Here is a 55928-nt window from a genome sequence, read left to right as displayed (position 1 = left end):
CCCACGGCGCCGGTTTTGCCGATGCCGCGCATTTTTCGCGCACCATGCGCAGCCTGTTCGGCGTGCGCGCCGACCGCAGCTTGCGCCAGTTGCAAGTCACGCTTCTCGACTGAGACCCTGGCGCAAGCCAGCCGGTAGCTCGGGCGAGCGCACGCCCTCTTCCGCGCGGAACGGTTCAATCAATTGCGGCAGGTAGGCCACGGGATAATCGGGACGGCTGCCGATACCCAGGTCCTCGCCCCGCATGCGATAGTCCGGCGCGTCGAAGCAGGTGCCCAGCAAGCGGTCCCAGCACGTAAAGAACAGGCCGAAATTCACGTCGCCGGCCGTGCCGTATTTCATGTGGTGGAAACGGTGCAGTGGCGCCCAGGCAAACACGTGGCGCAGCGGCCCCATGCGCATGTCGACATTCGCGTGCTGCAGCAACAACTGGATCGCCACGGCAAACGCCAGCACGGCCATGACGGTTTCCGGTATGCCCAGCAGCAGCAAGGGCAGCATGCCGCCCGCCGCTTCCAGCAGCAGGTGCAGCGGGTGTTTCATCCAGCCATTAAAACCGTACAGACGCTGCACGCTGTGGTGTACGGCATGCAGTTTCCACAGAAAGTAGTAACGGTGGCTCAGGTAATGCACCAGGGTAATGCCACAGTCGGCGATGAGGATGGCCAGCAGCAATTGTACCCAGAACGGCAGCTGGCCGGGCCAGAACGGGCCCAGCGCCAAATGGCCAGCCAGCAGGGGAAAAGCAGCCAGGCCCGGCAGGTACAGCGCCTCGTTGACGAGCGCGTGCAGCACGTCGCGCCAGCCGTCGCCGTGCGCATGGTTCCACGCGCCGTCGTATGGCAGATAGCGTTCGGCAAGAAAGGATGTGAGCAGGGCCAGCAGCAGCAAGGGCGGCAAGACCCAGAGGGAATGTTGGCGAACCGCAATTAACCAGGCGGCGGCGCCGATGAAGCCGGCCCAGAAGACGGGGCCGTACAGCGCGGCAAAGAGGGATTTCATGGCAAGGCGCTCCTGTGGCAAAAACCACAGCATGGCTTGTCCCCCTGCCGCGCCGCTTGAAGAAACGGCGCAAGCTGTTGCTTACTTGGCTGCCTTCCTCGCCGCGTATTGCTGGTAGCCGTTCGCGCGCAGGGCACAGGCAGGGCAGGTGCCGCAGCCATAACCCCAGTCGTGCAATTGCCCCCGCTCGCCCAGGTAGCACGTGTGCGTGCCGCTGCGGATCAGGTCAACCAGCGGCTGGCCGCCCAAGTCTTCCGCCAGGTCCCAGCTTTGCGCCTTGTCCAGCCACATCAGCGGCGTTTCCAGCTTCAGCCGCGTATTCATGCCCAGGTTCAGCGCCACTTGCAGGGCCTTCATCGTATCGTCGCGGCAATCCGGGTAGCCGGAAAAATCCGTTTCGCACATGCCGCCGACCAGCACCGTCAAGCCGCGGCGGTAGGCCACGGTGGCGGCCACCGTCATGAACAGCAAATTGCGCCCGGGAACAAAGGTGTTCGGCAAGCCGTTTTCCTGCATGACGATCTCGACGTTCTGCGTCATGGCTGTATCGGAAATGGCGGAAATCAAGGACAGGTCTATCATGTGATCCTGCCCCAGGCGGCTGTCCCACTCGGGCGACTGCTGGCGTATCTGCTCGAGCACGCCGGGACGCACCGTCAGTTCGATCGCATGGCGCTGTCCATAGTCAAAGCCGATGGTTTCCACGCGGCTATAGTGCTTGAGGGCCCAGGCCAGGCAGGTGGTGGAATCTTGTCCACCGCTAAAGAGCACCAGTGCGGAATCCGTTGCTAGCATAATTTCTTTCTTTTCAGTTTTATTCTGTTCCAATAGTGCGCGGGAAAACGTGATTCCCAGCGCAAAAAATACTTATTCGTCCGCCATCAGTTTACCTATTCCGGTAACATGCAGTCAGCATTTACTCATCTGGAGCACCATGTTTTCTGCACGACCCATACGGCATACGGCTGCCGGCAAGGCGATACGACCACGAATTTTGGCACAAGTAGTGACAAAAGTAATGGGTCAACTGACACTGGCCGCCGCCGGCGGTGCCATCTTGCTGTTCCCGATCGCCCATGCTGGCGCCCAGGAGGGCACGCAAGATGCTGCTCCGGAGAGCGCCAGCGCCACGGAAGCGGCACCGGCGCCGCTGCAGTACGAGGTCAAGGTCAACGCACCGGGCGACCTCGACGAGTTGCTCGAAAAAAACCTGGACCTGGAACGCTTCCGCGGCAACCCGCGCATGGACCGCGAACAATTGCAGCGCCTCGTGCGCGATACACCTGAGCAAGCCAAGAACCTCGTCGCCACGGCCGGCTATTACACGCCCGTCGTCACGGTGCGCGTCGATACGACGGGCGCCAAACCCGTCGTCATCGTCGACGTCGACCCGGGCGAACCGGTGACCATCGACAAGGTCGAGCTGGAATTGCGCGGCTTCGACCCCACGCCGCCGCTGGCTGCTTCCGAACCCTACGATACGGAAGCGCTGAAGCGCAGCTGGTCGCTGAAGACGGGCAGCGTGTTTCGCCAATCCGACTGGGAATCGGCCAAGCGCGCGCTGCTGCGCGAAGTGGTGCAGACACGCTACCCGCGTGCCCAGCTGGTCGACACGCAAGCCGTGGTCGATCCGGAAACGCACAAGGTCTCGCTGCTGGTGGTACTCGACAGCGGCCCCGAGCTGCGTTTCGGCGAGCTGCGCATCGAAGGGCTGAAACGCTACGATGCCAACATCATCCGCAACCTCGACAAGATACGCCCGGGCGACTATTACAGCGAATCGGCGCTGCAATCGTTGCAGGCGCGCCTGCAGGACACGGGCTACTTTGCCAGCGTGGAAGTGAGCGCCGACATGAGCAGCATCCTGGGCGAGCAGATCGAGGCGGGCCAGGAAAGCCAGCAAGCCGAGGTGGCCGGTGCCACTGCCGAAGCCAAGCCCGTCAACCGCGGCCCCGCGCCGCTGCTGCCGCTGGTGGTGCGCGTGACGGAAAACAAGCAGCAGAACGTCAGCGCCGGTCTCGGTTTCAGTACGAATACGGGCAATCGCGCCCAGCTCAACTATGACAACCTGAACGTGTGGGGCACTCGCTTCAAGAGCGCCCTCACCATGGAAACGAAGAAACAGGCGGCGCACGCCAATTTTTACTTTCCAACGACCGAGCGCGGCTATAACGACAGCGCCGGCGCCTCGTTCGAACGCAGCGACATTTCCAACGAAATCACGGCCGTCACCACCATCTCGGCCAAGCGCAACTGGGGCGGCACCAACCTCGAGCGCAGCCTGACGTTCGAGTTCCTCAGCGAAGACAAGACGGTCGTGGGCCTGGAACAGACGCGCAGCAAGAGCTTGCCCCTGACCTATGCCATCACCAAGCGCAGCCTCGACAGCCTGCTATTTCCCACCAAGGGCTATGTCATCAATGCCCAGGTGGGCGGCGCCCTGCTGCCCGTGCTGACGGACGAGCGCTTCGTGCGCGTGGCCGGCAAGGCCGTGTATTACCGTCCGCTGGGTGAAAAAGGCGAGCTGATCGTGCGCGGCGAAATGGGCGCACTCGGTTCGAAGGAAAAACGCGGCGTGCCGGCCGTCTACCTGTTCCGCGCGGGCGGCGACCAGTCGGTGCGCGGCTATGGCTACCAGGAACTGGGCGTGAAGGAAGGCGACGCCACCATCGGCGGGCGCTACATGCTGACCGGCAGCGCCGAATACCAGTACTGGTTCAAGCCGAAATGGGCGATTGCCGCATTCTATGACGCCGGTAACGCGGCCGACACCGTCAAAGCAGCGATGACGCCGAAATCGGGCTACGGCCTGGGCGGGCGCTACAAGAGCCCCGTCGGCCCCATCAATGTCGACGTGGCATACGGCCACGCCGTCCAAAAATACCGTTTGCACTTTTCTCTGGGATTCACTTTCTGATGTCCGATATGACTACCGAGGCGCCGAACGCGGCGCCCCAGCCCCCAGTAAAAAAACCGCGCCGGGTGTTGCGCTATGTACTGATCGCCGTCGCCAGCCTGGCCGTGCTGCTGGGTGGTGCCTTCTGGTTCCTGGGCCGCGAATCGACCTTGCAGATGCTGGTGCAAAAAGTGGCCAGCGCCAGCGGTGGCGAAATCGCCGTCACGGGCGTGTCCGGCTCGCTGTACAACCGCATGCACCTGGGCCACGTCAGCTACCGCAGCAAGACGCAGCACATCACGGCCGACAACATCGACATCAACTGGTCACCGTTCCAGTTCTTTTCGGAAGGCATTGCCATCAGCGAACTGCACGTGGCCAGCCTGTCCGTGGCAAGCACGGCGCCGTCCGAGGAACCGTCGACGATGCCGGCCAGCCTGGCCTCGCCGTTCAAGATCGGCATTGCCGACGCGCGCCTGGACAAGGTGACCTTGGTCAGCGCGGGCGGCAACACGGTGTTTGAAAAAATCCATTTCACCTTGTCGGGCGACAAGACGCAATGGCAGCTGGAAGACGCCTCGGCCCTGACGCCGTTCGGCCAGGCCACGGCCAGCGCGACGATTGCCGCCACGCAGCCATTCAAATTGTCAGGCAAGGCGGGCTTGACGCAGCTCAATGCCGCCGCCGGCGAAAAACCCGCCGCCTTGCATCTGCAGCTGGGTGGCGACTTGAACGTGCTGAACGTGACGGCCAAGGGCAGCGCGGGCGCGGCCACGGCCGACGCCCAGCTGGCGCTGGCGCCGTTCGACCCCGTCATCATCCTGCGCTCGGCCAGCATCCGTGGCCGCAACATCAATCCGGGCAAGTTCGACGCGACTTTACCGCAGGCGGACCTGAGCCTGGAACTCGATGCCGCCATCGACACGCGGCCAACCAAACAAACCGTGTCGGGCAAGCTGGCCATCCTCAACCACGCCACGCCCGGCCCCATCGACCAGCAAAAGCTGCCGCTGCGCCAGTTCGAAGCGCGCCTGGGCGGCACCCTGACGGCCACGACGCTAGAGTCGGCCATCATCGATTTCGGCAACGCCGGCAAGTTCACGGGTAGCGGCAAGCTCAACCGCGACGCCGTTGATGCGCCCATCGGCAACGCGCAGCTGACCTTGCACACAGACAAGATCGACTTGCAGCACATGTACAGCAGCATCAACAGCACCAAGATCGTGGGCGACATCGTGCTCGACAGCGACGGCAAGACGCAAACCTTGCGCGCCAAGCTCGGCGAAGCCAAGCTGCGCCTGGACGTGGAAGCCACCCTCGCCGATTCCTTGGTGCAACTGCGCAAGGCCACCTTACAGGCAGGCAAAAGCAGCGTCAACGCGACGGGCCAGATCAGCCTGAAGGATGAACAGCCCTTCAAGGCCGTGGCCAACGCCAGCCGTCTCAATCCCGCCGACTTCGGCGCCTTCCCTGTGGCCGACCTGAACCTCGACGTGCGCGCCAACGGTCACGTGGCCCCCAAGTGGCTGGCGAATACGGACTTCACCGTGCGCCCCAGCAAGCTGCTTGACCAGCCTTTGTCGGGCAAGGGCAAGCTGACGGCCGATGCGGCCCATTTCAGCGGCATCGACGTGCAACTGGCGCTGGGCAAGAATAATGTCACGGCCAAGGGCAACTTTGGCGGCGCCGGCGAAAAGCTCAACTGGAACGTCGATGCGCGGCAACTCTCCGCCCTGCAGAGCGACTTGCTGGGCGCCGTGCAAGCCAGCGGCGTGGTGCAGGGCACGCTGCAGCAGCCGCGCACGACGTTTGTTGCCGATGCAAAAGGACTGGGTTTGACTAGCGGCAAGCGCCCTGCGCCTGACAGCGCCATCCACGCCAGCGGCGACGTGGGCTTGACGGGTCCGAAGAAGGAAGCGGAACTGAAAATGACGGGTTCCTTGCAAAAGATCAATCCGGCCGCCTTCGGCGCGACATTACCCAACGGCAACGTGAATGCGGACTTCAACGGCAGCGGCCGCCTGACCAGCGACTGGCAAGTGGCCCTGAACCTGGCCCTGCGCGAATCGACCCTGCAAAACGCCCCGCTGGCCGGCTACGCCAAGCTGTCGGCCAACGCGAAACGCATCGACAGCGTGGATGCGGAACTGCGCCTGGGGCCGAACAGCCTGCTGGCCAAGGGCGCGCTAGGCGGCGCCACCGACAAGCTGACGTGGAAACTCGACGCGCCGCAATTGTCGACCCTGGGTCCCCGCTTTGCCGGCGTGCTGCATGCCTCCGGCTCCGTCAGCGGCAAGATGGACGCGCCGGCCGCGCAACTGAGCCTCGATGGCAAGGATCTGACCTTCTTTGGCGACCAGCAATTGAAAGCCGTCAAAGGCAGCGCCAGCGTGGGCGCCGGCCAGGGCGCGCTCGACCCCATGGTCAGCGCGCTGGACATCACGGGCTACAGCACGCCCACCTTCAAGCTGGGCAGCGCCCGCCTGGGCACGACGGGCACGCGCGGCAGCCATACGGTCAGTTTGACGGCGCGCAATGACGATTTCGATGCCAGCGTACAAATCCGCGGCAGCCAGAGCGGTGCCGCCTGGACGGGCACCATCGACAGCCTGCAAAACAAGGGCCGCTATGCGCTGGTGCTGCAAGCGCCCGTGCCCGTGAAAGTGGCCGGTCCCGCCGGCAGCGGCGTGGCGGGCCTGGGCCAGCCTGAACAGATCAGCGTGGGCAACGCCGTCATCAAATTGCCGGCAGGCAGCATCAGCATGCAAAGCCTGGTCAAGAACGGTCCCCGCTGGAGCAGTTCCGGCCAGGCGGCCGGCGTGGCCCTGACCTATCTGGCGCAAGTGATTCCCTCGCTGCAAGCCAATGCGCGCAGCGACCTGACTCTGGGCGCGCAATGGTCGCTCGACATGCAGGTGCCGACGGCCAAGCAAAAAGACCCGTCGTTGGCCGGCATGCTGCACATCTACCGCGAAAAAGGCGACGTGACGGTGGGCGTGGAACAACCGCTGGCGCTGGGACTGCGCACCTTCGATGCCCGCGTGGATGTCGCCAACCAGCAGCTGCGCCTGGCCGTGAAACTCGATGGCGCGCGCGCGGGCCAGAGCGATATCAATGCCACCGTGCAAATGCTGAATGGGCGCATCAGCAATGACAGCGCCCTCTCGCTGACGGGCACCACCAGCATCGATACACTGGCCTGGCTGGCGCCGCTGACGGGCCAGCCGGGCCTGGAGCTGGGTGGTGCCTTGAAAGTGGCCCTGTCCGGCAGCGGCACCATCGGCGCGCCACAATTGAATGGCGACATCAACGGCAGCAAGCTGCTGGTGAACTGGGCCGACCAGGGCTTGAAATTGCGCAATGGCGTGCTGCAAGCCAAGCTGGCTGGCGATCAGCTGCAACTGCAGCGCCTGAGCTTTGACGGCGGCGACGGCAAGGTGCAGGCTGATGGCTGGGTGCGCTTTGCGAATGGCGAAGCGAGCCTGGAACTGAAACTGATGGCCGACCGCCTGCAAGCGCTGTCGCGCCCCGACCGCACCTTGATCCTGTCGGGCAACAGCACCCTGGTGCGCAACGACAAGCGTTTCAGCTTCGAGGGCAAGTTCAAGGCCAACCGCGCGCTGATCGAACTGGCGCCGCAAGATACCCCGACGCAAAGCAGCGACGTGGTGGTGCTGGGCAAGGAAGTCAAGGGCGGCAAGGAAGCGCCTTCGCTGCCTCTGAATATCGACCTGGAATTTGACCTGGGCAATGCCTTCCACCTGCGCGGCATGGGTATCGATGCCGACCTGGCCGGCAATGTGCGCGCCAGAGTCATCAACCGCGCCGCGCCGCGCGTGACGGGCAGCATCAAAGTCACCAGCGGCCAGTACGCGGCCTACGGGCAGAAGCTGTCGATCGAACGGGGCTTGATCGCCTTTACGGGCGCCTACGACAACCCGTCGCTGAACATCCTGGCCGTGCGCAAGCGTCCGGAAGGCGAAGCCTTGTCGGAAACGAATGTGGAAGCGGGCGTGGAAGTGCGCGGCACGGCCCAGGCGCCGACGGCCAAGCTGGTGTCCACGCCGAGCGTGTCGGACAGCGACAAGCTGGCCTGGCTGATCCTCGGCCATGGCGCGGAAACGGCGGCCGGCGATGAAATGGCCCTCTTGACGACAGCCGCAGGCGCCCTCTTCGGCGGCTCCGGCGGCGGCTTGCAGGGCAAGCTGGCCAGTTCGCTGGGACTCGATGAAGTGGGCCTGTCGCAGGCGCAAGGGCTGGAAAGCACCGTCGTCACCGTCGGCAAGCGCCTGTCCTCGCGCGCCTACCTGACGTTCGAGCAAGGCACGAGCACGGCGACGAGCCTGGTGAAACTGCGTTATAAACTGAACCGCCGCATCACCCTGCAATTCCAGACCGGCACGAACAATGCGCTGGACGTGTTGTACACGTGGGCGTTTGATTAAACTGGCGGTGGCCCACCATCCTGGCGCCAACGATGTTGTCGGATTACGCGCAAGCGCTAATCCGACCTACGGTCCATGCGCATGCGCGTAGGTCGGATTAGCCCGCAAGGGCGTAATCCGACAATATTGTTGGCCAAGGCGTCAAGACAGCGCGTAGGTCGGATTAGCGGCGCAGCCGCGTAATCCGACACCACAGAAACAACAAAGGGCGCCTCGGCGCCCTTTTCTTTGCTCTACCGCAAACGGCTTACTCGGCCACGTCGAGCCCCCGCTCGATCATGCCTTCGACATACGCGCGCAGATATTGCTCCAGCGCGGGGCCGGACAGCACGTTGGCCGTCAGCGCGCCGTGCGGCGAACCTTTCAGCACGCCGTCGTGGTACACGCGCGCAATCCAGGCCACGTCCGCGCCCTGGGTGTAATCGAGTTCATAGTCGAACGATTCTCCGCTGACTTTGCGTGTGTAGACTTCCTTGACAATTGCCATCTGAAACAGCCTTTCTTGAGGAGATTAACTAAGTAATCCTCAGGAAATTATTATGAAATTATGACGAACAGAACCGGATGCTATGCAAGGCGCCCGCTGCGACGCAGTGCGAGCACTGCTAGCAGCGGGCAACGCCGCAGAGCGCCGGTTATGGAAGTCAGAAATCATAATAATTTATTGGGGGTTACTGAGGATGCGGATCGGGTACGGGATCGTCCTGCGGCACCGGATGCACGGGCCCCGGATGGTGCCCGGGCGCTTCTTGCGGCTCCGGCGCCGGCATGGGTTCATCGACGGGCGCCGGGTCGGGCGCGCGGTGGGCGTGGATGACGGACATGGCTGGGGCCTCCCTGCAGACAAAAGAAGACCATACCACGAGACATGCGCCACCTGCCCTGCGCACCCCTTATTTCGCTGCCGGCTTGACGTCGGTGGCCGGTGGCGGGGCATTCTTCACATATTTCTCCAGCCAGTTGTTGCTTTCATACAGCATCTGCATGATCGATTCGCGCGCGCGGTAGCCATGGCTCTCGTTCGGCAGCATCACCAGGCGCGCCGTGCCGCCCAGTCCCTTGACGGCCTGGAACATGCGTTCGCTCTGGATGGGGAAAGTGCCCGAGTTGTTGTCCTGCTCGCCATGGATCATCAGCAGCGCATCCTTGATCTTGTCCGCATAGTTGAACGGCGACATGGCCTGGTAGACGGCGGGCGCCTGCCAGAACGAGCGCTCTTCCGCCTGGAAACCGAACGGCGTCAGGGTGCGGTTGTAGGCGCCGCTGCGGGCGATGCCGGCGCGGAACAGCCGCGTGTGCGCGAGCAAATTGCCCGTCATGAAGGCGCCATACGAGTGGCCGCCGATGGCGATGCGGTTGCGGTCAGACACGCCACGGCGCACCACTTCATCGACGGCCGCTTCGGCATCGGCCACCAGTTGCGGCAGATAGGTGTCGTTCGGCTCCTGCTCGCCGGTTCCCACGATGGGGAAGGATGGATTGTCGAGCACGGCGTAGCCCATGGACAGGAAGGCGGCCGGGCCCCAGTAGCTGACGGCATTGAATTTGTACGGCGAACCCGTGGTCTGGCTGGCGGCGCTGGCCGTCTTGAATTCCTGCGGATACGCCCACATCAGGGTCGGCAATGGGCCGTCGCGTTTGACGTCGTAGTTCGGCGGCAGCATCAGGGTGGCCGTCAGGTCGACGCCATCGGCACGCTTGTAGCGGATCAGCTCTTTCTGCACGTCCTGCAATTGCGGCAGCGGATGCGGGAAGTGCGTGAGGGCCGTCAATTGCGCGGCGCCCTGCTGTTTCAGATTGCGCACATAATAATTTGGCTGCTCGGTGGGCGATTCGCGCGTCGACAGAAAACGGCTGCCATCTTCGTCCAGCACGGCCACCACGTTTTCATAGTAGGGCGCGGCGCTCTGGAACAGGCGCTGCTTCTGTTTCGTCGCCAGGTTCAGGCGGTCGATGAAGGGGCGGTCGCCGTCCTTCGAGGCGCCCCGGCCGTCGAGCAGGATGGAACCATCGGCGGCGATGAGCAAGCGCGGCAAGCCGGCCGCATCGGCGCGCATGACGGGCTGGCCCGGATCGTTGTAACGGTCTTCGAAGGAACCGGCGTACACGAGGTCGGCCGGCGCGGAAGGTTGATCTGGCGAAATTTTCCACTGCTTGACGGCGCGCGTCTTGTACCACGCTTCGCTGAGCAGGGCCAGGTCGCCGCGGCCCCAGGCCACGCCCGCATAGCGCGAGCCCAGCCTGGCCAGCACGGCCGGCTTGCTGGTGAACGGCGCCGCCTGCGTGTAGACGATGTCGCGGATCTCGGCGGCCTTGGCCGGATCACCGCCGTCCTGCGCTTCGGCCCACACCAGGGTGGCGGGCGCATCGACCCGCCAGCTGACGGAACGCACGCCGGCGGACACGGCATCATTGCCTGGCGGCAGCCCTTCCTCCAGCGGCAGGGCCGCCACCGTGTGCTCCACCTTGCCATTCAGGTCGCGCACGTCAATCTTGTGGCCAAAGTCATGCGCCGGCACGATATAGGAATACGGACGCACGATGCTGGTCGTCAGCAGGTGCTTGCCATCGGGCGAGGCCGACACGCGTGAAAACTGACCGGGCTGGCCCACCATGCGCTGCTTGCCCGCCACATCCAGCAAGGCCAGCTGGACGGTGATGTAGTGCTCGAACAGCTGCGCATCCTGTTCGTTCTTCAACAGGTCGGGATAGGTGCGCAATTGCTTGACGCCACCACCCGGCACGCTGTCCTGGATGGACGGGCCCGTCGGGATGCCGCTCGCCACAGGCGCCCCACCCAGCTTGGCCGGCTTCAGCTGCACCAGCAGGGTCTTGCTGTCCGGCATCCAGGAAAAACCACGGCCATACACGCTCGACAGGGGCGCGCTGGCCAGCTTGCGCGCCGCTTTCGTCTGCACGTCGAGCAGCCACAATTGCACACCCGATTCCTTCACGCCCTTGGCGGGATCGGCATAAGCGACATGCGTAAACGCCAGGTAGCGCTGGTCGGGCGACCAGGCCAGGTCGGCAATGCGGGGCGACGCAGGCAAGCCGCTGACCTTGATCTCCTTCTGCGTATCGATGTCGAGTAAACCCAGGCCCGTGTGGAAGCTGAAGCGGCTGGCCGAATACGTGCGCGGATTGATGCGCAAGCCCGCCAGCTTCAGTTCCGGCTGCGCCACTTCGCTGATGCCGGGCAAGGATGGCGTGGGCAGCACGGCGGCCAGGTTGCGTTTCGGGCTCAGGCTCAGGGTCGGCGCGCGCGGTGCATCGACGATGGCTTGCAGGGGGGCCGGTGGCATTTGATAGCCGCCATCTTGCGCCATGGCCAGGGAAGACGAGGCCAACAGGCCGACAGTGATGGGTAGCAAAGGCAAACGAGTAGACATGGAACTCCAGTGTATGAAGGTGGCGACAACAAGCGAGCGCACCGCACCGCTCATGGCGGCGCATTGTGACAAAGCATAGTGCGTTCATGCCATGTAAATGTCAACCAGCAACTTTTACCGTTTGACAAGCATCGCCGCCCGTCCCCATCTCGCTTACAATCGCTGTTTTATCCGCACCCGAATGCCTACATGGAAACCACCACCCTCGCCCTGCTGTTACTGGTCCCGCTGCTGGTCTGGCGCATTTATTCGCGCCTGAAGAAACTGGTGGCGCGCCAGAAATCGCAGCTGTGGCGCCACTGGAGCGTGGCGGTCGCGTTTCCCGCGCTGCTGCTGTTCCTGGCGACGACGACCAAATTCGAGGTCCTGCCCCTGTCCAGCCTGGGCGCGGCCGCACTGGCCGGTGGCTGGCTGGGCGTGCTGGGCTTGAAGCTGACGCGCTTCGAACAAGTAGGAAAAGATTTCTTTTTTACCCAGCACCGCTACCTGGGCCTGGCCATCACGATGCTGTTCATCGCCCGCTTGCTGTACCGTGGCATGGAAATCTACCTGAACACGCGCCAGGACGTGCCCGTGCCGCCGCCACCGTTCGGCCAAAGCCCGCTGACCATGGCCGCCTATGGCCTCGTCATCGGCTACTACGCCATGTATGCGTGGGGCTTGCTGCGCTGGCGCCAGCGCAACAAACCCTTGGAAGCGGCCGAGTAAGCCAGGTCCGTAGTACTGGCACAGGCCGGTACACGTCGTCACCGCCAGTGCCTGGCGTATCGTCGCCAGCGCCGGCGCCAGGGCGGGATCAAGGCCCTTATCCGCCTCAGCCAAGCTGGCCAGCAGGCGCTCGCGCAAGGGCGGCGCCATCAGATTGGCATTCGCCGTGGCGTGCTGCGCCGCCGCTTCCAGCATGACTTTCTTTTGCGCCACGTTCCAGAACGGCACTTGCACGAACTGCACCACGCCCGTGTAAACGACGGCCACATTCTTGCTGAACGCGCGTGCGCGCAGCCGCTCGGGTCCGCTCACCGCGTCCGCCGGCTGGGCACTGAATTCCTGCTCCATCAGCGCTATCAAATGGCCATGGCAATGCATGCTGAAAGCAAACAAGGTGCTCATTTCATCACCATAATTGCCCAGGTTCTGCGTCGCTTGTTCCTCGCGCGCCTGCTGCAGCTGGGCGCCGGACAGCGGCAGCGGCCATGCGAGGCCAAACGTATAGTATGTTTGTCCCAAACGCATGGCCTTTTCGCACACGGCCACACTCTGGTTCACGTCCTGCAGCGCCGTGACGGGCGCCTGGAACAGGCGCGGGCCATCGGCGATATGGGCAAACAGCTGCGCCACGGCAGGATCGCGCAGGCGCGGCAAGCCGCTGTGCGGCGTCGCCTTGGCCATCAGCGCTTCCAGCTGGCCGCTGGCTTGCTGGAAATCGGCATAGCTGTCGGCCCAGGCGGCGGGCGCCATGAGGGTGGAGGAAAGGCAGATCAGGCGGCCGATGCGGCGCAGCGGCGAAGAAATCAAAAAGGACATGGGATCAGGAGAGCACTATTGGATAATTAGCAATTATAGGCAATCTGTATCCATACTGCATCCAATCATGCCATGATGGTGACGCGCGGCCAGCGCGCCGCATAGTCCTTGCTGGCCAGGCGCTGCGCATAGCCGTCCAGGCTGATGCGCGCCGGGTTGCGCCGCACCACCATATTGAACAGGTCATCGAGGCCATGCGGCGCGACGATGCAGATCTCGCCGTCAGGCCGCAGCCAGATGCCAACCGAGGTGGCAAACTCGGGCCAGGTAGCGATGGCGTCGTCGAGCGAGCGCAAGGGCAGCACGGCGTAGCCAAACTCAGCCTCGAACCACAGGTGCACCCGGGCCTGGTTGCATACCTCCCACGGCACGCCGGGCAGCAAGGTTGCCAGGCGCTGGCGCAGCTGCATCTCGCTTTCCGCAAGCAAATCGTGCGCATCGAAATACGCCACGTCGATGTCGCTCAATGCCGACGGTTGTGAGTAAGCATGCAAGGCGTCCCACACCAGGTTGCGCACGGCGCCGGCGCCGATGCAGCAGTGGGGCAAGCCCAGCTGCGCCACGGCGTGCAGCGCTTGCATGCACCACGGCGTGGCGCGGGCGATGGCGCGCAAGCGCGCCGCCAGTGCCTGCTGCTCACTCACGTGCTCACGGCCGTATCTGCGGCGCCACGCCGTCGTGGCTGACCGTGCCCTCGACATTGCCGAAGTACACATCCAGATCCTGCTTCGGATGGAAGTTGCGCAGCTTGACTTGCAATGTGGTGGGGTTGATTTTGGTGAACGTGCCGGGGAAGCACAGGCTGACCAGCTCGTCAGGCTTGCCCTTGATCAAGTTCAAGGTAAAGTCTTCGATGCCATTCTTCCAGGTGTTACCCGTCGTCAAAATGTACGAGACCCAGACAGCATTGACGAAGCCGCTTTCGCCCTGCTTGGCCGCCAGGCGGTTCCACGTCTTGTAGAAGGCCTTGTCGCCGCAGTATTTCTTTTCAAAGGCATTGCCATCGCCCAGGTAGGAAGCACCGGGGCCGGCAGCGACGAATGGCGCATATTGATGGCGCACGCGCACGACTTTACCGGCGGGAAATTTCTGCTGCCACAGATAGATGACTTTCACTGTCCAGGCCGGCACCCATTCTTCGTCGTACAGCTGGGCCAGCAAGCCTTCGCCGATCATGATCTTGCTCTGCGCGGCCGTCAGCGGCGCCACTTTTCTGTCGAACGGCGTGTGCGAGGGGAAATACGCGATCTGCGCGTCGGACAAGCCCAGCTGGCGCAAGCGGGCCGTCACATCGTTGCTGTCGAGCTTGGCGACAAACGTGGTTTTATAGTCCTTGCGCTTGCCATCCACATCGACAGTAAACTGCTGCGGCTGGCCATAATACGTGGGCGAGCCATGGTAGCCGGCCGCGTATTCGGGCAGGGGGAAGAAGATCGTCTCTTCCACATCCTTGGCCGATTCATTGAGGAATTCGTACTCGACCTTGATCAAGTCCGTGCTCACGCTGAGCACTTCCTTTTTCATGGCCACGGCATCGGTCTTGCCGAACAGGATGCCACCCGCGCTGACGGAACCGATGCCGTCGTTGGCCACGGCCGTCCCGGCCAATGCCAGCGACAGGGCTGCGGCCAGAACCAGCTTGCGCACGGCCATCACGCGGCCTTGCCCGACACGGGATCGATGCGCCGCTGCAGCACGAAAATCGGTTGTGCCCATTGGCTATCCTTTTTCTTTTTGCTGGTGATCAACGTCAGTTCCGAGGGATCGTAGACATCCGTGTTGTGCGTCAACGGCGTCGTCATCAGGTATTGCGCTTGCGTGTTCTTCAGGAATTCGCCGACCAATTGAATGTTGCGGATATCGAGGTGGGCAAACGGTTCGTCGATGAAGACGAAGCCGCCGGAACCGTCTTCCGATTTCAGCAAGCCGATCAAGAGCACCAGCGACTTCATGACCTGCTGGCCGCCCGACGCTTCGCCGTCGTTCATGCCGATCACGCCCTTGCCGTCGAATTTGAAGCGCACGTGCAAGCCCGCCTGCGACAGCTGCACGTCATCGTTTTCCAGGCGCACAGGGTCGGCATGCACTTCGATGCCGGCCAGCTCACCGAGCTCCTTGATGTTCTTGCTGTAGGTCTTGATGGTGTAGCGCAAGCGTTCCATGTAGGCGCCACGCGCATTGCCCGTCGCTTCGATGGCGCGGTTGTTCTGGTAGCGGCGCTCGTCCGTTTCCGACTGCCGGCCATGCAACTGGTCCGACAGGCGGTGGTGCTGGTCGATGACGGTGGCGTCGAGTTCCCAGTCGTCGCGCGCCAGGCTGTTTTGCAGGCTGGCCACGCGCAAGTCGACCTGGTGCGCATTCTGGTGCTCGGCCACGAGCGCCGCGCGGCGCGCAGGGCGGCGCCAGCTTTTCGGCAAATGCCGCCACGCATGGCGCAGGGCCAGCAAGGCGCGCGCATGCTCGGCGCGCTGTTCAATCTGTTTCTTGTAGCCGAGGCGCGCACCCGCTTCCGCTTCGGACAAAGCCAGGCGCGCGTTTTGCCACACGGTATCGGCACGCGTGCGCGCCACGGTGGCGTTTTTCGTCAGATTTTGCAGCTCGCCCAGGCGGCCGCCCACTTCCAGGCGCTCTTCCTTGAGCGGCTTCGAATTGCGCAGCGCTTCGGCAAATTCTTCCTGGCGCGCACTGAGTTCCTTGGCCGCGTCGACGCCGGCGATGCGCGCCTTCAAGGCGCCCACTTCGGCCGCCAGTTTCGAGATCGCCAGGGTGAGCGTATCTTCCTGTCCTTCCAGGCCCGGCAGCGAGCGCAGCAGCGCTTCCAGGCGGCCGCTGCGGCCAGCCTGGCCGAAGCGGTAGCGCGACGCTTCCACGAACAGGGAGCGGCCGCCGCGGCGTTCGCGGTGATACGCCTCGGGCGTGATCCACTCTTCGTTGTTGCCCAATTTGAAACCCGCTTCGACGGAATCGACGCGGGCGATGCGCGACAGCTGCTCGATCAGCCAGCTGGGCACGGGCGCGGAAAATTTCACCACGGCCAGCAAGCTCTCGTCTTTCGCGTCAGGCGCCGTGACCAGCTCGGGCACGATGAAGTGGCGATAGCGTTCCTTCTCGGCCAGGCGGTAGGCGGCAGCCGCATCCTTGGCCTTGTCGAGCAAGACGACCGAGGCATAGCCGCCCAGCACGCCTTCGACGGCGCCCTGCCAGCGGCTGTCCGTCACTTCGACGATGTCCGACAGCATCGCGTGGCTGATGCCCGCGTCGCGCAGCGCGCGGCGCATGCCGCGCACATTGTCCGGCTCCGGCATGGCCGTCTTGCCTTGCAGCGCGGCAATCGTCGCCTGCTCGCCCGCGATGCGCGCCGACAGGGCGTCGCGCTGCTGGCGCTGCTGCAGCAATTGCGCTTCCTTCTGTTCCAGCTGGGCCGTCACTTCGGCGATGTCGCTGCCCGAGTCGGCTGCCAGCTTGTGCAAACGGTCTTTCTGTTCCAGCAGGCTGTCCAGCGGTTTCAGCTTGCTATTGATCAGGGACAAGCGGCTCTGCAAGCCAATCGATTCCTGCTCCAGCAAGGTCTCGTTCATCTGCGCGTCGGACAGGGCCTTCGCTTGCGCGGCCAGCGCATTGCGTTTATCGGTCAGCTGCTGGTCCGCCTGCGCCATCGGTTTGCGCGCATCGCGCAATTGCCGGCTGGCGATGGCGGCTTTTTCGCGCGCCTCGTGGTACTGCAGGCTGGGCAGCACTTCTTCCAGCAGGTTGCGGCGCTCTTTATGCAGCCCTTCCCACTGGTGGTAATTGGCCACGCGCAGACGCAAGCCTTCCAGGTTGGTCTTCGACGCCTCGAGTTCCGTTTCGAAGCGTTTCAGTTCCACTTCCGTATCGCGCTGGTGGCGCTTGGCTTCATCGTAGGCGTCCAGCACTTCCTTGTCGCCGAACACCTGAAACACCAGGTCGAGCAGCTGGCGCGGCGCGTATTCGCACAATTTGTCCGTCTCGCCCTGCTCCAGCGCCAGCACTTTCGACATGGCGGGCGACAGGCCAGCATTGGCCAGGCGCTTGCGGTAGTTTTCCACACCCAGCCAATCGTTGGCGTCCGTGATGTCCTCGATCTGCACATTGCCTGGACGCATCAGATACTGGCGCTTCCAGTCGCCGCCATTCTTCTGGATCTGGCAAAACAGGGTCACTTCATCGTCGCTGAAGAAGCCGGAACTGCGGAAGGGGCGATTCGACAGCTGCTTGCCCACGTTCTTGTTGTCGACCACGGCGCGCAGCCAGGCCGTCTGCTGGCCCGAGTGGCGCGCATAGTGCTTGTACGTGCGGCCCATCGAGCAGTCGAGGCCAAACAGGGTGCGCAAGGCGTCCAGCAAGGTGGTCTTGCCCGAGCCGTTCTGCCCCGCGATGGTGATGATCTTCGCGTCGAGCGGAATATTCTTGATGCGCTGCCAGTAATCCCAGTGCACCAGTTCAAGTGATTTGATATGAAACATGGGCGCTTTCAGTGAGGGAGGTCGGACGAATCGGCGTCACCGGCGTCGGGCAAGTCGCCGATCTCGGCGGACAGGTCGTCTGCCAGGTCGGCGTCAGGATCGACAGCCACCAGGCGCGCGGGCGCGCGCTTGAACACGTCGGCCAGGGCGCCGTTGATGATGCGTTCCTTGAGCACGTCGGTATCCATCATCAGGTCCAGCAGCGGGCCTTCGAGGATGAAGTCGCCGCGCCGCTCGATGAAGCCCAGCTTGGCCAGGGTGCCCAGGTTCATGTCCATGCGCGTTTTCTTGCCCAGCTTGTCGCCGAAGTCCGACAGCAGCGCCTTGTAGGAAATGCCGATCGACGCGTCTTCCGCGCGCGGCAGCGGTTTTTCCGTGCCGAACATATCATTTTGATCGTCATCGGCGTGCTGATGCGTTTCCTGGCGTTCGCGCTTGGGCAGGATGATCTGCGCCCACAGCACCACCAGCAAGGCCACGCCATCGCGCGCCAGGCCGAAATTATTGTTTTGCCAGACGTCGCGCGCGCCGAAAATCTTCGGCTCGATGGTGCGCGTCAGGGCCAAAGTCACGTGGTCGGCATACACGTTGTCGAGCAGCTTCAGGCCGCAGGCCAGCAGGCGCGCATCGATCTCGGCACGGAACAGCTCGTCGGACAGCACGCGCTTGACGAGCTTGTCGTCGCGGCGCAGGGTTTGATGCGTGAGCAGGCGCGCAATCAGGATTTGGGAATCGTCATTCATCGGCAGTGCCGCTATCTAAATCAAGTGAAACATTCAGTGAAAGCGAGGCGATCGACATGGCCGCCACGTGGGGGTCGGTCAGTTGGACCATCTCGTCGGTCGGTGTAAAGGTGATCGGCAAACGGGCCAGTTCGGCCGTCGAGCCTTGCAAGCTCGCTTCGGACACATCGCCCAGGAGCGGCAGCATCGAGGCGCGGTACGAGGCCACGGCAAAGCTGGCCGGCAGCAGCGAATCCTGCACGGGCACGCTTTTCGGCCCCTCTTCGCCGATGCTGGGGAAATTGCCCAGGCTGGCAAAATTCGACAGGCGTTCGAGCAAGTCATCGAGTTCAAGCTGCATGGCGGGACCGTCGCTGATGGTGGTGGGCGCGTCCTCTCCGCTGGGCAGGCCCGTGTTGATGACACCTGCCGCCCGTTCGGACAGCAGTTCCGTTTCGGCCACGTCGATCATCTCGGCCGGCGTGCTGAACAGGGGCACGACAGGCTGGTCGATGGCGCCCTCGGCCAAGCTGGCCAGGTCTTCATGCAGCAAGAGCCAGCGCTTGATGTCCGTGGTCGACAGGCCCGACTGGCCCAGGTGCACGCGCTGGCGCTCGATCTGGTTCAGCGCGCGCGAAAACATGCCTTGCATGTTCAACAATTTACTTTGCGCGCGGCCGATGGCCTGCGCCGCCTTGTGCGTGGCGCTGTCCGCGTTTTCATCGGACGTGATGGCCACGAGAATCTCGGAACCCTTCTCGACCCAGTCGCACGCCATGTTCCACTTCGCCTGCGCCGTGCGCAGCCGGAATTCGGAACCGGAGGCAATCGCGTCGGAGAACTCTTCCGTCAAGTCCACCAGGCGCCCCAGCAAATGCTGGAGTTGTTCAACGGATACGCCGCCCACGGCTTGCGCACCGGCCACCTGCGACAGCAAAAAGCCCATTTCCGCTTCGTCTTCCGTCTGGCCCAGGCCCAGCAGGCTGTCGATAGCGGACAGCACATTGCGCGCCATGGGCGTCACGCGGTACACGCCCTGCTGCGCATCCCAGGCCAGCAACTGGTTCGAGCGCAGGCGCAGCAAGACCGTTTCCAGACTTTCCGGCAATAAATAGGCCAGCTTGGTGTTGATATCGGCGCGCGTATAGGCGGACGTGGCCGCATCGGACGCCAGCTCGCGCAACACCAGCAGACGCACCAGCACGCCATCGAAACCGCCATGGAACAGGGCCGTAAACACTTGCAGCAAAGGCTGCGCCCGCTTCAAGTGAAAAACTTGCTCAATTTCATCGGCCGAAATATTGGGCTGGAAATGCGCCTGCAAGGAATCGTGATGCTCTTGCTCTGTCTGATGTGCATCCGTAGCCACGGCTGCACTTGCCATTATATCAATCATTCTTTTCCGGATGAGTGTTCAGCGGGCGGCGCAGCGGGCTAACGCAGCGCTGCGGGGCGGGGGCGTCAGTATATCAGTTCTGACATGCAATTTAGCGCGTGGGAGGACAGCCAGCGGGCAGCCAGGTTGCCGAGTGTTGTATTGACGAAAACCCCAACGGCAAAGGGCCGGGGTCGGACCCTGAGGGTCCGACCCCAGTTTTTGCATCCGGGTTGGCAACTTGATGCAAAAACCATTAGCAAGCGCTTACTTCTTGACGATCTTTTGCAAGGTTTGCTCGACATAATCACCGTCTTCATCGGCAAACGTTACCTTCACGGGATACCATTCCAGCGACGGCGCCAGCCACAGGTCCACTTGCTGGCCCTTCTTGTCCGGCGGCGGCGCCTTGACCAGGTGGATGGCAGCCACTTCGCCCAGACCGGTGGCGACCTTGTCATCCTTGACGACCTTGAAGGTCCACGGCTCGGCGTCGTGGCGACCGGCCACGAAGAAGCTCCATTCCGAACCGGGCGTGAATTTCTCGGGCGTGGCGCGCGCCACGCTGACCAGTTGCCAGACGGTACTGTTGCGGTCCTGTTCGCCGCCTTTCAGCGGATAGCTGTCATCGCCCTCGCTGAAGACGATGGTCTTGCTGTCGCGCTTGAACGTGGTGGTGGCGGCTTCCTTACGGAAACGTTTTTCCACGAATTGAGCCGGCGCCAGACCGTAATCGTCGACCGCGCCTTCGCTGCGCTGCTCCAGAATCTTGCCGAACAGGGCCGCCTTGGTTTCAGCCAGCAGCGAATACTTGCCATCGCCCACGCGCCAGTTGCTGACCGATTCGCCGGACAGTCCGATGCCGCGCTGTTTGGCCTTGATCGAATAGACGAGGTCTGCCGATGGCGCCAGCTTGTACGGGCGCTTGATGACGGGATGCTCCACCGGCGCGTCGGCCATGGCGGGAGTCAGAGTGGCGGCCAGCAAGCTGGCCAGCACCACGCGTTTTAAAGTAGTCAAAGTCATCATTTATTTTCCTGTAGCGTCATTGACGCGAATTTGGGTCACGGTTTGCGTGGTCAAAGCCCCGCTCGCCTCGGTATTGCGTATTTGTACCGGATACCATTGCATGGACGGCGCCAGCCAGATATCGAGCTGCGACGAATAGGTGCCGGGCTTCGGTGGCCGGCGCAGATGCCAGGTCACCAGACGGCCCATTTTGGTATCGAGCTCTTCCTCGCCCACCAGCTGGAAGCGGAACACGGTTGCTTCCTTTTCCTCGCCGACGAGGATATCGATATTGCCGGCCAGCTGGTTGACGTCGGCGCGGCCGATGGCGGCCAGCTGGAACGGCACCGTGGCCTTGTCCTGCGCCCCCTCCTGCCATGGAACCGTGGCCGTCGTGGCCGAAAACGTGATGGCCTTGGCGTCGCGCTTGAAATGCGTGGCCGTTTGCGCGCGGCCCTTGCGTTTCTCCGTGGCCGTGACGGGCACGATACCGCTGCCGTCAATCACGCCTTCGCTGGTCAGCACCAGCAGGTTGATGCGCGTGATCAGCATGCTCAAGCCCACTTCCAGTTTCAGCTGATACGTATCGCCCCGGTTTTCCCACGCCATGGCGGCCACGCCCTGCCACTTGGTGCCATCGGCATCGCGCCGGTCCACATGCAAGTCGAACTGGGCCGAGGCAGGTACATTCGTTTTGTAGTGCCGTGCCTGCTCGACGGCCGGTGGTGGCGGCGCGGCAGCTGGCGCGGGTGCGGCCGCCACGGCGGGCGCGGGCGCCGTGATGACCGGGGCAGCCACTGCGGCCGACTCGGAAGTGGCGGGGCCTTCCGGCACGTCGCTGGCAGGCGCCGTCCACTGGGGCGCTTCGCTCGACGCCAGCTCCGTCGGCGGCGGCGGGGGCAGCGGCCTGGGCTTGGGCTTGGGCATGGGGAGCTCGGGCGGCGGCGGTGGCACCACTGGCAGGGGCCTGGGCGGCTCGGCGATCAAGGCCATGCTGACCACCTGCGCATGATTCTGCCCCAGCGGCACCATGCGGGCATGCGAGGTGAGCCACTCCAGCGCCACGTAATGCAGTACGCCGATGACCGCGACAAAGATGACGGTACGGCGGCGCGGTGGCGAAAAGAAGGAGTCGGGCATCATAGGCCGTAGTGTAACGCTTCCACCCCACTTCCCGCTTCTTGCCCGCGCTCCACTCCTGATGTTTTATGTAAGAAAATGTTGGCAGCGTTGCGTCAGTTGCAAGCTGATATCTGCTACGCTAGGGCCATCCACCTACCAGGAGATTTCGCATGGCAAATCCGCAAATGCCCCAAATACCGGGCGCAGCAGTTGTGACCGATACCCTCGACTTCGTCAAGAACCTGTGGGGCAGCATGAGCGTGCCCGGCATGGGCATGCCCGGCATCACGGCGCCCACCATGTCGGTGGAAGAGCTGGACAAGAAAATCAGCGACCTGAAAGCCGTCGAAGCATGGCTGAACCTCAATACCAGCATGCTGCGCGGCAGTATCCAGGCGCTGGAAGTACAGCGCGGCACCATCGCCACCCTGAAATCGATGGGTGCTTCGCTGGCGGCGGCCATCACCCAGCCCGGTGCCAGCGAGAAAACCGTCTTTGAATCGGTGCCCTACGCTTCCGCGTTTTTCCAGCAGGCAGCACCTGCGGCGCCAGCGCCTGCACCGAAACCGGCGCCCGCACCTGCACCCGCGCCGGAACCCGCTGCGGCGGCGCCCGACGATGCCGGCAACCAGGCAGCAGCCCAGTTGGCCAATCCAAGTGCTTGGTGGAATTTGTTACAAGATCAGTTCAAGCAGGCCGTGTCGACGGCGATGTCGCCCGATGCTGCCAGTGCGGCAGCGGCCAGTTTCGGCGGTGGCGCCAAGGCCAAGCCAGCGGCCAGCAAGTCCGCCAAGCCGGCAGAAGCAGGCACGGCAGCCAAGGCCAAGGCCCCGCTGCGCAAGGCGCCCGCGAAACGCGCAGCGCCCAAGGCTAAAGCGCCAGGCAAGGCCTGACGCGTCAAGCCGGCGATATGATCAGGCGATACGATGAATGCGGATCGCCTCGATCATGTTGTCGGCCTGGCGTTTTACGTCACCGATCGTGATCAGGCCTTCGTCGGCCAGCGCCTTGGCGTGCTCGTACGAAGACTGGAATGTTTCCAGCGTGTCTCCCTTGGCGGCGACCGGGCGTACCCAGGCAATACTGCCGACCTTCATTTTTTTGTACACTTCATTGACCACATCACGCATAGTTTCTTCCTTATTGTTGTAAAGCAACTCAAGCACGGGCGAACCCACGCTGGCCCCTAGTTTATCATCCGGCACGCTCGCGCACGGATTTTCCCCCTTTTTCCGGCGCCGGCGGCGCTTTTTCCGGCACTTCGACGGCCGGTTCCGGCCCGGGCGGCGGCGTCAGCTGCACCAGTTGCTCCATCAATTGCGCAAAGCGCTGCTGTCCCGGTGCGATTTTGTCTACATACAACAACACTTCCATGGCTTCGGCCGCCAATTCCGCCTGGTAACCGCGCTGCTCCAGGAAAGACACGATGATTTGCGCGGAATTGAACAGGATGCGCAGGTTGTTCGGCAGTTTTTCGCGCGCCGCGCGCATCCAGGCGACCGCCTCGTTGAGCTTGTCCGTCTTCCACAGCAGCACGCCCTTGTTCATCAAGTCCGACGCTTCCTTGCGCGCAGCGATGATCAGGCTGGTGCCTTCGTCGCCCATCTTCGCCTTGTCGAAGATCTTTTGCACCTCGTCCTGCACCACCTGGTTATCGTGGTTATTTTTGACCACGTAGCACAGCAGGCCGGCCGGCGCATCCTTGACGCCGACGGCGAACAGCAGGGTCGCCAGTTCCATGCAAATGCTTTTCTCGGGCCGCGCCGGGTCTTCCAGCAGCATGGCTTCGAGTTCGTCGCCGCACTTGCGCGCGCGCCGGTAATCGCCCGTTTCGTGGTGCACCATGCCTTCCGTGATCTTCGCGCGCAAACCGATCTGCTCGGGCGGGAATTCACGCTGCGCCAGCAGCAGCCATTGCAGCGCCTCCTTGGCATCCTTCTTCAAGCCGCACACGCGCGCCAGGCCCAGGTAAGCGTCCGGCGTCTTCATGACGGAAAATTCACCGATGGAAATACACTTGCGAAAAGCCTTTTCCGCCATGCTGACATTGCCGACTTTCAAGGCGGCCAGCCCCAGATTGCGCTGGCGCGGCACCGAATTGGGCGACAGGCGCGCCGCCTTTTCCAGCACGCCGCACGCTTCCTCGTGCTGGCCCATCAGCTGGTAAGCGACGGCCATCTGATCGTAGGCATCGATGTAATACTTGTTTTCGACGATCACGCCCTGGAAGATCTGCCGCGCCGCCTCGTGCTCGCCGTTATTCATGCGGATCTTGCCCAGGCCCGCCCTGGCCCAGCTGTAATCGCGCTCGGCCAGCACTTTTTCATACACGGCGCGGGCCTTTTCCGGCTCGCCACTTTTCAGCAGCAAGGATGCCTTCATGCGCAGCAATTCCAGCGCGTGCAACTTGTTGAGCTCGATCTGCGCGTCGCACAATTTGGCCGCGCGCAAATAATCCTTTTCCATGCAGGCCTGGTCGATTTCGCGAAACACCTGCTTCTTGTGCCACACGCGGTTCAGCCGCGTCAGCAGCACGCCTTCCGTGATGGGTTTGATCAGGTAGGCGTCGGGCTGGTGCTCGGCCGCGCCCATCACCGATTCCACGCTTTTCTCGGCCGACACCATCAGCCACACGCTCGACGGCGCCGTCAGGTTGCGCACGCGCGTCTCTTCCAGCACCTGCTGGCCATTCTTGCCTTCGCCCAGGTTGTAATCGCACAGCACCACGTCATAGCGCGTCTTGGCCAGCAGCTTCATGGCTTCGCCGCCGCTGGCCGCCTGGTCGATATGGCGCGCGCCCAGGTTGCGCAAGGATTCACGCAGCAGGATGCGGATGCCGATGAAGTCGTCGACCAGCAGATAATGCTTGTCGGCCCAGTCGGTGCTGCCCGCTTCGCCGGCGGTGGCGTGGCTGTCTGTCGTCATGGCATCCTCATTCAGGGCAGGCGCAGGATGAAACAGCCGCCGCCCAGCGCGCCGCCATTTTCCAGGGCGATGCTGCCGCTACTGCCCCGGTGCTTGTGCATCTTCGCCACTTCGCTGGAGAAATACAGACCCAGTCCCGTGCTGTTGGTGGAAAAGTTCACGCCAGCCGCCATGCCATCCATGGCTGCGCTGCCCGCGTCGAGCAGCGCCTGCGAGTAGCCATCGCCATTATCTTCCACGCGCAGCTCGAGCATATTGTCGTGCTCCTGCACCGACAGGCGGATCGTGTCTTTCGTGTAGCGGATGGCGTTGTTGATGGCATGCGCCAGCACGCCGATGACCAGGTCTTCGTCCAGGGTCCAGATCAGCTCGGCCGGGCAAGCCGTCTCCAGGCGGATGCCTTTCGAGGCCAGCAAGATCCTTTCCTGGTCCACCACCTGGTCGACCACCTGGCTCACCAGTTGCGGCTGCACGTCGAACGGGTAGCCGGGCTTGCCCACTTCCTTGTACAGGGCCAGCAGCTGGATCAGGTTATCGTTGAGGCGCTTGGTCTGGTACAGCATTTGCGCCATCTGCAGGTAGGCGGGATCGGCCTGCGGCGCGTCTTTCGCCTGTTCGGCCGCCAGCAAGGATTCCAGCGTGCCGCTGACGACGCTGATCGAATTTTTCATGTCGTGCACGGTCGACGCCAGGAACAGGAAAAGCTCGGGCGAGCTGTGTTGATTTTCCACCGGATATCTCCTTGGAGCCGCAGCTTGAATATTGCCAAGGATAAATTATACCGCCAGCCTGCAGACGCCAGCCTGGCGCGCGCAAAGTCCGTGACCTGACGCAACAATGCCGCCCCCGCTGGCGCAAGGGCGGCATAGTCTTGATAAGCCGGCAAGATCAGCGGCGCGCACCCGCCAGGCGGCGCACCACCGCGATCATCCGGTCGATTTCCTCATACGTGTTGTAGAAGGCGAACGATGGCCGCACGGTCGCTTCCACGCCGAAGCGGCGCAAAATCGGCTGGGCGCAGTGGTGGCCCGAGCGCACGGCGATGCCCTCGTCGTTCAGGGCGCGCCCCACTTCCGCCGGCTCGTAGCCGGCCAGCACGAACGAGGCCACGCTGGCCTTCTCGAATGCCGTGCCGATCAGGCGCACGCCGGCAATCGCCTGCAGGTGGTGCGTGGCGTATTCCAGCAGCGCGTGCTCGTAGGCGGCGATGTTCTCCAGGCCGATGCGCTGCACATAATCGATGGCCGCGCCCAGTCCCACGGCATCGGCGATATTGCCCGTGCCCGCCTCGAAACGGTTCGGCACGCCCTGGTAGACGGTGCGCTCGAACGTCACGTCGGCGATCATGTTGCCGCCGCCCTGCCACGGCGGCAATTGCTCCAGCAAGTCCGCCTTGCCATACACGGCGCCGATGCCCGTCGGGCCGAACACTTTATGCCCCGAAAACACGTAAAAATCCGCACCCAGCGCCTGCACGTCCACGCGCAGGTGCGATACGGCTTGCGCGCCATCGACCAGCACGCGCACGCCGGCCGCATGCGCCAGCGCGATGATCTGCGCCACGGGCGTCACCGTCCCCAGCGCATTCGACACCTGCGTCACGGACACCAGCTTGGTACGCCCGTTAAGCAGCTTGCGGAATTCATCGACGATGATCTGGCCGCTGTCGTCGACGGGAATCACGCGCAGAGTCGCGCCCTTTTCCGCAGCCAGCTGCTGCCATGGCACGATGTTGGCGTGGTGTTCAAGCTGCGAGACGATGATCTCGTCGCCGCTGCCGATGTACTTCCGGCCGAAGGTATTGGCGACCAGGTTGATGCCTTCCGTGGCGCCGCGTACGAAGATGATTTCATTGGCCGAGGCGGCGCCGAGGAAGTTCGCCACCTTGGCGCGTGCCGCTTCATAGGCATCGCTGGCGCGCGCCGCCAGTGCGTGCGCCGCCCGATGGATGTTCGAATTCTCGTGCGCATAGAAATACGACACCCGGTCGATCACCGACTGCGGCTTGTGCGTGGTGGCCGCATTATCGAACCACGCCAAAGGCTTGCCGTTGACCCGTTCGGCCAGCACGGGGAAATCGCGCCGCACGGCGTGCACATCGAATGGCGCGGGCGCCTGGCGTTGGCCCGGCTGCGTCGCTGCGGGCAGCTCGGTCTGGAAATAGAAGGCGGGCTGGCCACTGCCTGGCGATACCGGCAACTGGTGCGCGGGCGCGCGCTGCGGCGTGGCAAACAGCCCGCTTAAATCACCGGGTGCCGCCGGCGCCTGTCCCAGCCCCTGCTGCGCCAGGCCATCGAGCTTGCCGTTCGACGCGGGATAGCCATGCGCGCCACCGACAAAATAGTAGGGCGACGGTGCACCAAGGCTTGATGCCCGTGGTGTCGGCACGGAGACAGGCGCCGGCGCAATCGGCGACTCCAGGGGCGCCGTCACGGGCGGCACTTGCGCCGTCGCCACGCCGGGGGCGATGGCGGCGAACGAAGGGCCGGGCTGCGGCGGCGGACGGTTCACGTAGCGGGGTGCCGCATCGAGCACGCTGCCGGAACCGCCAAGGCTGGGAGATTTGTCCAAGCCTGGCAAACGCGCGAAAAACTCGCCCGCCAGGCGGTTCAGGGTCGCTTCGTCGGGTAAAAACGGGACGGCGGGCAAGGCCGCCGCGCCATCACTTGTAGGTGTCTGGGTAGTCATGGTATTTACCGATCTCCACGTCTTCCAGTACGGCCAGCGCATCGTCGGTCAGCACGGCCAGCGAACAATACAGCGAAATCAGATAGGACGAAATCGCGTGGCGGTTGATGCCCATGAAGCGCACGGACAGGCCCGGGCTTTGCTCGCCCGCCAGGCCAGGCTGGAACAGGCCGATCACGCCTTGCCGCTGCTCGCCCGCGCGCAGCAGGATGATTTTCGTCTTGCCGTCTTCGATGGGCAGTTTGTCGGACGGCACCAGCGGCACGCCGCGCCAGGTCAAAAACTGCGAACCGAACAGGCTGACGGTCGGTGGCGGCACGCCGCGGCGCGTGCATTCGCGCCCAAAAGCGGCAATCGCCAGCGGGTGCGCGAGGAAAAAGCCCGGTTCCTTCCACACTTTCGTCAGCAGTTCGTCGAGGTCGTCCGGCGTGGGCGCGCCCGTCAGCGTAAAGATGCGCTGGTCGTCGTGCACGCTGGCCAGCAGGCCGTAGTCGGGATTATTGATCAGTTCGCTTTCCTGGCGCTCCTTGATCGTCTCGATGGTCAGGCGCAGCTGCTCCTTGATCTGGTCGTGCGGGCTGCTGTACAGGTCCGACACGCGCGTGTGCACGTCGAGCACCGTGCTGACGGCATTGAGAAAATACTCGCGCGGCTGGTCGTCGTAGTCGACGAAGGTTTGCGGCAGTTCCGACTCGTCGCGCTGCGAGCAGGCGACGCGCACGTCCTTCGGGTTCTTCACGCGATTGAGGCGATAGATACCCGCTTCCACGGGCAGCCATTGCAGCAGGTGCACCAGCCAGCGCGGCGTGATCGTGGATAACTGGGGGACGCTCTTGCTTGCATTGGCCAGCTGGCGCGCGGCGTTATCGCCCAGCGCGAACTGGTTCTCTGTTGCTTCTGCCATGACTACTCCTGATGAGAAAAGTGAATATGCTTATCTGAAAAACAAATAAAGTATCAAGCGTCTCCCCTGATCTCTCAACATGCTATCGCCATCATCGTGGCGTTTTAATCGACCAGCTCCGGCTCGCAGCGGGCCATCAATCCCGCCAGGCCGACGCCCAGCGCGACGGCCAGCTTTTCCACCGTCAGCAGCGACGGCGTGGCGGCACCCCGTTCGATTTCGCCGATGAAGGAGCGGTTCAAGTCGGCCGCTTCGGCCAGCCGCTCCTGCGACCAGCCATGCCCTTCGCGCAACTGGCGCACGGCCAGTCCAAACTGTTTGATCAACATGCTGTCCTCATGGGTGGTGGGCAAAAGCGGGGTGCGATGGCGCCGGCAAATCGGCTGCCTCCTGCTGGTTGTGCGCTTGCGTGACATGGCTGCCGGGCGCCACGCTGCGGGTCAGCCAGACATTGCCGCCGATGACGGAACCCTGGCCGATGGTCACCCGTCCCAGGATCGTCGCACCCGCGTAGATGACCACGTCGTCCTGCACGATGGGGTGGCGCGCCAATCCCTTTTTCAGCACACCGTCGGCGCCGGCGGGAAAGCGCTTGGCGCCCAGGGTGACGGCTTGATAAATGCGCACCCGTTCGCCGATGATGGCCGTCTCGCCGATCACCACACCCGTGCCATGGTCGATGAAAAAGCTGCTGCCGATATTGGCGCCCGGGTGGATGTCGATGCCCGTCTGCGAATGGGCCACTTCGGCGATGATGCGCGCCACCAGCGGCGCGCCCAGTGCATACAGGGTATGCGCCAGGCGGTAATGGATGATGGCCAGGATGCCCGGATAGCACAACAGCACTTCATCGACGCTGTGCGCGGCCGGGTCGCCATGGAAGGCGGCCGCCACGTCCGTGTCGAGCTGGGCGCGGATGCGCGGCAGCGCGCGGGCGAAGCGCTGCACGATGGCCAGCGCCTGCTGTTCGATGGAGACCGTCTGCTGCAAGCCGTGCTGGCGCGCCTGGTAACTGAGTTCGCGCCGCACCTGTTCGTGCAGGCCTGTCAAGGTCGTGTCGAGCGTGTGGCCGACAAAGAAATCCTCGCTCTCCTGCTGCAGGTCGAGGGGGCCCAGGCGCATGGGGAACAGGGCCGCGCACAAGGCTTTGATGATGTCGCGCAAGTGCTGGCGCGACGGGAATTCGCGCGCGCCACACTCCTGGTTGCTGGCCAATCCTTCGCGCCACTGTGCGCGCACGGCGCGCAATTCATCGACGATCTGGCGCAGTTCCCATTGCGGCTGCGCGGCAAGGGAGGCGGGGGGAATGGCTCGCTGGTTCATGGTGGTCCCGGAAAGAGATTTAATCTTGCAGCCAGGGCAGCGCATGCCAGCGCCAGCCGCCGCTATGGCCACGCTGTTGCTGCGCGTCGAGGTCGCCCTCGAAGCCTTGCGCGATATTGAAGACGTGCGTGAAACCGACCTTGGCGGCCGCTTCTGCGGCCAGGGCCGAGCGCTTGCCACTGCGGCACAGCAGCACCACGACGGCATCCTTGCCGCCCGCCTTCGCTTCCAGTTCGCGCGTAAAACGGGGATTGCGGTTCATGGCCGTGCCGGTGGCCCACGCCACGTGCAGCGAGGCGGGCACGTAGCCGACGAAAGTGCGTTCCTCGTTGGTGCGCACGTCGACCAGCACGGCTTTGCCAGCCTGCACCAGCTGCCATGCATCCTGCGCGCTAACGATGCCCGCATACGGCAAGCCCTGCGCCTGCGCCTGGGCGCGCGCGAGATGGAGTACTTCGTCAAAGGCCGCCTCGCCGTGCGCGGCGCGGGGGTCGAAAATCAGTTCTGCAGCAGCCATCGTTCCACCTCTTTATTCCGTCGTCAAAAACCAGCACGAGTCCACTGTAGCGAACTTATGTTGTTCGGAAAACAAATTAAAAAGAGTTTGGAAAGCTGAAAAACGTATATGGGAGAATCGAGGTGTGGAGCGTCTGAAAATGCCCAGGGCTAGGCGGAGTGCCGAAGACAGTACGAATGTACGGCGAGGCACGACAACAACGCCATGGGCTTTTTCAGGCGTTCCGGCGGCGCTCGCGCAGCAAGAAACGGGCAGGATCAAGCGCCTCTGCCAGTTGGCGCTCCAGCGGCAACGGCTCCCCCTCCAGCTGGCAAGCCAGCAGCTCGGCCGCCAGCGGCGCCCAGATAAGGCCGCGCGAAGCGTACCCCAGCAAGCCAAACAGGCCGGGCCAGCGCGGCACGTCGCGCAGGCGCTCGCAGCGGCCTGGCACGCCGGGATCGGGCAAGGCGCCCGCCAGCGGCAGGCGGTCCGGCGCCATGCAGCGAAAGCCCGTGCGCCCGGCCAGCGGCGCGTCGAACGGAGCCACATCAAGGATGTCGGCGATCTTCGCGATATTGTCGTGCTGACTATCCATGCGCAGGCTGCTGTCTGCATCGGCAGCATAGGTCGCGCCCACACACACGACGCCCTGGTATGCCGGCGTCATGTAGGCTTCGCGGCAGACGACGAACGGCAAGGAGGGCAGACTGCCTTCGGCCAGGTGCGTGACCTGGCCGCGCACGGCATCCAGCGGCAGGCCGGCCGCCTGCTCAAAATCGACGGCACCCGTGCCCGCCGCCAGGATGACGTTGGGCGCCGCCGCGATCAGGGCGCCGTCCGCATCGCGCACCAGCCACTCCTGATCGCCACGCTCCAGTCGCAGGGCGCTGCTGGAAAAGCACCGCGTGAGCAAGCCGCCGCAAGCGTCCAGCATGGCCGCGCAGACGGAAGACGGGCGCGCCCAGCCACCCTGTGCGAACCACCAGCCGCCATCGGGCGCCGGTGCGCCCAGCATGGCGCTCGCCTCGGGCGCTTCCAGCCAGCGGGCGAATTCGCGCGGATACAGGCCGCTGGCGGCGATCTGCCGCTGCACCTGCGCATGCGCGCCGTCGCGCGCCAGGTGCAGCACGCCGCTCTGCACACCCTCGATGGCGGCGCCGATGCCGCCCAGGTCTTTCCAGCGATTCAGCGAATACAGGTAGGCGGCGCGCACCAGCCGCGTGGGGATATTGTCATCCTTCGACATCAGCGGCATGAAGATGCCGGCCAGGTTGCCCGACGCCTCACTGGCCGGCTGCGCGTGGCGCTCGATCAGGGTCACCTTCCAGCCGCGCGCGGCCAGCCGTTCGCAGGCGGCCGCGCCGGCCACGCCCGCGCCGATGACGATGGCGCGCCGTTCGGGCGCCACGGCAGCCACGTGTTCTGCGCGCCGCGCATAAAACACGGCGCGCGATCGGCTCTCGTCGAAAACAAAACCATTCTTTTGCAACTCCGCGCGCTGCGCCTCGTCCAGGTGCACCGCATGCAGCTGGCCGCCATCGACCATCAGGCGCGCCAGCACCGCCACGGCGGCGGGTACCCAGGCTAGCAGCACTTCATCGATGCGTGCCGACAATTGCGCCAGGCAGGCATCGGGCTCGCCGATCAGCACATCGAGCGTGACGAGGCCATCGTGCGAGACCATGCGGTGCAGGCCCGGCACGCAAAGCGGCCACTGTGTGCGCCACTGCTCGGGCAAGTGGCTGGCATCGACGGGACGCGGCGCCAGCGCGACGTAATGCAGGCGCCGCCCGCCATGCGCCGCACAGGCTGCCCCAAAGCGAGCGCTGTCAAAATCGGTGTCGAGCAGGACCAGCGCGCGGCGCATCAATGCCCCGCGCGGCAAAAGCAGGTCGGCGCATGGTCGTTGACCATGCCGATGCCCTGCATGTAGGCGTAGACGATGGTCGAGCCGACGAACTTGAAGCCCAGCTTGAGCAAGTCTTTCGACAATGTGTCGGACAAGGCCGTCTTGGCAGGGAATTCGCCCGGTTGCCAGCTGTTGACGATGGGCTGGCCATCGACATACGCCCACAAAAAGCTGTCCAGGGTCTGGCCTTGCGCGCGCAGGCGCAGGTAGGCCTGTGCGTTCGTGATGGCCGCCGCCACCTTCAGGCGGTTGCGCACGATGCCGGGGTCCGCCAGCAGCTGCGCCACCTTGTCCGGACCATACGCGGCGATCTTTTCCGCATCCCAGCCATCAAATGCTGCACGGTAGGTGTCGCGCTTGTTCAGGATGGTTTCCCAGCTCAGGCCAGCCTGCGCGCCTTCCAGGTTCAGCATCTCGAACAGCCGGCGCTCGTCGTGACAGGGCACACCCCACTCCGTATCGTGGTAGTCAAGGTAGCGGGGATTGGCCGGATTGGCCCAGGAGCAGCGGATGGTAGTCATGGTCGTGTTCTTCATGTGCGGGCAAGCACCAGTATAGTTTATCGGCCGCGCAAGAGGCGCCCCAGTTCCAGCAGGCCGTGCTGCATCTCTGCCGGGGGAATGGCGGCAAAGCCCAGTAACAGCCCGGGCGGCGTGGCGCAGGCGGCACCGGCGTCAGGGTCGGCATAGTGCCCCAGCGGACGCAGTTCGATGCCCCGTTCCAGTCCCGCGCGCGACACCGTTTCTTCATCATGGCCAGCGCGAAAGTACGCGCACAGTTCCAGGCCGCTGTCGGCCGGGCCGCACACGAGCTGATCGTCGAGTTCGCGCGCCAAGCCGCGCACCAGCTGGTCGCGCCGTTCGGCATTGCTGTCGCGCGTGCGGCGGATATGCCGGCCAAAGTGGCCCTCGGCGATGAAGTCGGCCAGCGCCATCTGCGGCACGATGGCCGTGTGGCGGTCCATCACGGCCTTGGCCTGCACCAGCGCCTCGGCCAGCGCGGGCGGCGCCACCATATAACCGAGGCGCAGGCCGGGGAACAGCACTTTCGACAAGGTACCCACGTAGACCACGCAGCCATCGCGGTCCAGGCTTTGCAGGGACGCCAGCGGCGCGCCCGCGTAGCGGTATTCGCTGTCGTAATCGTCTTCCACCAGCCACGCCTTGTTGTGTGCGGCCCAGGCCAGCAGGGCCAGGCGGCGAGGCAGGCTCATGCTCACGCCCAGCGGCATCTGGTGCGATGGCGTCACGTAGGCCAGCTTCGCCTGCGGACAGTGCGCCACGCCATACACCACGTCCAGTCCCTGCGCATCGACGGGAACGGGAAACACGCGCGCGCCGGCCGCGCGCAACGGACCGCTGGCGCCCCGGTAGCCGGGAGACTCCATCCAGGCCGCGTCGCCCGGTGCCAGCAAGATAGTCGAGAGCATGAACAGCGCCTGCTGCGAACCGGAGGTGATGACGATCTGCTGCGGCGTGCACTGGACGCCGCGCGAGGCCTTCAGGTACACGCACAGCAGCTCGCGCAGCGGCAGGTAGCCGGCCGGGTCGCTGTAGCCGAACTGGTGGTCGGGGCGGCGCCAGCGCCGCGCTTCCAGGCGGTTCCACACGTCGAACGGGAAGTGGTCGATGCGCGGCATGCCGACGCGGAAAGCGCGCAGCGGGCCCCGGTGGAACGCCACCTGGCGCATGGCCGCCACCACGCCCTGCCCGCGTGCCGACAGCGGCCGCAGCAGGCCAGGCGCATCCATCTTGCCGGCCGGCGCGGCCATGGGTACGGACAAGGGAACGTCGCGACTGACAAAGGTGCCGCGCCCCACGGCGCCATCGAGATAGCCTTCGGCCACCAGCAGCGCATACGCATTGAGCACCGTCTGGCGCGACACGGCCAGCAGGCGGCAAAAGTCGCGCGTGGGCGGCAACTGCATGCCGGGACTCATGCGGCCATCGAGGATGGCGGCCTTGATGGCCGCATACAGCTGGCGAAACAGCGGCTCGGTGGCGCCGCGCTGCAGCGGCAAGGCGGCGATGATCTGGTTCAGGTGCGTGGCAGACATGGGCATGGGGCATCTTCAAATTGGTAGCTTCAAGATAGCACTTATTGGCTGTTTTAAATAGCCAAGACTGGCGCTAAGATGACGCATCCCTCTTACTCCCGTGGAGCACCCATGCATCAGTTTTTCGCCACCGTGGCCTGGCAGCGCGACGGCCAGGATTTCGCCGGCCAGCGCTACAGCCGTGGCCATGCATGGCAGTTCGACGGCGGCTTGCGCGTGCCCGCCTCGTCGTCGCCCCTGTCCGTGCCGCTGCCCATGTCCGTGGCGGAAAATATCGATCCGGAAGAAGCGCTGGTGGCCGCCACGTCGAGCTGCCACATGCTGTTCTTCCTGTCGCTGGCAGCGCAGCGCGGCTACGTCATCGACGACTACCGCGACGAGGCCGTCGGCGAGCTGGGAAAAAATGCTGCGGGCCGCCCGGCCATGACGCGTATCGTGCTGCACCCACGCATCTCCTTCGCGGGAACATCGCCCACGCCCGAGGCATTGGCCAGCCTGCACCACGACGCGCACGAGCGCTGCTACATCGCCAATTCGCTGACGGCCGACGTGGTCGTGGAAGGGGTCGCCTAGATGTACACGCCCGCCAGCTTCCGCGAAGAACGCCTCGACGTGCTGCATGGCCTGATCGACGCGCATCCGCTGGGCGCGCTGGTGCGCCACGGCGCCGATGGCCTGTGCGCCGACCATCTGCCGTTCGAGATCGCCGCGCCCACGCTTGACGCCCCATTCGGCATCCTGCGCGCCCACGTGGCGCGCGCCAACCCGCTGTGGCGCGCGGCCGGCGGGGACGATGACTGCATGGTGATCTTCCAGGGGCCGCACGCCTACATCACGCCCGCCTGGTATCTGGAAAAGCAGCGCAGCGGCAAGGAAGTCCCCACCTTCAACTATGCGGTGGTGCACGCGCACGGTCCCCTGCGCGCCATCGACGACGCGGCATGGCTGCTGGGATTGGTGGAGCGGCTGACGGCGCGCCATGAGGCAGATCAAGCCGCGCCGTGGCGGGTGAGCGATGCGCCGGCCGACTATATCGACAAGCTGTTGAAAGCCATCGTCGGCATCGAAATCCCCCTCACGCGCATCACGGGAAAATGGAAGCTGGGGCAGAACCGCAGCCTGCAAGACCAGGCCCGCATGGCACACGGCCTGGCGCTGGAGCATCAACCCGGCGCGGCGCAGGCCTTGGGCGCGCTGATCGCCGCCAACGTCAAGCCAGCCAGCTGACGGCCGCCGAAAACGTCAAAAACGACAGCGCCGTCGACACTAAAATGATGCGGGCGATGCGCGCCGTGTTTGCCCCAAAACGTTCCGACAGCAGCGAGACGTTGCTGGCGCTGGGCAGGCAAGCCACCAGCACCATGCAGGTGAGCGCGAACGGATCGAGCGGCGCGCCGAGCCAGATGGCCGCGTGGCCGATGCCCCACACCAGCAGCGGATGCAGCAGCAGTTTTTTCAGCGCCACGGGCACATACTCTTTCATCGGCGCCGGGTCGTTCGTGCTCATCTGCGAACGGGCCAGCACGGCGCCGATGGTAAACAGGGCCACCGGCGAGGCGGCGTCGGCCAGCAGGCCCACCGTCTGCGTCAAAGGCTTCGGCAAGGCCAGTGCCTGCCACGACGTCAAGGCACCCAGCACGATCGCCCATGGCATGGGGTTGCCCGCCATGCCCTTCATGGCGTTGATGACGGCGGCACGGCTGCCGTGCGCGCCGCCGCTACCGATGCGCGACAGGGCGATGCACAGCGAACTGGTAATCAACAGGTCGACGACGATGGTGACGATGACGGGGCCCGAGGAACGGGGCCCGAGCAAGGTCAATAGCAGGGGTACGCCCATGAAGCCCGTGTTCGGGAAGGCCGCCACCAGCGCACCGAAGGCGGCGTTGTTCCAGTCGATGCGGTGGCTCAGCGTCATGGCCGTGGTGACACCCACCATGATCAGCGCGCATAGCAGGTAGACGCCGAACACGCTGGCGTCGAGCAGCTGCGCGATGGGCGTGGCGGCGCCGAAGCGGTACAGCATGCAGGGCAGTGCGAAGTACAGGACAAAACTGTTCAAGCCGCCGATGGCGGCCAGCGGCAGCAGCGTGCGCCGCACGGCCAGGTAGCCGCACAGCACCAGGGCGAAGAAGGGAGACGTGATGGCGAGAATGGTCAGCATGGAGCGCCATTGTAGCGCGCCCCCGTGCAGCATCTCCTGGCACAGGCCGCGCGCACGGCCATGGTTGACGCTGGGCGCGGATCTCGCCCGCCGTCACACCCTCACGCCAGATGGCCTTCCGCCACCCAGCCCCGGTTGGCGGGCGCTGGCTTCGGCTTGGGTGCGATGCCGCTGCTTTTTTCCGCATCGAAGATGATGCTGCGCATGCTGTCGCTGGCGGCCGGCCCCGGCGCGAACGCGTAGTACTCATCATTGATGGGCAAGCCCGTCATGGCGTCGACCAGCACGGGATCGGCAGCCAGGCCCGTGTCGCGGCTGGCGATGACGAGGCTGGCGCCTTCCGGCGCGAAGTTTTCATTGCCCCAGGCGATAAAGGCCAGCAAGACGGGCTTGAAGGCGCGCCCGGACTTGCTCAGCACATAGTCGTAACGGGGCGGCTTGGCGCAATACAGGCGGCGCGTCATCAAGCCGCCCTCCACCAGGTCCGCCAGGCGGCGCGTCAGGATGGTGGGGGCGATCTTGAGGCTTTTTTCAAATTCGTCGAAGCGCGTCTTGCCATAAAACGCTTCGCGCAGGATGAGGATGCTCCACCATTCGCCCACCTTGCCCAGGCTGCGGGCAATCGGGCAAGGCAAATTATTAAAGTTGGTATGTTTCACGACCATCTCCTCACGTTGATTCAACACAACAATCAAAAATATTTCAGTTGCAACACGGAAACTTAGTTACTATTACTTTGCAAGTGACCTGCGCACCACGGTAGCGGCTTGAAAATACGCAAAAACTCACACTTTCCTCGTTCAAGTACAATCATGGCTGGTTCTGCTCTCCCAATCCCGGTGCGAAAAATGGTGTCAGCCACGCCTTCCAGCGCTGCTGCCCACGCCCGCTTTTCACGCGATACATTCACGATGCCCCCTTTGAAGCTTGCCGTACTGCCCGCCCTGCTCGCCCTGACCCTTTGCCAGACCACCACCGCCGGTACCATGTCTTCCGCTTCGCTCCAGGCCACCTTCGTCGTCCAGGAAGCGTGCACCATCGTTGCGCAACGCAACAACGCCCAGGTGCGCTGCCAGCACAACACGCCGTATCTGCTGCTCCAGCAGACAACACCATCAGGCGCCGGCCTCGTGACTGTCACGTTCTAAAAATAAATCGTTGCCGTCACCGTGTCCTTGTAGTCGCCGGGGCGCGGCGAATTCTGCGCCGGCACGCGGCCGTAAATCGTCAGCGGCACGCTGACGCCCGTGCCCGTTCCGGTCACCATGCTGGTGCCTGCCGTGCCATCGCCCCACGGCGCACCATCGAGCGTGGCGGACAACAGGTAACTGACCTTGTCCGTCGTCACCGTATTCTTCATTTGGCGGTTGGCCACATTGAGCGCCACGCTGCCGCCGTTCAGGGCAATCTGGTAGGCATTGTTATTGACGCAGCGCACCGACAAGGTGCTGGTGCTGCGCAAGTTGCCCGTCAAGATGGAGGCGTTCGCAAACGCCATCGGTGTGGCGGTGATGGTGCAGTCGTTGACGGCCGTGGCATTCACCGTAAAACCGAAGCTGCCGCTGCTGGCTGTGCAACCCTGCAGGTTGACGAGGCCATACGTGGTGTAGGTATACGTGCCCTGCCCGGCAAAGCTCGAGGTATACACGGTATTCGCGTTGCCCACCGTGGGTACGGCCGCCAGGGCGGTACCGGCAGGGATCTTCGCGTACACGGTGAACGTCGTCGAATACGTGCCGGGCGGCGCCAGCAAGCCGGCCGACAGAATCATGCCAAAGGTCGCTGGCGCGCCAGTCACGCCGGCGCCGCCCCATATCTTCGCCGTGGCATACGAACTGTCCACATACACGTTGTACTCGATGCGGTTGCTGCCGTTGCCCAGCTTGCGCGGCAAGGCCGAGGTAGAATTCGTGCCCAGCCCCAGCGAGATGCAAACTTGCGCGTTCGGCGTAAGCAACTGCCCCAGGTTCAGTGACGAAAACACGCAGTTGAAGGTGCCCGTTGCCTGCGCCACGTAATCGGTGCCGGAAATGGGGCTGACGGCGCCGAAATCGATATTCGTCATGCTGACCGAGCAGGTATCGGCCTGCGCCGTACCGCCCCAGGCACAGCCCAGCAACAGGGTCAGCCATAGCAGCAGGCGGCGCATCAGCGGCCTCCTCCGGCGCCGACGGCAGGGGCAGCGCAGCGCAACGGGCCGATCACGGGCAAGCCGCCCGCCGCCGGACGCACATAGGCAAAACGCACTGTGCACGCGCTGTCGCCCTCGCCGACTTGCAACTGATTCTGCTCCTGCAGATCGTCGACGAAAACGATGCCGTCAAATCCCACCACCGTCTGCTTGCCGCTTTGCACATGCAGCACGGGCAAGCCCATGGCTAGCGGCTTGCCATCGGCGCCTTGCACGATGACGGTGGCCGCGCTGTAGCGTTCGATGGGAAAGGCGGCCAGCACGCCGGCCAGCTGTTGCGGCACGACATTGATATTCATCATCGGGACGCGCGCATCGACGTCGAGTTCCTCCGTGGCGATGCTGATCTGGTTATTGCCATAAGGATTCAAATTCGGCACGAGCAGATAACCGCTATTGCCCGTCACGCCAATCTGGCGGTTCTCATGCAACACAGGAATATTGCCCACGCCCCCCGTCGATACTAGTGCAAAACCGTTGCCTACCTGGCGCGCCGCCTCGACATGACCATCCATCAGCACCAGCGCACCGGCCGCGCCCAGCGAGGAAACATTGCCCATGCCGCTGCTTTGCGTGCGCGCGCTCACGCGGCCGTCATTACCCAGGTATTCCACTTGCGCCTGCCGGTAGGTATTGCCGCCCACCGTGCCAGCCTGCAAGTTCCAGCCGAAGCCGCCGCCAAAGTCCGCCGCGCGCTGCGCGCTGACACTGCGGCCGCTCTCGCCATTTTGCCGACTGCTGCTCGTGCTGATGGCCAGATTGTTGTCGAAGGCCATGCTCAGGCCAACATAAAACCCCCGCTTCTCGCGTTGCCGCAAGTCCTGGAACAAGCTGGCGTTGAAGAACAGGCCGTGAAACAGGATGGCCGAAAAGCCCATCGTGGCCAGTTTCGACGGTGGCGCGCCGGGCATGCGGTAACTGATATAGCTGCTGCTGATGCTGCTTCCTGTGGGCAATGGCAAGCTGACGGTGAATCTATCCGCCGCGCGCACCACGGCACTGCCATCGCGCGAGGCCAGGTCGCCAAAACCGGCGCTGGCACGCACGCTTTGCACATCGACGCTGAAGCGCGGCCCCATGTACTGGTAACCGGCACCCAGCTGCGCGCCGCGGTACTGGCCGGCGCTGGCCGACAGCGAGCCGCTCAGCACACCGGCCTGGCCCAGCCGCAGCAGCGCGCCCGCCCCGGCCTGATACAGGCCGGCGGCCAGTTCCGCGTGGCCCTCGATGGTGAAGTTGTCGCTGACGCCATGGCGGCCGGAAGCGCTGGCGACCAGTTGCCGTTCGTAACCGAACAGGCGGCGGCCATACTCGCGCCGCACGGCGCCCGCCTCGACCGAGTAATCGCTCAAGCCTCTGGCGAGCATGCGCGTATCGACATACAGGGGCAGCACGGTCGTCACGCTACGCCCCAGGGCATCGCGCGTGATGAGGGTGGCTTGCCCGGCGCCATTGATGCTAGCCACCTGGTTCAGCACAAACGGACCGCTGGGCACGCTGGCAGCAAATTGCTGCACGCCATTGACGTACAGGCTCAGCGACGAAGGCACCAGCGCCGTGCCATCGACGGAGGCGACGGGAAAGGTCAGCAGGTCGGGGCGTAGCTGGAAATTCTTGCGCCACTGCACACCGCCGACGCGCACGGCGCGGCTCCAGCTGAGCGAGGAGGAAATCAGGTCGCCCACTTGCCACGTTTTCAGGGTCTCGGGGTCGGCGTGGCTCCAGAAGGTGTCAAAGCGCATGTACTTGCGCTGGTCGGATCCCAGGTTCAAGGTGCCAGTATTGCTGAAAACGCCGCCGTCATTGAAATAACGCAAATCGTTGAAGATGGCGGCGCGCCGCGTCTGGCCGAGTTCCGCATAGGCTTCGTAATTGAGGACGGCGCCGGGCGTGACGCGCGACGGCGGTGTCTGCGCCGTCAGGCGCGCGTTGAGACGGTACGGCGAGCGCAAGTCGTCCGCCACCTGTAGCGACACGCTCTGGCGCGCCACATCATAGTCATAGCTGAGTCCGGGAATCGCATCGAGCGCCACGTCAGCCCGAGCGGGCGCGCCCAGGCGCGCCGGGTCCAGCCCAAGCTGCTGCAAGTTCGCCACACTGCTGCGCAAGGCTTTACCCACCTGGGTAAAACGCAAGATCAACCCGGTTGAGACAGCATTCACGGTTACCTCCAGATACAGTTCATTCGGTGCCATCGGATCGCTGGGCAAGCTGGCCGGCCCCGGGTCGGCGCCCGTCACGGCGGCCGATCCATCGGCCCTGGCCAGTGATGCCATGGCCAGCAGCAGCAAGGTCCAGCAGGTCCGCCAGCTCAGTGCGCGTTTCATGGTTTGACCCGGTTGCGCCCATGCCAAGGGCGCGCGACAAGCTCGCCCGCCATGGCGGCCATGTTCAAGGTGTCGAATTCGTGGCAACGAGCGCCTTTGCATTCACATTGACTGCAATACTCAACGGCCCATCCAGTTCGGCCTCCCTGGCAACGGGCAAGCGCCATACGCGCATGCGTGCCGCCAGGACATAACCAAACAGCCCCTTGCTGATGACAAACTTTTTACCCGCCAGGTTCGTGAACGTCATCGCACCGATCTGCGCATGGCCGTTGCCGCTGTTCTTGATACGCAACATCCATTCGCCCCGCTCGCGAAAGACGTGCCAATCGAGCATTTCCTTGTCCGGCGCACCGGTCGGCAGCACGAACACGGGCACCGAGTAGCGCAGGCGGATATCGATGCCGCTGCGGCCCAGGTCATCGTCGCGGCTGACTTCATCGATGAGCACGCGATATGTCTTTTCCTGCGCGACAGGACCAGCCTGGGCACGCACGAGGCGGATGGCCTGGCGGCTGTTGGCAGCAATTTCCACGATCGGCGGACTGGCCACCAGTTCCTGCGTGGGCGCCAGTACTTCCTCGCCATCGCGCTGGTCCCAGGCGAACACGCGCACCTGCCCATACATGGGCTGGTCGCCCAGGTTTTGGAGGTTGATCGCGACCGCGCTCTGTGCTGCGCGCAGGGTCAGCGTCACCGGCGAAATCTGCAGATTGGCGCCCTGCACGCCCGCCGCGCAGCAGGCCAGCAGCGCCAGCACGCTTTTCATCAGAGAAGTCGAACCGGCCTTCACGCAGCGCCTGGCTTAAAAGTAAACAGTGGCCGTGATGGTCGACTTATAGGTATCGGGCGCCGGTGTCGCTTGCGGCGGAATATTGCCGTACACCGTGATCGGCTGCGATGAGCCGTTGCCCGTGCCGCCGACGGTATTCGTTCCCTGCGTATCGCCCCACAAGGTGCTGCCGGCCGTCTGGTACAAATTGAATTGGACCGTCCCAAGGTTGCCGCCGGTGCCGCTCAGGTAGCGCGTGGTGCCGGTCGAACCCGTGCCCGTGCCCGCCGTCAGACCCACGTTATACGGGGTGGTATTGGTGCAGGTCACACTCACGGTCGTATTGACGTTCACGGCAGTAGCCAATACACCCTGGCTTTGGCCAAAGTCGAGATTGGCCGCCGCAATGGTGCAATTGGCGATGATTTTCAGGGTGACGTCAAAGGTTGCGGTGTTGCTGCCGTTCAGATACACGGCCGCGTCGGCGACGCCGGGCACGAGTGCAGTGCTGGCAACAGCGACGCTGGCGGCAACGATAAAGCGGGGGAAAATAACTCGCAACATGATACCTCCTGATGATGAAACATCATTAATGAGCCCGTCAATATGAAGGACGTCGAGGATAGTCACGGTATTGCCGGCGTTTTTTGGGGCACGCAAACCAGGACAACAAAATATCAGCGCCGAGAGCCAGGAACCTGAGGGCGTCGGTTTTTTGCCGCATTTGCAAAACAGATTTTTTAATAATCGACATTGCTTTAAGTCAATGCATGGGTGAATTATTAGCGATCTGGGAAATCGCCGCTTCTTCTGGCGGAGAAACCTCTTTTGAAACACGAGAAAAGCAGAAAATAAAAGAAAAAGCGAGGCATAATAAGCCACACTTGCTTTTTGGTTAAGTCATCCATGCCATGCCATTGACCAGCGAAACCGTCAAAAAAAACATCTTGATCGTGGACGATTCCGCGTTCGAGCAACGCATGCTGATGGAGCTGCTCAGCGAGCAGCCCTACCGTTTCAGCATCGCGTTCAACGGCTACCAGGGCTACCAGCTGGCACTGGCCACGCTGCCCGACCTGATCCTGCTCGACGTGCGCATGCCCGAGATGGATGGCTACACGGCATGCCGATTGCTCAAGGCCAATCCCGAAACGGAACAGATACCCGTCATCTTTCTCAGCGGCGCTGATGCCGCCAAGGAACGCATCATGGGCTTGCAGGTGGGCGGTGTCGACTACATTTCGAAGCCGTTCACGCCGGAAGAACTGGCCGCGCGCATTCATATCCACCTGGGGTTGATGCGTAAAAGCAACAGCACCTTACCCATCGCGGTCCCGGCCAGCGAGCGCCAGCAGCATCCCGACCTGGTGTTCGTCAATGCGGTCAAACAGCTCATTCTCGACAACCTGGGCAGCCTGCCCAACCTGTCCGAGATCGCCCGCAGCGTGGGCACCTACCGCGAAAAGCTGACCCTGATGTTCCGCGAACAAACGGGCATGACGGTGTTTGCCTTCATCCGCGAAGCGCGCATCGCCCGCGGCGTGGCATTGCTGCAGCAGACAGACATCGACGTACAGGATGTCGCCCTGCTGATCGGCTTTCACAACCCGGGCAACTTCGCCACCGCCTTTCGCGAACGCATGGGCGTCACGCCCAGCGCCTACCGCCAGCGTCTGCAGGAACAGACGGGCCAGCGGCAGGTGTCAACCGATCACTAGAACTTGTAGTTCAGCTTCAGCGATGCAAAGCGTCCACGCGGATCGGCCTGCGTATAGTCGAAGCCCGAGGCTGAGTAATCCCACGGCGCACGTTTGTTGGCCAGGTTTTGCACGATGAAAGTGACGTTCGCCCTGGGTGTCACCTGCCAGCTGGTGGTCACGTCGAAGGTGCTGAAGGCGGCCACAGATTCATCGAGATGCGTGTTTTGCGCATAGCTGCCCACATAGTTCCAGGTCAGGGTGGACGACCATTTGCCCTGCTCCCAGGTGGCCGAGGTAACGCCGCGCCATTTCGGGATGGAACCGAAGTAATTGGTGCCGGCACCGTTCGTCAGCGGCGCGCCATCGGACAGCGGCTCGGCAAAGCGCAGCACGCGGCTCAGCTGGCCGGCCAGGGTCAGTTTGCCCCAGTCCTGGTCGACGAAGCGCTGGCGCAGGTCGAGATCGATGCCCGACACATCGCGCTGGCCCTGGTTGCGGAACTGGCGGTACAGGGTCGTGATGCGTCCGTCGGCGCCGCGCGCGACCTTTTCCGGCGACGTCAATTCATTGCCCAGGGTGGTGGTGGCGCTTTCCGTGCCGATCACGCCTTCCTGCCGAATGCGGTAATAATCGAGGCCGATGCTCGAGCTGCTGGTAGGCGAGACCACCACGCCCAGATTCAGGTTTTTCGAGCGCTCGGGGCGCAGCGCCGGATTGGCGATGGTGATAACCGTCACGCCGCGCGACAGCGTCGGCGTCAACGGGTCGCGCGGATCGATCACGCCGGCATAGCTGACAGCCGTGCTGTCGGTGATTTCCGGCAGCGACGGCGCACGGAAGGCGCGCGAGACGGTGCCGCGCAAGAGCAGCCATGGCGCCGCCTGGTAACGCGCGCTGGCCTTCGGCGAAAATGCATTGCCGAAATCGCTGTAATGGTCGGCGCGTCCCGCCACGTTGACGGACAGGTTTTTCACCACGGGCACATTGAATTCGGCGAACAGCGCCGACACACTGCGCGAACCCTCGATGATATTGAGCGCCGGACGCAGTTCCGTGCCGGACAGCACGGCCGTCGAGGTTTGCGAATCCATCTTTTCGCGGCGCCATTGAAAGCCGGCGGCAAAGCCCAGCGGGCCCGCCGGCAAGCTCCAGATATCCTTGGCCGCAGAGAAGTCGAGCGTGTCGAGCGTCGACTCGGCCGGGCGCAGGGTCGACAGGCGCAGGCGGTTGCGCACGGCTTCGCTGTTTTGCGATTGGTCAAAGAAATTGTAGCTGCCATCGGCCAGCACTTTCTGGAATTCGTAGCGGTTGACGAAATTCTGCACCGTCTCTTCCAGCTTGCTGCTGGAGTGGCCCACGGCCGCATCCCAGTCCCAGCCCGCCAGGGTGCCTTTGACTCCCGCCAGCGCGCGGTAGAACGTCACCTTGTCCTGCTTCAGGCGCGGCCCCAGGTCGAACAGGGTAGCCGTGAACGGCAGCGGCGTCGCACCCGGATTGTTCGGATGGCCCACGGGCAGCACCACGGGAATCGTGTCGAGCCGCTTGGTGCCGTTATTCCACGCGCGCAGCGAGCTGCTTACCGTCAATGGCGCGCTGAAGGTCTGGTCGGCGCGCGAATAGCTGTGCAGCAGGTCGACGTAGGCCTCCGTGTCCGCGTTCAGTTTCACGGTGCCGCGCAGCGAGGAGTGGATGCGCTGGATGCCAGGGATCAGGGTTTCGTAGGGCGACGGATTATAGGCCAGCACCTGCCCCACGCCGTCCGGATTGATGGCGCTGTACGGCACCAGCTGCAGCGGCCCGCGCACGCCACCCAGGGTCTGCGTGGGATCGGCACCCGCGTAATTCGTCACGTTCCAGTCCAGGCTGCCCCGCTGCTGCTTGCGGTAATCGGCAGCGCGCAGCCATGCAACGTCGCTTTGCTGCAGCTTGTCGCGCTGCTGGGCATCGACGGAGAAGACCACGCTGTAGCCATCTTCCTCGAGCTTGCCAAACCCCGTTTGCAGCGCCGCGCTCTTTTCATGCTGGCCCGTGCCTTCGGTCGAGCCGCCCCACTGCGCCGTGATGTCCGTGCCCGTGAATTCCTTGTACAGAATGATGTTGACCACGCCGGCCACGGCGTCGGAGCCATACACGGACGAAGCGCCATCCTTGAGCACTTCGATACGCTGCACGGCCGCCATCGGCAAACTGTTCAGATCAACGAAGGTCTGCTGCAAATCCTGCGCCGTGGCATAGCTGGCCACGCGGCGGCCATTCACCAGGATCAGGGTGTTTTGCTGGCCGATGCCGCGCAGCGACAGGCCCGAAGTGCCGGCCGAGAAACTGCCCGTATATTGTTCGTTGTAGCTGTTGCCGCTGTTGGCTGAGATGGCACGCAGCACATCCGATACGCTGGTCTTGCCGCTGGCTTTCAACTCCTTGGCCGTGATGACCTGCACCGCGCTGGCGCCCTCCTTTTCGCTGACGCGGATATTCGAGCCGGTGACGTTAACGCGCAGCATGTCCTCTTCGGCGTGGGCAAGGGAGGGAAAGGCGGCGGCAATGGCAAGACTGATGGCGAGTGGTTTGAACATGGTTTCCTCTTATTGGGATTGAGCCTTTTTCCGATAAAAGGCCGAGCAGGGGCACGCGGACCGGGTGGGCCAGCGGGCAAACGACAACGAAACGAATGGGAATGACTTACGGGATGCGTGGACGGGCACGCACCGGCATCGACTGGGCCATGCATTGCATGGTCAGCTGGTGCGGGGCGGCATAAAAATAGGCAGAAAGACTAAAGCGCAACATAAAAGACACCGGTAAGCGGGGAAAGGCCACTATATCTCGGCGTCTTTATGGTGTGAACGAATTAAAAATTGATTGTATATACGATTTGAATATAAGGACTTGGCGTTTGGCAATATCAGGCGTCGGCCATCGCCTGCGGCGCGGCCGCCGCGCGGCGTGCCTGCACACCCCACCAGTACCAGGAAATCAGGGCATTGACCCAGTAAGCCGCATACAGCACGGCCGTCAGGTGCAGCCCGCGGCTGTAGTAGAGCGGCACGGCTACCGTGTTGACCAGCAGCCAGAAGGCCCAGGTTTCGATGCGCCGGCTCATCAGCAAGAATTGCGCGATGATGCTGAACACCAACACTGCCGAATCGATGAAAGGCGCGTAGGCATTCGTAAACCGGTGCAGCAGCATGCCGTAGATCACCACGGAGGCGATGCCGGCCGGCACCACCCAGGCCAGGCTGCGCCAGCCCGTGCGCGTGATCGGCAACGGTTTGCCGCCGGCGCCGCGCCGCCATTGCAGCCAGCCGATGACGCAGGTGACGATGAAAAACAGCTGCAGCATTACGTCGGCATACAGATTAACCTGGAAAAACAGCACGGCAAACAGCACGCAGCCGATGATGCCGATCCACCAGGAATGAATATTATTGCGTCCGGCCAGGATGATGGAAGCAGTCATCAAGACATTGGCGGCGATCTCGAGCGGGGGAGTCAAGCGGATTTCCTTTGAATGAAGGCACGCCGCCACTATAGCCCATTTGATATCGGCAACCAGCCATGCACTGCTTGACTTCCGTGGCCATTCTGGCAAATTGGCAAACAGTACCCCTGAACCACTGCGGAGATGTTCCATGCGCTTGCGCCACCTGCTGCTTGCGGCAACGCTGCTCGGCAGCGTCCTGCCCGCCCAGGCCTGCCGCATGACGATGGCGCTTGAGCAATGGCCACCCTACCTGTATCGCGATGCACAAGGCAGCTATACGGGGCTGGACCTGGAGCTGCTGCGCGCCATTTTCAAGGAAGCGCGCTGCACCTTGCTGAGCGTGCCGGAACTGCCCACGGCGCGGCGCCAGTTGCTGTTCCAGAAAGGCGAACTGGACCTGCTGCCCGCCGCCTCCGACACCTCGGAGCGCCATGCGTATGCGCGTTTCAGCGTGAGCTACCGCGATGAAACCGTGGGCATCTTCGGCAAGGCCGGCACGCACGCCGTGCAACGCCATGTCGGCAGCTTCGGCCAGCTGGCGCGCGGCAAGTCGACCTTGCTGGCGCCCAAAGTGGGCTGGTATGGCGCGCAGTATGCGGCGGCCCGGCCGGCGCTGGAAAAGGCCGGCCGCCTGAATACCTTCGGCAGCTTCCGGCAGGGCATCCGCATGCTCGACGCGGGCCGCGCCGACCTGCTGCTGGGCGACGTGCTGGCCGTACGCCACGAAGCGCGCCTGCAGGGCGTCGCCTTGAACACCCTGCCCTTCCTGGTCCTGCGCGCCCCCGTGCACCTGATGCTCAATGCGCGCACGACCAGCAGCGACGACCTGGCGCGCCTGAACGCCGCCATCACGCACCTGGAACAGCGCGGCGTGCTGGCGGCGATACGCGCCCGCTACGAGGCGCCGTAAGGTGATCAGGCCTTGGCAGCCGCTTCCAGAATTTCCAGCTTCGTCTCGCGGCCATTCTTTTGCACGCCCTGCGCCTTGTCGTAGCTTTCGATCAGCGCGCGGTACGGCGGCACGATATGGTCCGTCATGATGGCGGCGAATTCCATCGCATCGGCGCGGTTCCAGGTGCTCATCACTTCCGCCAGCACGGCATACGTATCGATCGGCACGGCGCCAGCCTGCGTCACGCGCGCCACGGTGATGTCAGTGGCCATCTTCGACCAGTTGCCCGAGGCGTCGATGATGGCAAACACCTTGTAGCCGGCCGCCAGCGCGCTGATGGTGGGAAAAGCCATGCACACGCTGGTGAGCGTGCCGGCGATCAGCAGGGTCTTGCGGCCCGTCTTTTCAATGGCTTCGACCCAGGCCGGATTGTCCCAGGCATTGATCTGGCCCGTGCGCGGGATGTAGACGGCTTCCGGGTTGAAATGGTGGATTTCCGGGATCAATGGGCCGTTCGGGCCGTCGGGCACGGAAGCGGTGGTAAAAGTCGGCATGTTGGCCAGGCGCGACAGCTTGGCCAGCGCCGTGACATGGCCACGCAGCACGTGCTGCTCGATGTCGCGCACCAGCTGGAACAAGCCGCTCTGGTGGTCGATCAGCAGCATGACGGCGTCGTCGGGATCGATCATCGGTGGCAAACCTTGGAAGTTGGCGGGGGTGCTCATGGTGGTCTCCTGAAAAACCATGCCGCGGGATGCGGCATGGGTACTGCACAAATGAATTACTTCGCGATGCGGGCGAAGCGGCCGCTGTTGAAATCCTCAAACGCCTGCGCGATTTCCGCTTCGGTGTTCATCACGAACGGACCATGGCCGACGATGGCTTCGTCGATCGGCTCGCCGCTCAGCAGCAGTACCACGGCGTCGCTGTTCGCCTCGACGGTGATGCTGTCGCCGTCGCGCTCGAACAGCGCCATCTGCGCTTCGCGCACCACGCTCTCGCCATTCACCAGCACCGTGCCGTGCAGGACGATCAGCGCCGTGCTCCAGCCGGCGTGCACCGGCAGCTCCGTCAGCTTGCCCTGCGCCAGGCGCAGGTCCCACACCCGCATCGGCGAGAACGTGCGGGCCGGGCCATGCTGGCCATCGAAATCGCCGGCGATCACGCGCAGGGAACCGGCATCGTCTGGCAGCGCCACGGTGGGAATCGTCTCGCTGCTAATCGCCTGGTAGCCGGGCGCCGTCATCTTGTTTTTCGCCGGCAGGTTCACCCACAGCTGCACCATTTCCAGCGTGCCGCCCGACTGCGTGAAGGCAGGCGAGTGAAACTCTTCATGCAGGATGCCGGCGCCGGCCGTCATCCACTGCACGTCGCCGGGGCCGATCACGCCGCCCTGACCCGTCGAATCGCGGTGCGCCACTTCGCCCTTGTAGACGATGGTCACCGTTTCAAAGCCGCGGTGCGGGTGCGAACCGACGCCGGGCGGACGCGTACCGGGCGCAAATTCCGCAGGGCCGGCATAGTCGAGCAGCAGGAAGGGGCTCAGCTGCTTGCCATGGCCGGTGTACGAAAACATCGAGCGCACGGGGAAACCGTCGCCGACCCAGTGCTGGCGTGGTGCGCTGTAGATACCTGTGACTGTGTTCATCTCGATCTCCTGTTCGGGTTTGCATTACGATGGAGTCAGAATACGCTTGCAACGATAGAGGCGGTAGACGGTAAAATTCGCCATCAGCGTCCCAAAAATAGAACGATCAAGGAGGCGGCATGCAGGATCTGAATGACTTGTATTACTTTGTGCAGGTGGTCGACCATGGCGGCTTCGCCCCGGCCGGGCGCGCGCTGGGCATGCCGAAGTCCAAACTCAGCCGGCGCATCGCGCTGCTGGAAGAGCGCCTGGGCGTGCGCCTGCTGCAGCGCACGACGCGGCATTTCTCCGTCACCGACGTGGGCCAGACGTTTTACGAGCATTGCAAGGCCATGCTGGTGGAAGCGGAAGCGGCACAGGAAGCGATCGAGCTGACGCGGGCGGCGCCGCGCGGCACGGTGCGCCTGTCCTGCCCCATCGCCCTGCTGCACTCCCTGGTCGCGCCCATGCTGGCCGGCTTCATGCGCGAGCATCCGCAAGTGACCCTGCTGCTTGAAGCGAGCAACCGCCGCGTTGACCTGGTGGCCGAAGGCATCGACGTGGCCATCCGCGTGCGTCCGCCGCCGCTGCCCGACAGTGACCTGGTGCTGCGCGTGCTGGCCGAGCGCAGCCAGTGCATGGTGGGCAGCCCGCTGCTGTTCGGCGACGCCGCCAGGCCAACTGCGCCGGCTGACCTGGCCGACTGGCCCAGCCTGGCCCTGGGCATGCCGCAACAGCACTATCAGTGGGATTTGCACGGTCCGGACGGCGCGCGCGCCCAGTTGCGGCATACGCCGCGCTTCGTCACGGGCGACATGCTGACCCTGCGCGACGCGGCCGTGGCCGGCGTGGGCGTGGTGCAGCTGCCGACCATGATGATCGTCGAACAGGTAGCCAACGGCAGCCTGCTGCCGCTGATGGCGCAGTGGCGGCCGCAGCGCGAAATCATCCACGCCGTCTTCCCGTCGCGGCGCGGCCTGCTGCCGGCCGTGCGCGCGCTGATCGACTACCTGGCGCACAGCTTCGCCGCGCTGGAGGAAGAGTGAGGCTTTTCAGGTACGATGGCGTACCCGCCAATCGCCTGGATACCGCATGCGTTTATTGATTTTGTCGGACCTGCACCATGAGTTATGGCGCGAGGATGCGCCGCAAGGCGACCTCGCGCTCAGCCGTCCCGATGCCGTGATCCTGGCCGGCGACATCGACACGGGCACCCGCGCCGTCGCCTGGGCGGCCAGCACGTTTGCGGGCCTGCCGGTGCTGTACGTGCATGGCAACCACGAAGGCTATGGCCACTATCTGGACAAGGTACGCCAGGAGCTGCGCGCGGCCTGCGCCGCCACGGACAACGTGCATTTTCTCGACGCCGACAGCCACGTCATCACCGACCAGGCCGGCAAGCAGGTGCGCTTCCTGGGCGCCACCCTGTGGACGGATTTCCGCCTGCTGGGCGACGACACGCGGCAAGTGGCCATGCACGACGCGCAAGCCATCATGAACGACTACAAGCGCATCCGCCTGGCCAACATGGGCTTTCGCAAGCTGCGCGCGGCCGACACGGCCATGTTCCACGCGCAGCAAAAAGCCTGGCTGGCGCGCGAACTGGCGCAGCCGTTTGAGGGCCGCACCGTCGTCATCAGCCACATGGCGCCGTCGCTGCTGTCGGTCGATGATGCCTACGGCAGCGAAGCGTGTTCGCCCGCCTATGCTTCGCGCCTGGACGACCTGGCCGCGCAGGCGGACCTGTGGGTGCATGGCCACCTCCACGTCACGCGCGATTACCGCATCGGCCAGTGCCGCGTCGTAGCCAACCCCTGCGGCTACAGGACGCGCAGCGGCACGCCGCAAAATCCCGCTTTTGACCCGAACTTCATCGTCGAACTATCACCACGTTAATCCTCAGGCTTCAGACGCCCCGCCAGCAGTTGCTGCAGCCGGTGCTTGCCGGCCCGGCGCGCCGCGCGCGGCGACGCTTCCGACTGATGCGCGCCGGCGCCGCCGCGCAGCCTGGCGGCCGCCACCAGCGGGTTGCGCGGCTTGGGCGGGATTTTCACTTTGATCTTCATGGCCACTCCTTTCAGCCCTTGATGCAGACGACCTGGTGCAAAATATGCACCACTTCCACCAGGTCGCTCTGGTGCGCCATGACGGCGTCGATATTTTTATACGCGGCCGGAATTTCATCGACCACGCCGCCATCCTTGCGGCACTCGATGCCGGCCGTCTGCTCGGCCAGGTCGAATCGGTTGAAGCGGCGCTTCGCCTCGCTGCGGCTCATGCTGCGTCCCGCCCCGTGCGAGCAGGAACAGAACGATTCCGGCTTGCCCTTGCCACGCACGATGAAGCTGCGCGCTCCCATGCTGCCGGGGATGATGCCCAGTTCTCCCTGCCGCGCCGAAATGGCGCCCTTGCGCGTCACATACAAATCCTCATTGCCATGCGTTTCGCGCGCAATGTAGTTGTGGTGGCAGTTGATGGCCTCCCCGTCGAGCCGGAACGGCGGCGCAAACTTCGCCAGCACGTCGAGCACGCGGCGCATCATTTCGCTGCGGTTGAGCAGCGCATAATCCTGCGCCCAGTCCACCGCTTCCACGTAGTCGTCGAAGACCGTGGAGCCTTCGCTGACATACGCCAGGTCCGCGTCCGGCAGTTGCAGTTGGTGGCGCCGCATATCCTTCTGCGCGGCGGCGATAAAGTAACGGCCGATCACGTTGCCGATGCCGCGCGAGCCAGAATGCAGCATGATCCACACGCGCTGCTCCTCGTCGAGGCAGATTTCAATGAAGTGGTTGCCGCCGCCCAGGGTGCCCGCCTGGCAGATCCACGTACGCTCGAACTGGCGCAGCATCTTGGCGATGCCGCGGTGACGTTCGACGATGTGCGCCAGGCGGTCGCCGAGGGGCCGCACGGCGCGTGCCTGGCGCGAACCTTGCACCCGGCTCCATTCGTGCTGCTCAAAACCGACGGGCACTTCCGCTTCGATGGCGCTGCGCAGGCGCGCCAGGTTGTCGGGCAGGTCGCTGGCCGTCAGGGTCGTGCGCACGGCGTTCATGCCGCAGCCGATGTCGACGCCAACGGCTGCGGGGATGATGGCGCCGCGCGTGGGAATCACGCTTCCGACGGTGGCGCCGATGCCGGCATGCACGTCGGGCATTGCCGCCACATGCGGATGGACGATGGGCAGGCTGGCGATATTGTGCAACTGGCGCAATGCCTGCGCATCGATATCGTCGGTAAAAATATGCACGGGCACATGGGCGCCGCGCAGGGTCTGATGAATGGGCATAACGGTATTCCTTGGTATTGTCGTTATGCCGGGGTCGTCCAAAACAAAAAACCCCGGCGAGTTTCCTCACCGGGGTTTGAAGGACACCGGCTCGGGATCGGCAATGTGCCGATGGCCCCGAGCGTCATGCGCGGGGCTAGTGGTAGGTCAACTTGCTGCCAGCCTGCTCGAACATGGGGTTTCCTTTCTTTTGTCTGGTTAATCTGAACTGCGGATGCTGATTCTGCACCTTATGCTGCAGTGCGTCAACCGCTTTTCATGGCGAATGCGCCAACGTTGTTAATTTGTCTCAGCCACCTTTTCCTTGGCGATGCGGGCATCGAGCTTGGCTTCATTTTTGGCCGCGTAGTCGCTGCACGCCTGCGCATCGATGAAGGGATTCGGCGTGACGCCTTCCAGCAATTGCGTCAGCTTGCGGTCGCCGCCGGAGTGGTCGGGGTGGGCCGAGATCAGGATGTCGCACGGCAGTTTGGCAAAGTCCTGCATGACGCGGCGGAAGGCCGGCGTCAGGTCCGCATGGCGTTCATCGCCCAGGTAGTGAAAATCGTCGGCCGCCACCGGCGTGAGGCTGGCGCCGAACACCACGTTCAGGCAGTCCTGACGCTGCGCATCCTCGCACGAGACCCAGGTCCAGCTGGTGCTGCCCGGCGTATGGCCGGGCGTGTAGCGCGCCGTCACGCTCACGTCGCCCAGCTGCAGGGTTTCGCCATCGGCGATCTCGCGCACGTTTTCCACCGCCGGCATGGGATCGATTTCGCCCGCTTGCGGGTCCGCAGCGAGCACCGCTCCCGCGCGCAGCGCCTCAGCTCCCAGCGGACTGGCGACCACTTGCGCACCGCTGTCGCGGGCCAGCGCGGCGATGCCGCCCGAATGGTCGAAATGCGCTTCCGTATTCAGGATGAATTTGATGTCTTGCAGGCGAAAGCCCAGCTCGAGAATATGTTCCTTGATGGCGGCCACCGATTGCGGCAACGCGCCATCGATCAGGATCAGGCCTGCGCGCGTGTCGATCAGCACCACGCTCAAGCCGCCCACGCCCACGTAATACGTATCGCCATGGATGCGCGCCGGTTGCTGCGGACGGTTCCACTGCGCCGCATACGGCGAGGCGATCGGCTGCGTCAGGGGATCGATGGCGGGCGTGGCGGCATGTGCCGTCGACGGCAGCGCCATGGCGGCCAGCGCGATGCTCAGCAAGGTCTTGGGAAGGAAGAAAGGCGGCATGCGGCTCCAGGAGTGAGTGTGTGGTAATCGATGCCATAGGGTAACGTCGCCACCCTGGCGCGGTCAAGCAGTGGGGCGCGCTTGCCGTCCATCCCGCCAATTGCGCTACGATAGAGGCCCATCCACTGCCGCGCGCCTTGCCGCGCCCACTGCCATGCGTTTGCTGATCCTGTCCGACCTGCACCTGGAAGTCTGGGGTGACGACACACCCGCCATCGACCTGGCTACCAGCCGCCCCGACGTGGTGATCCTGGCCGGCGACATCGCCACGGGCAACCATGCCATCGCCTGGGCCGCGCGCACCTTCGGCGCCCTGCCCGTGCTGTATGTGCACGGCAATCACGAGGGCTATGGGCACCAGCTTGAACACATGCAGGACGCCGTGCGCGATGCCTGCACCAGCGCCAATGCGCAGGGCGCCAACATCGGCCTGCTCGACGGCGACGCCGTGGTCTTGAACGGCGTGCGCTTCCTCGGCATCACGCTGTGGACGGATTTCCTGCTGTTCGGCGCCGACAGGTACGAGGAAGCCTTGAACGCGGCGCAAGCCTACATGCCCGACTACAAGCGCATCAGCACGGGCGGCGACGCGCCGCGCCTGCTGTGCGCCAGCGACACGGCGCAGCTGCACGCGCGGCACAAGACCTGGCTAGCCGAGCAACTGGCGCAACCGTTCGCCGGCAAGACCGTCGTCATCACGCACATGGCGCCATCGATGCTGTCGGTGGAAGAGCAATACGCAGCCAACCTGGGCTCGCCCGCGTTCGCCTCGCAGCTGGATGAACTGGTGGCGCAGGCGGACCTGTGGGTGCATGGCCACATGCATGCTTCGCTCGACTACCAGATAGGCGAGTGCCGCGTCGTGTGCAACCCCTGCGGCTACAAGCGGCCAGACGGCACGCCGGAAAACGAACGCTACGATTCCGGCTTCATCGTCGACATCGCCAGCGCGGTTGAAGGTTTCCGATAGCGCAGCTGCACCACGCCGCTGGGTAGCGGGCGCGTGTCTTCCAGGCGCCAGTCGCTGCGCGGCAAGCCATCCTCGAACAGGCGCACTCCCTTGCCCAGCACCACGGGCAGCACGGACAAGGTCAGGCTGTCGATGACGCCTTCGCGTAAACCAGCGCGGATGACGGCGCCGCCATCGAGATACACGTGGCGGCAGCCCTCCTCTGCCAGACCTGCCAGCACTTCGCGCACGCCGCCTTCGCGGCGCTGTTCGCCATGCCGTGGCGCGAAGTCGCGGTGGCTGAGTACCACCACGCGCTTGCCCGCATACGGCCAAGGATCGAACCCCAGCACGGCGTCATACGTGGTGCGGCCAATCAGCAGGGTATCGACTTGCTCCATCAAGGCCGTATAGCCGGTGACGTCGGGCGAGTCGGGCGCCAGTTCGGCCAGCCAGGACAGGTCGCCGTTTTCTCCCGCGATGCAGCCATCGATGCTGATGCCAAGAAAAACGCTGACGAAAGGTTTTTGCATGAAGTACTCCCCAATTAATTCTACGGTGTAGAATTATGCCCATGAAACCGCCAAAACTTCAAGCTATTGGAAATCCCGTGCGCCGTGCGGGTCGTCCGCGCCGCGCCGCGCCCGCGCTGGACAACGCCAGCATCCTGCACGCTGCCCTGGCCCTGCTGGAAGAACAAGGCGAAGCGTTTTCCATGCGCGCGCTGGCGCTAAGCCTGGGCGTCGACGCCATGGCCGTGTATCACTACTACGCGGGAAAAGAGGAATTATTGCTGGCCTTGATGGCGCAGCGTTTTGCCGCGCTCGATCCGCTTCAGCCGCCGTTTACGCGGCGCCAGGCAGCGCCACGGCGTGTGCTCGCGCTGTGCGCGCTGTACCTGGAACTGGTCAGCGCCACACCGTATTTCGTGCGCCTGATGGCGCGCGGGCTGGTGGCGCAAGCCGACGTGGCCGAGCGGTTCACGGCACTGTTCGAGCAGGCCGTCGACGGTCTCGATCTGCCTGAAAAAAACCGGCTGCGCGGGCG

The 55928-nt window shown here is 63.9% G+C and carries 53 protein-coding genes (2 of these 53 only partly in view); 16 read left to right on the top strand and 37 right to left on the bottom strand.

Going from position 1 to position 55928, the window contains the following annotated elements; translation table 11 throughout:
* A protein-coding gene (locus tag ACP7EG_RS10605; RefSeq protein WP_426087557.1) for a helix-turn-helix domain-containing protein crosses the window boundary here: on the top strand, positions 1-113 show its end. It extends 571 nt beyond the left edge of the window; the window shows 113 of its 684 coding nt (coding positions 572-684); the start codon falls outside the window, past its left edge; it ends in the stop codon at positions 111-113.
* Here ACP7EG_RS10605 and ACP7EG_RS10600 read toward each other — a convergent pair.
* Both ACP7EG_RS10600 and queC read right to left on the bottom strand, forming a co-directional pair.
* Positions 97-1002 carry a sterol desaturase family protein gene (locus ACP7EG_RS10600; RefSeq protein WP_426087556.1) on the bottom strand — a complete coding sequence of 302 codons (906 nt, stop codon included), beginning with the start codon at positions 1000-1002 and terminating at the stop codon, positions 97-99. The two genes, ACP7EG_RS10605 and ACP7EG_RS10600, sit on opposite strands and share 17 nt — an antisense overlap.
* 81 nt (positions 1003-1083) lie before the next feature.
* Positions 1084-1797 (bottom strand): 7-cyano-7-deazaguanine synthase QueC, encoded by a 714-nt coding sequence (queC, locus tag ACP7EG_RS10595; RefSeq protein ID WP_426087555.1) that lies wholly within the window; start codon positions 1795-1797, stop codon positions 1084-1086.
* Between the two features lie 223 nt (positions 1798-2020).
* On the opposite strand from queC, the gene ACP7EG_RS10590 reads away from it, so the two are divergent.
* On the top strand, positions 2021-3919 hold the full coding sequence (locus ACP7EG_RS10590; RefSeq protein ID WP_426087554.1) for an autotransporter assembly complex protein TamA: 1899 nt from the start codon (positions 2021-2023) through the stop codon (positions 3917-3919).
* Positions 3919-8343, top strand: coding sequence for a translocation/assembly module TamB domain-containing protein (locus tag ACP7EG_RS10585; RefSeq protein ID WP_426087553.1), 4425 nt, complete (start codon positions 3919-3921; stop codon positions 8341-8343). Before ACP7EG_RS10590 ends, ACP7EG_RS10585 begins: the two co-directional genes overlap by 1 nt.
* Positions 8344-8590: 247 nt before the next feature.
* Here the strand turns inward: ACP7EG_RS10585 and ACP7EG_RS10580 are convergent, their stop codons facing one another.
* The 3 genes from ACP7EG_RS10580 to ACP7EG_RS10570 form a co-directional block, all read right to left on the bottom strand.
* Positions 8591-8830 carry a hypothetical protein gene (locus ACP7EG_RS10580; RefSeq protein WP_034753464.1) on the bottom strand — a complete coding sequence of 80 codons (240 nt, stop codon included), beginning with the start codon at positions 8828-8830 and terminating at the stop codon, positions 8591-8593.
* A gap of 184 nt (positions 8831-9014) precedes the next feature.
* The gene (locus ACP7EG_RS10575) at positions 9015-9167 is read right to left on the bottom strand and encodes a hypothetical protein (protein ID WP_426087552.1); all 153 of its coding nucleotides are present in this window, start codon (positions 9165-9167) and stop codon (positions 9015-9017) included.
* 69 nt (positions 9168-9236) lie between these two features.
* Positions 9237-11732 carry a prolyl oligopeptidase family serine peptidase gene (locus tag ACP7EG_RS10570; RefSeq protein ID WP_426087551.1) on the bottom strand — a complete coding sequence of 832 codons (2496 nt, stop codon included), beginning with the start codon at positions 11730-11732 and terminating at the stop codon, positions 9237-9239.
* A 189-nt stretch (positions 11733-11921) separates the two neighbouring features.
* On the opposite strand from ACP7EG_RS10570, the gene ACP7EG_RS10565 reads away from it, so the two are divergent.
* A complete protein-coding gene (locus ACP7EG_RS10565) occupies positions 11922-12440 on the top strand; it encodes a hypothetical protein (RefSeq protein WP_426087550.1) in 519 nt (172 codons plus the stop codon).
* Between the two features lie 228 nt (positions 12441-12668).
* Positions 12669-13286 (top strand): hypothetical protein, encoded by a 618-nt coding sequence (locus ACP7EG_RS10560; RefSeq protein WP_426087549.1) that lies wholly within the window; start codon positions 12669-12671, stop codon positions 13284-13286.
* A 35-nt stretch (positions 13287-13321) separates the two neighbouring features.
* Here the strand turns inward: ACP7EG_RS10560 and ACP7EG_RS10555 are convergent, their stop codons facing one another.
* The 7 genes from ACP7EG_RS10555 to ACP7EG_RS10525 all read right to left on the bottom strand — a co-directional run bounded on the left by ACP7EG_RS10555 (position 13322) and on the right by ACP7EG_RS10525 (position 21988).
* Positions 13322-13900, bottom strand: a complete 579-nt coding sequence (locus ACP7EG_RS10555; protein ID WP_426087548.1) for a nucleotidyltransferase family protein — start codon at positions 13898-13900, stop codon at positions 13322-13324.
* Positions 13901-13904: 4 nt separating this feature from the next.
* On the bottom strand, positions 13905-14972 hold the full coding sequence (locus tag ACP7EG_RS10550; protein WP_426087547.1) for a DUF4424 family protein: 1068 nt from the start codon (positions 14970-14972) through the stop codon (positions 13905-13907).
* Positions 14909-17740, bottom strand: a complete 2832-nt coding sequence (locus ACP7EG_RS10545) for an ATP-binding protein (RefSeq protein WP_426087546.1) — start codon at positions 17738-17740, stop codon at positions 14909-14911. The genes ACP7EG_RS10550 and ACP7EG_RS10545 overlap by 64 nt, the downstream gene beginning before the upstream one ends.
* Before the next feature lie 8 nt (positions 17741-17748).
* Positions 17749-18483 carry a hypothetical protein gene (locus ACP7EG_RS10540; protein WP_141171573.1) on the bottom strand — a complete coding sequence of 245 codons (735 nt, stop codon included), beginning with the start codon at positions 18481-18483 and terminating at the stop codon, positions 17749-17751.
* Positions 18476-19846, bottom strand: a complete 1371-nt coding sequence (locus ACP7EG_RS10535) for a hypothetical protein (protein WP_096233629.1) — start codon at positions 19844-19846, stop codon at positions 18476-18478. The genes ACP7EG_RS10540 and ACP7EG_RS10535 overlap by 8 nt, the downstream gene beginning before the upstream one ends.
* Positions 19847-20104: 258 nt before the next feature.
* The gene (locus tag ACP7EG_RS10530; RefSeq protein ID WP_426087545.1) at positions 20105-20866 is read right to left on the bottom strand and encodes a DUF3108 domain-containing protein; all 762 of its coding nucleotides are present in this window, start codon (positions 20864-20866) and stop codon (positions 20105-20107) included.
* Positions 20867-21988 carry a DUF3108 domain-containing protein gene (locus ACP7EG_RS10525; protein WP_426087544.1) on the bottom strand — a complete coding sequence of 374 codons (1122 nt, stop codon included), beginning with the start codon at positions 21986-21988 and terminating at the stop codon, positions 20867-20869.
* A 149-nt stretch (positions 21989-22137) separates the two neighbouring features.
* Between ACP7EG_RS10525 and ACP7EG_RS10520 the strand changes: the two genes are divergently transcribed.
* Positions 22138-22860, top strand: coding sequence for a PhaM family polyhydroxyalkanoate granule multifunctional regulatory protein (locus tag ACP7EG_RS10520; RefSeq protein ID WP_071079668.1), 723 nt, complete (start codon positions 22138-22140; stop codon positions 22858-22860).
* A gap of 21 nt (positions 22861-22881) precedes the next feature.
* Here ACP7EG_RS10520 and ACP7EG_RS10515 read toward each other — a convergent pair whose 3' ends face one another.
* The 11 genes from ACP7EG_RS10515 to ACP7EG_RS10465 form a co-directional block, all read right to left on the bottom strand.
* On the bottom strand, positions 22882-23097 hold the full coding sequence (locus ACP7EG_RS10515; RefSeq protein WP_010394693.1) for a hypothetical protein: 216 nt from the start codon (positions 23095-23097) through the stop codon (positions 22882-22884).
* 64 nt (positions 23098-23161) lie between these two features.
* The gene (locus tag ACP7EG_RS10510) at positions 23162-24892 is read right to left on the bottom strand and encodes a response regulator (protein ID WP_426087543.1); all 1731 of its coding nucleotides are present in this window, start codon (positions 24890-24892) and stop codon (positions 23162-23164) included.
* Between the two features lie 11 nt (positions 24893-24903).
* Complete coding sequence (locus ACP7EG_RS10505) at positions 24904-25623, bottom strand: sensor histidine kinase (RefSeq protein ID WP_426087542.1); 720 nt, start codon at positions 25621-25623, stop codon at positions 24904-24906.
* Between the two features lie 157 nt (positions 25624-25780).
* Positions 25781-27580, bottom strand: coding sequence for a family 2A encapsulin nanocompartment cargo protein cysteine desulfurase (locus tag ACP7EG_RS10500; RefSeq protein WP_426087541.1), 1800 nt, complete (start codon positions 27578-27580; stop codon positions 25781-25783).
* Positions 27555-28484, bottom strand: coding sequence for a family 2A encapsulin nanocompartment shell protein (locus ACP7EG_RS10495; protein ID WP_034784363.1), 930 nt, complete (start codon positions 28482-28484; stop codon positions 27555-27557). The genes ACP7EG_RS10500 and ACP7EG_RS10495 overlap by 26 nt, the downstream gene beginning before the upstream one ends.
* 104 nt (positions 28485-28588) lie before the next feature.
* Positions 28589-28813, bottom strand: a complete 225-nt coding sequence (locus ACP7EG_RS10490; protein WP_070305409.1) for a helix-turn-helix domain-containing protein — start codon at positions 28811-28813, stop codon at positions 28589-28591.
* Between the two features lie 7 nt (positions 28814-28820).
* Positions 28821-29807, bottom strand: coding sequence for a serine O-acetyltransferase EpsC (gene epsC, locus ACP7EG_RS10485; protein ID WP_426087540.1), 987 nt, complete (start codon positions 29805-29807; stop codon positions 28821-28823).
* A 19-nt stretch (positions 29808-29826) separates the two neighbouring features.
* Positions 29827-30324: a rhodanese-like domain-containing protein gene (locus ACP7EG_RS10480; RefSeq protein WP_426087539.1), complete on the bottom strand. Its 498-nt coding sequence runs from the start codon at positions 30322-30324 to the stop codon at positions 29827-29829.
* A 214-nt stretch (positions 30325-30538) separates the two neighbouring features.
* Positions 30539-32170: an FAD-dependent 5-carboxymethylaminomethyl-2-thiouridine(34) oxidoreductase MnmC gene (gene mnmC / locus ACP7EG_RS10475; RefSeq protein WP_426087538.1), complete on the bottom strand. Its 1632-nt coding sequence runs from the start codon at positions 32168-32170 to the stop codon at positions 30539-30541.
* Positions 32170-32733 carry a DNA-3-methyladenine glycosylase I gene (locus tag ACP7EG_RS10470; RefSeq protein WP_426087537.1) on the bottom strand — a complete coding sequence of 188 codons (564 nt, stop codon included), beginning with the start codon at positions 32731-32733 and terminating at the stop codon, positions 32170-32172. Before ACP7EG_RS10470 ends, mnmC begins: the two co-directional genes overlap by 1 nt.
* Positions 32734-32771: 38 nt before the next feature.
* Entirely contained in the window at positions 32772-34274 is a 1503-nt protein-coding gene (locus ACP7EG_RS10465) for a PLP-dependent aminotransferase family protein (RefSeq protein WP_426087536.1), read from the bottom strand.
* A 105-nt stretch (positions 34275-34379) separates the two neighbouring features.
* On the opposite strand from ACP7EG_RS10465, the gene ACP7EG_RS10460 reads away from it, so the two are divergent.
* Together ACP7EG_RS10460 and ACP7EG_RS10455 are read left to right on the top strand one after the other, a co-directional pair.
* Positions 34380-34841 (top strand): OsmC family protein, encoded by a 462-nt coding sequence (locus tag ACP7EG_RS10460; RefSeq protein WP_426087535.1) that lies wholly within the window; start codon positions 34380-34382, stop codon positions 34839-34841.
* Positions 34842-35495, top strand: a complete 654-nt coding sequence (locus ACP7EG_RS10455) for an FMN-binding negative transcriptional regulator (protein WP_426087534.1) — start codon at positions 34842-34844, stop codon at positions 35493-35495. It abuts the gene before it with no gap.
* Here the strand turns inward: ACP7EG_RS10455 and ACP7EG_RS10450 are convergent.
* Together ACP7EG_RS10450 and ACP7EG_RS10445 are read right to left on the bottom strand one after the other, a co-directional pair.
* Positions 35479-36432: an AEC family transporter gene (locus tag ACP7EG_RS10450; protein ID WP_426087533.1), complete on the bottom strand. Its 954-nt coding sequence runs from the start codon at positions 36430-36432 to the stop codon at positions 35479-35481. The genes ACP7EG_RS10455 and ACP7EG_RS10450 overlap by 17 nt on opposite strands.
* A 101-nt stretch (positions 36433-36533) precedes the next feature.
* Positions 36534-37091 carry a helix-turn-helix domain-containing protein gene (locus tag ACP7EG_RS10445; RefSeq protein WP_332861556.1) on the bottom strand — a complete coding sequence of 186 codons (558 nt, stop codon included), beginning with the start codon at positions 37089-37091 and terminating at the stop codon, positions 36534-36536.
* A 252-nt stretch (positions 37092-37343) separates the two neighbouring features.
* Between ACP7EG_RS10445 and ACP7EG_RS10440 the strand changes: the two genes are divergently transcribed.
* Entirely contained in the window at positions 37344-37580 is a 237-nt protein-coding gene (locus tag ACP7EG_RS10440) for a hypothetical protein (RefSeq protein WP_426087532.1), read from the top strand.
* On the opposite strand, the gene ACP7EG_RS10435 is transcribed toward ACP7EG_RS10440, so the two are convergent.
* The 4 genes from ACP7EG_RS10435 to ACP7EG_RS10420 form a co-directional block, all read right to left on the bottom strand.
* Positions 37577-38581, bottom strand: a complete 1005-nt coding sequence (locus ACP7EG_RS10435; RefSeq protein WP_426087531.1) for a Csu type fimbrial protein — start codon at positions 38579-38581, stop codon at positions 37577-37579. The two genes, ACP7EG_RS10440 and ACP7EG_RS10435, sit on opposite strands and share 4 nt — an antisense overlap.
* Positions 38581-40950, bottom strand: coding sequence for a fimbria/pilus outer membrane usher protein (locus ACP7EG_RS10430; RefSeq protein WP_426087530.1), 2370 nt, complete (start codon positions 40948-40950; stop codon positions 38581-38583). The genes ACP7EG_RS10435 and ACP7EG_RS10430 overlap by 1 nt, the downstream gene beginning before the upstream one ends.
* 64 nt (positions 40951-41014) lie before the next feature.
* Positions 41015-41710, bottom strand: a complete 696-nt coding sequence (locus tag ACP7EG_RS10425) for a fimbrial biogenesis chaperone (RefSeq protein ID WP_426087529.1) — start codon at positions 41708-41710, stop codon at positions 41015-41017.
* A 45-nt stretch (positions 41711-41755) separates the two neighbouring features.
* A complete protein-coding gene (locus tag ACP7EG_RS10420) occupies positions 41756-42286 on the bottom strand; it encodes a Csu type fimbrial protein (protein ID WP_426087528.1) in 531 nt (176 codons plus the stop codon).
* Positions 42287-42492: 206 nt separating this feature from the next.
* Between ACP7EG_RS10420 and ACP7EG_RS10415 the strand changes: the two genes are divergently transcribed.
* Positions 42493-42621 carry a hypothetical protein gene (locus tag ACP7EG_RS10415; RefSeq protein ID WP_277922166.1) on the top strand — a complete coding sequence of 43 codons (129 nt, stop codon included), beginning with the start codon at positions 42493-42495 and terminating at the stop codon, positions 42619-42621.
* A 12-nt stretch (positions 42622-42633) separates the two neighbouring features.
* Positions 42634-43440 (top strand): response regulator transcription factor, encoded by an 807-nt coding sequence (locus tag ACP7EG_RS10410; protein WP_426087527.1) that lies wholly within the window; start codon positions 42634-42636, stop codon positions 43438-43440.
* Here the strand turns inward: ACP7EG_RS10410 and ACP7EG_RS10405 are convergent.
* Both ACP7EG_RS10405 and pnuC read right to left on the bottom strand, forming a co-directional pair.
* On the bottom strand, positions 43437-45995 hold the full coding sequence (locus tag ACP7EG_RS10405) for a TonB-dependent receptor (RefSeq protein WP_426087526.1): 2559 nt from the start codon (positions 45993-45995) through the stop codon (positions 43437-43439). The genes ACP7EG_RS10410 and ACP7EG_RS10405 overlap by 4 nt on opposite strands.
* 329 nt (positions 45996-46324) lie before the next feature.
* Complete coding sequence (gene pnuC, locus ACP7EG_RS10400; RefSeq protein ID WP_426087525.1) at positions 46325-46915, bottom strand: nicotinamide riboside transporter PnuC; 591 nt, start codon at positions 46913-46915, stop codon at positions 46325-46327.
* A gap of 136 nt (positions 46916-47051) precedes the next feature.
* Here pnuC and ACP7EG_RS10395 point away from each other — a divergent pair, with 136 nt between their 5' ends.
* Entirely contained in the window at positions 47052-47813 is a 762-nt protein-coding gene (locus tag ACP7EG_RS10395; protein ID WP_426087524.1) for a substrate-binding periplasmic protein, read from the top strand.
* 5 nt (positions 47814-47818) lie between these two features.
* Here the strand turns inward: ACP7EG_RS10395 and ACP7EG_RS10390 are convergent, their stop codons facing one another.
* A complete protein-coding gene (locus ACP7EG_RS10390) occupies positions 47819-48520 on the bottom strand; it encodes an isochorismatase family protein (RefSeq protein WP_426087523.1) in 702 nt (233 codons plus the stop codon).
* A 56-nt stretch (positions 48521-48576) separates the two neighbouring features.
* Positions 48577-49443 (bottom strand): pirin family protein, encoded by an 867-nt coding sequence (locus tag ACP7EG_RS10385; RefSeq protein WP_426087522.1) that lies wholly within the window; start codon positions 49441-49443, stop codon positions 48577-48579.
* 119 nt (positions 49444-49562) lie between these two features.
* Between ACP7EG_RS10385 and ACP7EG_RS10380 the strand changes: the two genes are divergently transcribed.
* Both ACP7EG_RS10380 and ACP7EG_RS10375 read left to right on the top strand, forming a co-directional pair.
* Positions 49563-50468 carry a LysR family transcriptional regulator gene (locus ACP7EG_RS10380; protein WP_426087521.1) on the top strand — a complete coding sequence of 302 codons (906 nt, stop codon included), beginning with the start codon at positions 49563-49565 and terminating at the stop codon, positions 50466-50468.
* Positions 50469-50514: 46 nt separating this feature from the next.
* Positions 50515-51318, top strand: coding sequence for a metallophosphoesterase family protein (locus ACP7EG_RS10375; RefSeq protein WP_426087520.1), 804 nt, complete (start codon positions 50515-50517; stop codon positions 51316-51318).
* Here ACP7EG_RS10375 and ACP7EG_RS10370 read toward each other — a convergent pair.
* The 3 genes from ACP7EG_RS10370 to bla all read right to left on the bottom strand — a co-directional run bounded on the left by ACP7EG_RS10370 (position 51315) and on the right by bla (position 53932).
* Complete coding sequence (locus tag ACP7EG_RS10370) at positions 51315-51488, bottom strand: hypothetical protein (protein WP_230506567.1); 174 nt, start codon at positions 51486-51488, stop codon at positions 51315-51317. The two genes, ACP7EG_RS10375 and ACP7EG_RS10370, sit on opposite strands and share 4 nt — an antisense overlap.
* Positions 51489-51499: 11 nt before the next feature.
* Positions 51500-52708: an RtcB family protein gene (locus ACP7EG_RS10365; RefSeq protein ID WP_426087519.1), complete on the bottom strand. Its 1209-nt coding sequence runs from the start codon at positions 52706-52708 to the stop codon at positions 51500-51502.
* 279 nt (positions 52709-52987) lie between these two features.
* Positions 52988-53932, bottom strand: a complete 945-nt coding sequence (gene bla, locus ACP7EG_RS10360; protein ID WP_426087518.1) for a subclass B3 metallo-beta-lactamase — start codon at positions 53930-53932, stop codon at positions 52988-52990.
* Positions 53933-54086: 154 nt separating this feature from the next.
* On the opposite strand from bla, the gene ACP7EG_RS10355 reads away from it, so the two are divergent.
* Positions 54087-54902 carry a metallophosphoesterase family protein gene (locus ACP7EG_RS10355; RefSeq protein WP_426087517.1) on the top strand — a complete coding sequence of 272 codons (816 nt, stop codon included), beginning with the start codon at positions 54087-54089 and terminating at the stop codon, positions 54900-54902.
* Here the strand turns inward: ACP7EG_RS10355 and ACP7EG_RS10350 are convergent.
* On the bottom strand, positions 54848-55414 hold the full coding sequence (locus ACP7EG_RS10350) for a dihydrofolate reductase family protein (protein ID WP_426087516.1): 567 nt from the start codon (positions 55412-55414) through the stop codon (positions 54848-54850). The two genes, ACP7EG_RS10355 and ACP7EG_RS10350, sit on opposite strands and share 55 nt — an antisense overlap.
* A gap of 77 nt (positions 55415-55491) precedes the next feature.
* Between ACP7EG_RS10350 and ACP7EG_RS10345 the strand changes: the two genes are divergently transcribed.
* A protein-coding gene (locus tag ACP7EG_RS10345; RefSeq protein WP_426087515.1) for a TetR/AcrR family transcriptional regulator crosses the window boundary here: on the top strand, positions 55492-55928 show its 5' portion. Its footprint extends 115 nt past the window's final position; only the first 437 of its 552 coding nucleotides appear in the window; its start codon is at positions 55492-55494; its stop codon lies beyond the right edge, outside the window.

It is taken from the genome of Janthinobacterium sp. PSPC1-1 (assembly GCF_049897625.1).
GTDB lineage: Bacteria > Pseudomonadota > Gammaproteobacteria > Burkholderiales > Burkholderiaceae_D > Janthinobacterium > Janthinobacterium tructae.
Note: the sequence above shows the minus strand (reverse complement) of the source record. Positions and strands in the feature narration are given on the sequence as shown.

What these genes read in the sequence shown, in the direction of transcription:
- ACP7EG_RS10600 (WP_426087556.1), bottom strand. Translation starts at nt 1,002, where the DNA reads ATGAAATCCCTCTTTGCCGCGCTGTACGGCCCCGTCTTCTGGGCCGGC.
- queC (WP_426087555.1), bottom strand. Translation starts at nt 1,797, where the DNA reads ATGCTAGCAACGGATTCCGCACTGGTGCTCTTTAGCGGTGGACAAGAT.
- ACP7EG_RS10590 (WP_426087554.1), top strand. Translation starts at nt 2,021, where the DNA reads ATGGGTCAACTGACACTGGCCGCCGCCGGCGGTGCCATCTTGCTGTTC.
- ACP7EG_RS10585 (WP_426087553.1), top strand. Translation starts at nt 3,919, where the DNA reads ATGTCCGATATGACTACCGAGGCGCCGAACGCGGCGCCCCAGCCCCCA.
- ACP7EG_RS10580 (WP_034753464.1), bottom strand. Translation starts at nt 8,830, where the DNA reads ATGGCAATTGTCAAGGAAGTCTACACACGCAAAGTCAGCGGAGAATCG.
- ACP7EG_RS10575 (WP_426087552.1), bottom strand. Translation starts at nt 9,167, where the DNA reads ATGTCCGTCATCCACGCCCACCGCGCGCCCGACCCGGCGCCCGTCGAT.
- ACP7EG_RS10570 (WP_426087551.1), bottom strand. Translation starts at nt 11,732, where the DNA reads ATGTCTACTCGTTTGCCTTTGCTACCCATCACTGTCGGCCTGTTGGCC.
- ACP7EG_RS10565 (WP_426087550.1), top strand. Translation starts at nt 11,922, where the DNA reads ATGGAAACCACCACCCTCGCCCTGCTGTTACTGGTCCCGCTGCTGGTC.
- ACP7EG_RS10550 (WP_426087547.1), bottom strand. Translation starts at nt 14,972, where the DNA reads ATGGGCACAACCGATTTTCGTGCTGCAGCGGCGCATCGATCCCGTGTC.
- ACP7EG_RS10545 (WP_426087546.1), bottom strand. Translation starts at nt 17,740, where the DNA reads ATGTTTCATATCAAATCACTTGAACTGGTGCACTGGGATTACTGGCAG.
- ACP7EG_RS10540 (WP_141171573.1), bottom strand. Translation starts at nt 18,483, where the DNA reads ATGAATGACGATTCCCAAATCCTGATTGCGCGCCTGCTCACGCATCAA.
- ACP7EG_RS10535 (WP_096233629.1), bottom strand. Translation starts at nt 19,846, where the DNA reads ATGGCAAGTGCAGCCGTGGCTACGGATGCACATCAGACAGAGCAAGAG.
- ACP7EG_RS10530 (WP_426087545.1), bottom strand. Translation starts at nt 20,866, where the DNA reads ATGATGACTTTGACTACTTTAAAACGCGTGGTGCTGGCCAGCTTGCTG.
- ACP7EG_RS10525 (WP_426087544.1), bottom strand. Translation starts at nt 21,988, where the DNA reads ATGATGCCCGACTCCTTCTTTTCGCCACCGCGCCGCCGTACCGTCATC.
- ACP7EG_RS10520 (WP_071079668.1), top strand. Translation starts at nt 22,138, where the DNA reads ATGGCAAATCCGCAAATGCCCCAAATACCGGGCGCAGCAGTTGTGACC.
- ACP7EG_RS10515 (WP_010394693.1), bottom strand. Translation starts at nt 23,097, where the DNA reads ATGCGTGATGTGGTCAATGAAGTGTACAAAAAAATGAAGGTCGGCAGT.
- ACP7EG_RS10510 (WP_426087543.1), bottom strand. Translation starts at nt 24,892, where the DNA reads ATGACGACAGACAGCCACGCCACCGCCGGCGAAGCGGGCAGCACCGAC.
- ACP7EG_RS10500 (WP_426087541.1), bottom strand. Translation starts at nt 27,580, where the DNA reads ATGACTACCCAGACACCTACAAGTGATGGCGCGGCGGCCTTGCCCGCC.
- ACP7EG_RS10495 (WP_034784363.1), bottom strand. Translation starts at nt 28,484, where the DNA reads ATGGCAGAAGCAACAGAGAACCAGTTCGCGCTGGGCGATAACGCCGCG.
- ACP7EG_RS10490 (WP_070305409.1), bottom strand. Translation starts at nt 28,813, where the DNA reads ATGTTGATCAAACAGTTTGGACTGGCCGTGCGCCAGTTGCGCGAAGGG.
- epsC (WP_426087540.1), bottom strand. Translation starts at nt 29,807, where the DNA reads ATGAACCAGCGAGCCATTCCCCCCGCCTCCCTTGCCGCGCAGCCGCAA.
- ACP7EG_RS10480 (WP_426087539.1), bottom strand. Translation starts at nt 30,324, where the DNA reads ATGGCTGCTGCAGAACTGATTTTCGACCCCCGCGCCGCGCACGGCGAG.
- mnmC (WP_426087538.1), bottom strand. Translation starts at nt 32,170, where the DNA reads ATGCGCCGCGCGCTGGTCCTGCTCGACACCGATTTTGACAGCGCTCGC.
- ACP7EG_RS10470 (WP_426087537.1), bottom strand. Translation starts at nt 32,733, where the DNA reads ATGACTACCATCCGCTGCTCCTGGGCCAATCCGGCCAATCCCCGCTAC.
- ACP7EG_RS10465 (WP_426087536.1), bottom strand. Translation starts at nt 34,274, where the DNA reads ATGCCCATGTCTGCCACGCACCTGAACCAGATCATCGCCGCCTTGCCG.
- ACP7EG_RS10460 (WP_426087535.1), top strand. Translation starts at nt 34,380, where the DNA reads ATGCATCAGTTTTTCGCCACCGTGGCCTGGCAGCGCGACGGCCAGGAT.
- ACP7EG_RS10455 (WP_426087534.1), top strand. Translation starts at nt 34,842, where the DNA reads ATGTACACGCCCGCCAGCTTCCGCGAAGAACGCCTCGACGTGCTGCAT.
- ACP7EG_RS10450 (WP_426087533.1), bottom strand. Translation starts at nt 36,432, where the DNA reads ATGCTGACCATTCTCGCCATCACGTCTCCCTTCTTCGCCCTGGTGCTG.
- ACP7EG_RS10440 (WP_426087532.1), top strand. Translation starts at nt 37,344, where the DNA reads ATGCCCCCTTTGAAGCTTGCCGTACTGCCCGCCCTGCTCGCCCTGACC.
- ACP7EG_RS10435 (WP_426087531.1), bottom strand. Translation starts at nt 38,581, where the DNA reads ATGCGCCGCCTGCTGCTATGGCTGACCCTGTTGCTGGGCTGTGCCTGG.
- ACP7EG_RS10430 (WP_426087530.1), bottom strand. Translation starts at nt 40,950, where the DNA reads ATGAAACGCGCACTGAGCTGGCGGACCTGCTGGACCTTGCTGCTGCTG.
- ACP7EG_RS10420 (WP_426087528.1), bottom strand. Translation starts at nt 42,286, where the DNA reads ATGTTGCGAGTTATTTTCCCCCGCTTTATCGTTGCCGCCAGCGTCGCT.
- ACP7EG_RS10415 (WP_277922166.1), top strand. Translation starts at nt 42,493, where the DNA reads ATGGGTGAATTATTAGCGATCTGGGAAATCGCCGCTTCTTCTGGCGGA.
- ACP7EG_RS10410 (WP_426087527.1), top strand. Translation starts at nt 42,634, where the DNA reads ATGCCATTGACCAGCGAAACCGTCAAAAAAAACATCTTGATCGTGGAC.
- ACP7EG_RS10405 (WP_426087526.1), bottom strand. Translation starts at nt 45,995, where the DNA reads ATGTTCAAACCACTCGCCATCAGTCTTGCCATTGCCGCCGCCTTTCCC.
- ACP7EG_RS10395 (WP_426087524.1), top strand. Translation starts at nt 47,052, where the DNA reads ATGCGCTTGCGCCACCTGCTGCTTGCGGCAACGCTGCTCGGCAGCGTC.
- ACP7EG_RS10390 (WP_426087523.1), bottom strand. Translation starts at nt 48,520, where the DNA reads ATGAGCACCCCCGCCAACTTCCAAGGTTTGCCACCGATGATCGATCCC.
- ACP7EG_RS10385 (WP_426087522.1), bottom strand. Translation starts at nt 49,443, where the DNA reads ATGAACACAGTCACAGGTATCTACAGCGCACCACGCCAGCACTGGGTC.
- ACP7EG_RS10380 (WP_426087521.1), top strand. Translation starts at nt 49,563, where the DNA reads ATGCAGGATCTGAATGACTTGTATTACTTTGTGCAGGTGGTCGACCAT.
- ACP7EG_RS10375 (WP_426087520.1), top strand. Translation starts at nt 50,515, where the DNA reads ATGCGTTTATTGATTTTGTCGGACCTGCACCATGAGTTATGGCGCGAG.
- ACP7EG_RS10370 (WP_230506567.1), bottom strand. Translation starts at nt 51,488, where the DNA reads ATGAAGATCAAAGTGAAAATCCCGCCCAAGCCGCGCAACCCGCTGGTG.
- ACP7EG_RS10365 (WP_426087519.1), bottom strand. Translation starts at nt 52,708, where the DNA reads ATGCCCATTCATCAGACCCTGCGCGGCGCCCATGTGCCCGTGCATATT.
- bla (WP_426087518.1), bottom strand. Translation starts at nt 53,932, where the DNA reads ATGCCGCCTTTCTTCCTTCCCAAGACCTTGCTGAGCATCGCGCTGGCC.
- ACP7EG_RS10355 (WP_426087517.1), top strand. Translation starts at nt 54,087, where the DNA reads ATGCGTTTGCTGATCCTGTCCGACCTGCACCTGGAAGTCTGGGGTGAC.
- ACP7EG_RS10350 (WP_426087516.1), bottom strand. Translation starts at nt 55,414, where the DNA reads ATGCAAAAACCTTTCGTCAGCGTTTTTCTTGGCATCAGCATCGATGGC.